The following is a 54641-nucleotide window of genomic DNA, read 5'->3' as shown; positions in this document are numbered from 1 at the left end:
GTTTTAACCAGAGGTAATTATCAATTATCCATTATCAATTATCAATTAATGAACGGATATTATAATAATTCAAGTTGGTGTTAATGATTTAAAAAATATTCCGCTATTTCCTGAAAAAAAAGAGATAATTATTTCTGAGTGTAAATCAAATCTAGAACAAATTGTCAGGCAATCTCGTCAGCTTGGTGCGGTTGTGATTCTGACAACAATTTTTCCTATTGCTGAAGTTCCTCTAGAGAGAAAACTTGTTTGGTCGCCGGATGTAGCTATAGGAATTAAGGAAGTAAATAATTTTATTTATTCATTGGAAAAGGAAAATGTGATAATTTTTGATACAACACATATTTTAGCAAATGAGCAAGGAAAAGTTCGGAGAGAATATAGAATAGATTTACTTCATATTAATAGGAGTGGATATGAAGCTTTGAATGACAAATTAACGCCTATTTTAAAAGATTTATATATTTTATTAAATCAGAAAAAATAAATATTTATTATGCAAAAATTAGTGTAATTTTATTACGATATTTATATCCTTACTAACCATTAATTTTCTGCTAAAAGACTCTGTAGCAATATTTTATCAAGCAGAGGTAGTAGTTATTAAAGTTGACTGAAATTATTTGACCTTTTTTATAGTGGTTTTGAGGAAGATGGAATACACCTTGAAGAATAAAAACTCTTGTAGGGAAGTTCCATGAACTACTGTGCTCTACCTAACTGAAAACTGCTATAAGTTTAAGATGGCTGCTAAAATTATAGAAAAATGAGACTATACTTATTTTGTCTCAAGAAAATAAAAATAGTTTGTTTTGCTCTAGGCAAAATCAGTGTTATTGTTTGATATAACTATTTTTTTGTAGTGGACTGTTTCAACTAATTTTGTTCATTAGGACGGGTTTATATAAATCTTAGGGTAAACATAAAAATTTCTACTAAAACACGCCCCTATTATTGCACTATTTAAGATGAAAGAGTTCAGTAGTATTAATTTTAGTTTAGGTTTAAGGAATTTTCGACTATGGATAAAAATAAAATAGTAACTGTCTGTTTATCAACAATTATATTAGTTTCACTATGGCTTAATTTCCTCTTTTTCAACAGAAGCAGAAATTTTTATTTACAATTAAATTCTCTGCAATTAAACCCACTTGCCATAAATTATTATCCTCTAGTTCCTAATCCTGAAGAGACTGGAAATTCCCAACAAAAGAATATAATTTTTTTTGGAGACTCTCGTGCTCGTGCTTGGAATTTGCCTAAAGGTTTTGATAATTTTAATTTTATTGATCGAGGTATTTCTGGTCAAACTACAGGGCAAGTTTTAGGAAGATTAAATCGACATATTAAACCTTTGTCTCCTGATGTTGTAATAGTTCAAGTTGGTGTCAATGATTTATACAGAATACCTCTATTTCCTGAAGATAAAGAGACAATTATTTCTGAGTGTAAATCCAATATCAAAGAAATTGTGAGCCAGTCTCGTCAGCTTGGTGCGGTTGTGATTCTGACAACTATTTTTCCCCTTGCAGAAATACCTCTTGAGAGAAAAATTTTTTGGTCACCCGATATAGTAGTTACAGCAATTAAGGAAGTAAATGATTTTATTTATTCATTAGAAAACGAAGATTTAATAATTTTTGATACAACAGATATTTTAGTAAATCAACAAGGAAAAGTTAGGGAAGAATATAGTAGAGATTTCCTTCATCTTAATCGCGCAGGATACAAAGCATTGAATGATAAATTAATGCCTATTTTAAAAAAATTATAGATTTGGTTGAATTTGAAGATAGCAATTTTTGTACTGATAAGATGTAAAATTAGTTTGTTTTAGGCGACATAACATCAGAACAAAACAGTACCTTACTAATGGATAATTGATAATTAATCAATTACGTTTAAAGCTTATCCTAATAATTAATAATTGATAATTGCGGAAAGCGTTCCTGACAGAATGCTCCGCATTCATGTCGCCAAGCATTTCATGTCAGCTGTCGCCGAAAACAAAAATAATTATACATTATTCATTATCAATTAAAGACTAGGAATTATCCCTTTTAATCTCATTATCTGGTCTGTAAGGTTCTTCTCGTAATATATGACTAACTAATAGTTTTAGATAGAATAAAGGAAGAAACCATTCAAGTCCTACAGGTGTTTCTAACAGATAAATCGACAATATAATGGCTATACTATACAGAGTCAGTGCAACAGGGCGCTGAAGATATAATGGTATTATCTGAATTACTATAGAAGCGACAACCAGATAGCCACCCACCGTAAAGATCCAGAGAATATTGAAGTCCATGTATAGGCAAGCGATCATAGTAATTTGGACAAAATGAAGCAAAATAAAAGACATATGCTCTGTGAAACCTTGCCCGGCACGGTGATACCAACGCTTCCCACTTGATGTTGAGTTAGTGATTATCCCACCCATGATATCAAACCCAATGACAAAACAAACCAAGTATTGTGTTACTGACCATCCAAATTCACCTAAATACCCATAATATGCAGCAACAAAACCTGCAAATATCGGTACAACTGACTGTAGAATCATCTCTAGACGAGTAGCTCCGGGGCCACAAAATTTGTCAATACCACCTTTAATACCCAAGCGTGGTTCAGGAAAGTTCCAATCTATTTTCATAGTATTTCCAAGTTATACCAATTTCATAAAATATTGCAAAGCGTGAGGATACAGGGAACAGGGAACAGGGAACAGGGAACAGAGAAAGAAAAACATAAATATTAAAGAGGAAAAAAGGTGGAAATTTTAGAATTTATGGAATTTATAATTTTTTCTTTTAGGAATAAATCACAAATTAAGATGTAACTGCCTTTGCGTGAATTTGGTATTAAAGATACTAAGTAGAGCTTGCTGATTAAATATAAAAGCATTGACATATAAAGACAAGTGGCTTTTTTCTTCAATTATTCCTTCTGCTTCTAGAGCGATCGCCCGCAATTTATCCAAGATTTTTTGATTAGCTAACTGGCATAAGCTTCGTTGATTTACCTCTAATTTTTTTAACTATTTCTGGGTACAAATTACTTCTAAATTCTGAATTCTGAATTATAAATTCTCAATTATTCCTTCTGCTTCTAGAGAGATAGCCTGTAATTTTTCCAATGTTTTTTGATTAGCTGACTGCCATAAACCTCGTTGATTTGCTTCTAATAATCTTTCTGCCATATCTCGTAATGCCCAAGGATTTTTTGCTTGAATGAATGACTGTATATTTTTATCAAAAATATAAGCTTCTGCTACTCCTTGATACATAAAATCTTCTACACATTTTGTCGTCGCATCATAAGCAAATAAATAGTCTACTGTTGCTGCCATTTCAAAAGCTCCTTTATAACCATGACGCATCACTCCAGCTATCCATTTAGGATTAACAACTCGCGAACGATAAACCCTAGCAATTTGTTCTTTTAATTGTCGGACTTTAGGATTTTCTGGCATGGAATTATCTCCAAAATAAGTATGAGGATTTTTGCCCGTTAAAGCGCGAATTGCTACAGTCATTCCTCCTTGGAATTGATAATAATCATCCGAGTCTAATAAGTCATGTTCTCTATTGTCTTGATTATGCAAAACTATCTGCATTTGTTGAAGACGTTGCGAAAATGCTTCAGGAGAATTTATCGCCCTAACTTCCTGACTATAACTATTATTAATTCCTGTATAAGCATAGCTACTCCAATTAATATAAGCTCTGGCTAAATCTCGATCGTCTTGCCAATTTTGAGATTCGATTAAACCTTGTAAACCTGCACCATAAGCTCCTGGTTTGGAACCGAATATTCTATATTGAGAACGTGCTTTTGCCTGAGTTTCAGTTAATCCTAATTCTTGCCAATATTTGACTTCTTTTTTGACTTGAGTAGCTAAAGGATTTTCTGTTTCTAGTTCATCTAAATTAGCTACAGCAATAACAGCTTGGTCGAATAAATCGATAATATTAGGAAAAGCATCTCTAAAGAAACCAGAAATTCTTAAAGTTACATCTACACGGGGTCTTCCTAATATTGAAATTGGTAAAATTTCAAAGTCAATAACTCTTCGGGAGGGTCTATCCCAGACTGGTTTTACTCCTAATAAAGCAAGTGCTTCGGCAATATCATCTCCACCAGTTCGCATGGTAGAAGTTCCCCATATTGATAACCCTAAAGTTTGAGGATATTCTCCATTTTCTTGAGTGTATCTTTCGATTAAATTTTCTGCTGCTAATTGCCCTATTCTCCAAGCAGTTTCTGTAGGAATGGCGCGAATATCTACGGAGTAAAAATTCCGACCTGTGGGTAAAACATCTGGTCTACCTCTTGTCGGAGCGCCGGATGAACCACTAGGTACATATTTGCCGTCTAATCCTATTAATAAGTTTGTAATTTCTCGGTCAGTTTTTTGCAGAGAAGGTAGAAGATTTTGGCGAATCCATTCTAATTCTTTGTTAGTCTGTGGGAAGGGAGAGTAGATTTGGTTTTGATTAATTAAATTCTCGACTAAATTAGCTGCTTTTTGTTCTAGTAATTCAACAGCATCACCCAGAGTACGACAAGATTTTCCATCTACCACTAAGCCCCGATCAATAATTGTAGAAAAATCGTCGTTGAGAGGGTCAAAATCTAAGTTTAAATCTTTAGCTAAAGCACGAGTTAAACCTAAACGAGTAGTGCTAGGATGACGAGCGATCGCTACGATTAAATCTCGTAGTTGTTGACCTTGAGGAGATTGGCCAAATATATGTAAACCATCGCGAATTTGTGCTTCTTTTAATTCGCAAAGATAACCATCTACATTAGTAATTAATTTGGCAAATATAGTATTTTCATCATTTTCAAATTTCTGCTGATTTTGCTGCGGAGGTGAGAGGAAGTCTGAGTCTTTTTCCGAAGTGGAGAAGTCGGGAGTTACCTCTTCTATTTCTGTAGAAAATTTCTGCTGATTTTGCTGAGGGGGTAAGAGGAAATCTGAGTCTTTTTCGGAACTGGAAAAGTTAGAAGTTACATCTTCTGTTTCTGTAGAAAATTTCTGCCTATTTTGCTGAGGGGGTAAGAGGAAATCTGAGTCTTTTTCGGAACTAGAAAACTCGGAAGATACACCTTTTGCTTCTGTAGAAAATTTTTCCTCATTTTGCTCGGTAGGAAGGAGAGAGTCAGAAGCAAAACTTTCTATTTCTCTGAGAAAAATTTCCCTATTTTGCTCTGGGAGTAAGAGAAAGTCTAAGTCTTTTTCGGAACTAGAAAACTCGGAAGATACACCTTTTGCTTCTGTAGAAAATTTTTGCTCATTTTCCTGAGGGAATGAGAGGAAATCTGAGTCTTTTTCAGAATTGGAAAACTCGGAAGATACACCTTCTGCTTCTGTAGAAAATTTCTGCCTATTTTGCTGAGGGGTTAAGAGGAAGTCTGAGTCTTTTTCTAAAAATGATAAGTCTTTATCTAAACCTTCTTTTTCTATGAGATTAATTATCCGCTCCCGAATCACAGATAACCGAGATGGATCTAAATTTTGTGCTTCATAATATTCATCAATTAAGGTTTCTAATTGCTGCAAAGCTCCATAAATTTCAGCACGAGTCATAGGTGGAGTTAAATGATCGATAATTACAGCTTGAGACCTCCGTTTAGCTTGAGAACCTTCTCCTGGATCGTTAACAATAAAAGGATAAAAATGTGGTAAAGCACTGAGAGCTATTTCTGGAAAACATTCTTGAGATAAACCGACACTTTTACCGGGCAACCATTCTAAATTCCCATGTTTTCCCACATGAATAATTGCATCTATTTGAAATTTTTCTCTCAACCAATAATAAAAAGCTAAATAATTAGGAGTCGGTTCTAAATCTGGAGCATGATAATTTAAACTTGGGTCAATATCGTAACCCCTAGAAGGTTGAATGCCAACAAAAATATTTCCTAGCTGAATACCTGAAATAGGAAATTTCTCTATTTCTTTTACCTCAGAATATTTCTTAAATTCCTCAAAATTTCTAGATTTAGATTTAGCAAAAGATAGAGGAATTATCGTCGAATTAATCCCTACATCCATGGCAAAATTTGTGTCATTATCTTTCTCAAATTCTAAAAAATTACTAGAAACAGATTTGAAAAAAGATGGTGGAATTATCGTCGAATTAATCCCTACATCCGTGGCAAAATCTGTGTCTGCCATCTTTCCCCATCTCTGAATAATTTTTTCTTGTACAACCTCTGGCAAACTAGCAAAATATGTTTCAAATTCTGCTAAGGATAAAGACTGGAAAACAGGACGTAATTCATGACTTTCCAAATCATTTGTTACTCCATAAGTCAGACATTTAATTAACTCATCCCCCGTTGCCGGAATATTTTCCAAATGATAACCAGCTTGTTGTAAAGCTCTAATAATTTCTACACAACTGGCAGGAGTATCTAACCCCACTCCATTAGCAAGACGACCGTCACGATTAGGATAATTTGCTAATATTAATGCGATGCGACGTTGAGATGCTGGAGTTTGCCGTAATTTTATCCAATTAGCAACTAATTCTGACACAAATTCAATCCTATCTTGAACCGGAAAATAACTCACTACATCTGTTTCTATATCAGAATTCCAAGTTTTAACTGCCTTAAAAGAAACTGCCCGACTAATAATATTTCCATCTACTTCTGGCAATGCAATATTCATTGCCACATCCCGTGGTGAAAGACCTTGAAATTGACTTTCCCACTGCTCAAAATTACCACCACTAAAAATTACTTGTAAAACTGGTATATCTAAAATTTTTCCCTGCCTTAACAAAGGATGGTTAGCAGATTTTTCAATAGAAAAATTTCCATCATTCACAACAGAGACAGCAAAACTGGTTGTGTTTAACAATAATTGAATTGCTTCAGCATTCTCAGGTTGAAAATATGCCAATATTTCTCCCTGTACTTCTACATCTCTAGGGGAAGAAACAAATACCGGAACAGGTTCTAAATTTTTTTCTATCAAAGCTTGGCAAAGAGCATCTATAGGAGCAATATTTCCTGAGAGATAATGAGCGCGATAGAATAATATTCCGACTTTTGCCTTTGTATTTTTCTCTTCTTTTTGCCAAGGATAAATTCCAACTCGCGGTACTGATATAGGTGAGGCAAAATCATAACTTTTTCCCAGACAAATATTAGCGATAAACTTGAGACCATTAACAAAATTATTGACCCCACCTTCTATTAAATATTTCCAGAATTGATTCACTAGAGAAATTGAAACATTAGAGTGACTAATTAAATCTGGATCTGGGCGGTCATCTCCAGGAATTACTATTAGTTTTGCCCCTCCTTTTTCTATGACTTCTAGCAAAACTTCTAAACCATAAGACCAATAGGAGCGCCCCCCCAAAAGTCGAATAATAATTACTTTTGCCTTAGATAAAATATCATCAGCGTAAGTATCAATAGTTAGTTGTTGTTGTAACTGAAGCAAATTAGCAACTCGCACTGGTGGAAAATCTGAAGGTAATTTATTAACTACTGCTGCCAAAGTTTGAATATCCGTATCTGCCGCAGTTAAAAATATTATTGGTGCGGGAGTTTGCTCTATAAAAATTACCCCTTCTGCTTGAGGGTTCCAACCACCAGGAGTAGCTGCTATTCGGTGCATATATTTGTATTGTTTAAAAAGCCTAATAATTTTACCATAAACTTACCTTTTAATCCATTAATATCTATAGTTATCAATAAATGCTTTTACTCCCGGAATTTTTTCTATGATTGCTGTAATATTCAATGTAATAGCATTAAATTAATTTTTAAATTCGAGGTATAAATGATACAAGTAAATTTGACTTCTTGGAGAGTATTCTCTATAGTATTATCAGTATTTGTTTCAATTATTAGTGGTATGAGCAGTTATATATTTACTAAATCTCAACTATCTCAAATTCCCTCAATAACAATGGAAGTTCAGGAAAGTCGTTATCTGATATCTTTAACAGGTAAAGTTATTCAAAAACCCTGGAGTAAAACTACTGAGTCTTGGATAGCAGGAGATAGTAATTATTATGTCTTAGATGTGGGAGATTTAGAAATAGAAAAACGTTCTGCTCAAGAAGGTGTAATTCTGCGTGCTTCAGAAGCGATAACTTTTGAAAATTTTCCCGAATATGTCGGAGAAACAGTGGAAATAAAGGGAGAATATGTTAATAGTAAACCATATCAACCGAAGAGTGCTTACGAGTCTTATCCAATGGGTATGGATGGTAGACCTTTACCTAGAGGTGCAGGATTTAAAGTCTATGAAATTCGGGTGTTAGATGAATAGATATTAGTTGTTTTATCACAATGAAAAATTGACTACTTCTAGTCTTTTCCCTCCCAAAGTCGCCAAAATTTCTAACTTTTACCTTCTACTATTTATCTGAAAGGAAAAAATTGACTACCTCTAGTCTTTTCCCTCCCCAAAGTCGCCAAAATTTCTAACTTTTACCTTCTACTATTTATCTGAAAGGAAAAAATTGACTACCTCTAGTCTTTTCCCTACCCCAAGTCGGCAAAATTTCTATCTTTTACCTTCTACTATTTATCTGAGAGGTAAAAATTTGTCTACTTGAGTTCTTTCTCTAGGAAAAAGCTAGAGAAAATTTTTACCTTTTCAACTCTACTATTTATTTGAAAGGAAAAAAATGACTACCTCTAGTCTTTCCCCTTCCCCAAGTCGGCAAAATTTCTATCTTTTACCTTCTACTATTTATCTGAGAGGAAAAATTTGCCACCTCTAGTTTTTCCCCTTCCTCAAGTTGGCAAAATTTCTAACTTTTACCTTCTACTATTTATCTGAGAGGTAAAAATTTATCTACTTGAGTTCTTTCTCTAGGAAAAAGCTAGAGAAAATTTCTACCTTTTACCTTCTATTATTTATCTGAAAGGAAAAATTTGCCACCTCTAGTTTTTCCCTTTCCTCAAGTCGGCAAAATTTCTACCTTTTCAACTCTAGTCTTTATCTGAGAGGTGAAAATTTGTCTGCTCGACTTCTTTCTTTAGGAAAAAGCTAGAGAAAATTTCTACCTTTTCAACTCTAGTCTTTATCTGAGAGCAAAAAAATTTGCTTCCTTCCTTTTTTTAACCAGATAAACCAGATATATGTGGTCTTGAAATCTTTCCCTGAAATATTTCCTCCAAAGTTTCATTTCTGATATTTTCTGATTCCTTTCCCCACTTCCATAAACTTTCATAGAAAAAGAATGATACTCCTGCAAAATTTCTCTGACGCACAGCTTCTACTTGTTGTTCAATTGTTGTTATCGGAGTTGAATTATTTTTCAAACCACTTAAAATGCCAATAGCAAAAGGAATATTATTTTTAGCTAATTTAACCTCTGTTCGTTCCAACTCATTAATAAAACGTTTAATATCTGGACGATAAACCTGTAAAACAATTTCATCAATCCATTTTTCTCTTTCCCAAGTGAACCAGTCTTGCAAATAAGCAGGTAAAGCAAAGTGCAAAGGATTAGGAGATACAGAAATAATACAGTTTGGTTTTCTTGCTTTTATTTCTTCAGAAACTCGTTCCATAAAATTATTAATTTTATCTGCTCGCCAACGTACCCAAAAAGTTTCTTGATAATCATCAGAAGGGGATAAACCAGGAAGTTCTTTTTCATATAATTTCACTGTAAAATCGTCATAACCAAATTCGGCAGGTAAACCAAAATGGTCGTCCAATTGAATTCCATCTATATCATATTTAGTGATAATTTCTAGAATTAAATCTAAGAGAAATTGTTGCACTTCTGGATGAAAAGGATTAAGCCAAACTCGCGGATATTCACCTTCCATTTTTATAGTAGTTCCATCCCGACGTTTAGTTAACCAATTAGGATGTAATCTTACTAATTCTGAATCTGCTGGTGCCATGAAACCAAATTCAAACCAAGGAATAATTGTTAAACCTTTTTCATGTGCTTCAGTAATAATTTCTTGTAAAAAATCTCGCCCTTGTAAACCAGGTTTAGGATCTAAAGATTTGCCAAATGTTTGTTCAGCTACTTGACTAGGATAGAGAGTATAACCTCCTTGCCAAACAGTTGGATAGAGTGTGTTGAAGTTGAGATTTTCTAAACGATTAACTGCTGCTTTTGTAGCTGATCCAGAAAATAAAACCTCGCTGTCAATATTGGTTATCCAAACACCACGAATTTCTGTTTTTTGTGGGGTTTTGCTAAGTTGATTAGAGGCTAATACCAATGTAATTGTAGTGAAAATTGCAATTAGTGTTAAAGGGATGATTCGGGAAATTAATTTTGATTTAGACATTAAATTTTGATAGAGATGAAAATTATTTGTGATTAAGCGATCGCTCAGATTCAGGTATTGATAATCAATCTAAATATAAAGAGTATTTAGATTCAATGCTTGACATTATATTCTCAAATTTTTTGAGAATAATAGAGATAAATATTAGGAGGATAGTTTGAGCAATTGATTTTGATTTATACATTATCTTTTTATCGGAATTAATTTTTTTAGATTGAGCGATCGCTAATATATAAATTAAGGTAAATAGAAATAGGAAAAATCAAGGTTTACTATTTGATAATATACTTCTTTATAGCAGTTGTCAATTTTAAATAGATGCTTATGAATCTAGTCTAATCTCAGATGGTATAATCAAAATCAAAAAATGGAGGTAAAATCTATGAGCAGTAAAGAAAATTCTAGCAAATATCAAGAGCCAGAAAATGATGAGGAGGAAGCTTATGAAAAAGATAATTTAATTTACGATCCAGAGGAAATTAATATTATTACTAGGGAACTTACAATTGAACAGTTAGTGAGAAGAATAGATGAAAAATCTCTTGATTTAGCACCAGATTTTCACCGTCATTCTGATATCTGGAATGATGAGGTTAAAAGTCGATTGATTGAATCTATTATTATTAGGATTCCTTTACCAGCTTTTTATATAGATGGTACTGATGAAGATAACTGGACAGTAGTAGATGGATTACAAAGAATTTCAGCTTTAAAGCAGTTTATAATTAAAAGCGATAATAATTTACGGTTAACAGGTTTAGAATATCTAGGCAAAGAACTTGATGGTAAAACATATCAAGAATTACCTCGTAAATATCAACGTCGTATTCTAGAAACTCAGGTGACAGTCTATCTAATTGCACCAGGTACGCCACCTAAAGTTAAATACAATATTTTTAAACGTATTAATACAGGAATAATACCTTTAACTCATCAAGAAATGCGTCATGCTCTTCATCCTGGTAAAGCACTTAAATTATTAGCTGAACTTGCTAAATCTCCAGAATTTACTAATGTTATTCAGCTTGGTGAATCAAGAATCAAACGTATGGATGATCGGGAATTTGTACTAGGTGCTTTAGCAGTTATGCTAACATCTGATTCTTATAAAGATTATGGGAAGTATGGTAGAGAAGATTTTTTAGATAATGCTATGAAAAAAATTAATTATTTATGTGATTCGGAAATTGAAATACTTGAAAATAAATTCAAAAATGCTATGATTCTTTGTCAAGCAATATTTGGTGACCAAGCTTTCCGTAAACCTAAGAAACAAGGAAAACTTCCAGTTAATAAAGCTTTGTTTGAAACATGGTCATTTCATATTAGTCAGCTTAATTCTCAACAAACTCAAAAACTTAAAAATCAGACCCAAGAATTATTAGATAACTTTGCTAAATATGTAGATAAAGACAAAGAATTTGCCAAGTCTATCTCTCAAGCTCAATATAAGATAGAATATCGTTTTGAAACTATTGAAAAAATTATCAAGGAAGTTCTAAATGATTAGTTCAGTACATTTAAAAAACTTTAAACCTTTTGCCAATCAGCTTTTATCATTTAAACCATTAACTTTACTTTCTGGTCTGAATAGCACAGGCAAATCTTCTGTCTTACAAGCACTACTTTTAATGCGTCAATCTTATCAACAACGACTATTAGAAAATCAAGGTTTAGCACTGAACGGTGAATTAGTTTCTATCGGCACTGCTCAAGATGCACTATTTGAAGGGGCAAAAGAGGATTTTATTAGTTTTGAAATTCTCTGGGAAAATGGCAATCGAGGAATCTGGAATTTCTCCTATGATCGGGAAAAAGATGTTCTAAATCTTGCCTCACCACCTGTTACTTCTGATATTTATAAATCCAGTCTTTTTAATAAAAAATTTCACTATCTGCAAGCCGAACGTTTAGGTCCGCGCTTATTTTTAGAAATGTCAGATTTCCAAGTTCAACAACTAGAAAAATTAGGTACAAAAGGAGAATACGCAGCCCATTTTTTATTTGTCAATGAAAATCAAACTCTACCAAATCCTACCTTAAAACATCCACAAGAAGAATCTCTAATTTTAAGAGAGCAAGTTGAAGCTTGGATGGGAGAAATTAGTCCTGGTACACGCCTACAAATCAACCCTAAACAAGATATAGATTTAATCAGCTTTCAATATTATTATGGAGATAGTAATCCTTATCGTTCTACTAATGTTGGATTTGGAATTAGCTACACTTTACCAATTATTGTAGCCATTCTTTCATCCCCTCCAGACAGTTTAATTCTAATAGAAAATCCTGAAGCACATCTTCATCCGAAAGGCCAAGCAAAAATGGGAGAATTATTAGCTCTTGCTGCTAGTTGTGGGGTACAAATTGTAGTTGAAACTCATAGTGACCATGTTTTAAATAGAATTAGACTAACAGTTTATAGAGGAAAAGTTGACCCTGAAAAAATTCAATTACACTATTTTGACCGCCAAAAACAGGGAACAGAATTTATTACTAAAGTAATATCCCCAAGGATAGATCGGAACGGACGAATAGATAAATGGCCGCAAGGTTTTTTTGATGAGTGGGATAATAGTTTAGAAGCACTTTTGGAACCCAGGGAAGAATAAATATGGATTTAGAAATGGTGCTTAATGAACTTTCTCTAGAGACTCCTGTTGCTGATATTTCTACAGCGCGAAAATTAATGTCAGAGTTAATTCAAACTTTACGTCAAGTAAGGAAATTAGGAGTAAAAATACTTCGGACTAAGAGTGACCTTAACTATATAGAACTTACTCCTAATTATCCTATAGCAAGTTGGCGCAACGACAAAATAGTAGATTTAGAGGAGCGTAGATTTTTCCGTAGTCTAATTCTAAAAGCTCCTTTTTGTGAGGATGCTCTTGAAGAAATTAAAAAGAAATTTTACTGGTCTGAAGTTCGACATCAAGGAAAATTAGCAGAGGGTCTTTCTTTTGCTTTAATTAGTGCTTCTATTGCAATTAGTTTATTATCTGAATCTCAATGGGATAAAGATTTTCTGGAACTTCAGATAACAGAATTAGACGAAAATGAACAGTTAACTGACTACTCGGAAAAAATTGTTCATGCTAGTCGAATTACTCATGTCAAACAACATACCGAATGGATAAAAAACTGCATCAAAAATAAACTCTTTGATAGACAAGTTGGAGGAGAAGTACTATGGGAAAAGAGACAAGAATTTTTTCCGAATTTAATCTTCTGTGAACAAGTAGAGCAACAGTTACAAAACCTAAATACCGGCAACCCAATTTTGCAACAGGTAAAGAAACGATTATTGGAATTAGAAAAATACTGTCAAATTTGGCAAACAGGAGCTTTTAATCCAAATCTTTTACCCAGCAAAACAACCCCAGAAAGTGAGTCAAGAATTGAACAATTTAGACAACAACTAACTATTAAATGTCCTGATGGTAAAAAACGTCTTTTTAGTTGGCATCTACGGATGACTCCTGGTGCTTGGCGACTTTATTTTTCTGAAGAATTAGAACCAGGAAAAATAATCATTGGTTATATAGGTCTTAAGTTACTTAAGCTAAAATAGTGACAATATTTTTGATAGTCAAATTAATATAGATATGAGGCGAAATTCGTGAGTAAAAATTATAACTTTCTCATTCCGCAATTTTCTTACATTTGTGGCATTATCACTATTATTACTCTAACAATCTGGCTCCTAAGAGGGTGGAAAATTCTCTCATTTTTACCAGGAGGAGTGCTTTTATTTCTAATTTTTCTATCCATAACTACTGGTGTAATTAGTCTCTTACAAAGACCACGCTAACTCCAATTTTTTTACTTAAAAATTAAGGTTTAAAGTCTCTTCTTTCAAGGATAAAAAAAAGACAAAAATTTCCTCTGAAGCAATCCTCTTCTTTTTTAGCAGAGGTAATTGTTAATTATTGAACATATTTCCTAATACTTTTCTTCTCCTTCTATAACTTAATAAAGTTCATATAAGAAGGAAAATCATAAGATATAGAATAATTAGAGTAGATATTGAGATTACAGAACTACAAAAAAAATTCTTAAGTAACCTGTACATTCATGTACTTTCCTTGTTTCTTCTTCCTTCTTCCTTCTGCAAAAAATCCTGAACTGAACTTTATTGCTCCATAACTTCACTTTCTCTTGCCATTGCCTCCCCTACTGTGACATTTAATTGTGCCCCAATTAACACTACCAATGAACTAATATATAACCACAATAATAAAATAATAAAAGTACCAATAGCTCCATAAGTTCGGTTATAGTTGCCAAAATGTAAAACGTATAAACGAAATAAATTAGAAGCTCCTGCCCACATTAATGCTGCAATTATTGCACCAGGCATTATCGGCGTACCTTTCCTTCTACAACTCGGACCAAAACGATAAACAAAAGCAAAAGCTGTTGATACTATTCCTAAAGTAATCGGCCATCTTAATTTACTCCAAGTTTCTAATAATTGTGACTTCAAAACACAATTATCAACAGGTTCTTCAAATAAACAACTAGCAACTTGATCGGGAGGGCAGTTAGGTAGAGTTTCTAATAAACAACTTTGCCGAGCAATCATATCTACAATTAAGTCGCTAACTAAGACTAAGCCAGAAGCAATAATTAATAGTATTAGAGTCCCTATAGTTAGCCCTAAAGATACTAATTTTGCTTTCCAAAAAGGCCGTTTTTTCTCAAGCGGAACTTGATGAATTTGATCGAGAGCTGCCATAGCAGAACTAAGTACACTAGAGAAGATCCAAATCGAACCAATAAAACTGAAAGAAAATATTTCTTTGTTAGGAGAACGCTGAATTTCATCCACAGCCCAGCTAATTACAAACTGCACTTGATTTGGCAGTATATCTATTAGTAAACCTCCCATTTTTAAAAGGGTTAAACTTAAAGATTCAAAAAGTCCAATTGCAGCAATTATTGTTAATAGAGCAGGAAATAAAGCGAGCATAGCATTATATGCCATCTCTGCAGATAAACCTGGTAATCTTTGTTTTGCAGCACAACTAAATACCTTCTTAATAGTCTGAAAATTTAGATGAAAAATGAATTGAAAAAAGCGAATTATTCGTTTTAAGATGTGCTTGACGACCATTTTGAGTATCGTCAATAATACTCTATAAGCATTTTTAGCAATTGGAGTTAATAAATATAAAAAACGCTGCCTATTTTCGCGGTTTAAAACTTCCCGCAATGTTGCAGAATTAAAGTGACGTAGAAAATGAAAAAAGCTCATGGCTTTTAGCTAAAAAGTAATATCTATAATTATTCCAGCAAAATTATTTGGGATCTAGTTATAAAGTATAGAAGTATATTTTTACCCTATTCTCTACTCCCTTAAAATATTAAATTAATTTGGCATAGGTACTTAGTTCTTGGTAGTAAATAATCACTTGTAAATTAACTACAACGTAAGAATTCAGCTCTTAGCAGTCAGCTAGTCTCTTAGAGAGTAACTGGGTTATCAGCAAATAATTAATAATACTATTGATCAAGAGAAATAACTTATGTTAGTAAACAATCAAATTACGTCAATAAATAGTATTTAGAAATAGAGAATTCAAGTATAGCAAAGTTTTTGAGAATTGGTATAATTCCTTGTAAGGTCAAAGGAGCCTACTTTGGTAGTAACTTTTAATTCTCTCTCAATTTCTCAATTCCTTTTAGCTTCTCCTATCATCAATAGCTAATAGCTTTTAAAGTTTCCCTGCGCGACATGTTTACGGAGCATTCCGTCAGGAAAAAGCGCAGCTCCTCTTTAGGAGGCTGGCTATTTGCGCAGTATTCCGCAGGAAATGCTTACACTACAACTTAAAACTAACAATTCTGAATAAGCAATTTTCGGACTTTTTTGCAAGGTAAATTACTTCTTTAAGGCAAAATTACAAAGTAACAATCTAAAGTGATAACCTAGAGATAAGTCTAGGAGCTTGGAACTAAGCTCAAACTAATACCAAATCTGTTATTCAAAGGAGTTTTTTGGTAAACGCTGAAAATATTTTTGTAAAAGCTTTTTACTAAAATCAGAAAGCACTACAAACTCTAAACGGGATTTAGTATAAGATATTTATGGTTAAAAATTTTAAGTCTTAGCAATGAAGGTATAATCAATCTTTTTGCTGGTTAAATTTGGGATGTCTTAACCTGAAAAGTTTAACAAGTGTGGTTTGTATATCAAATATATAGACTTAGTTGAAGTAGGCCATGTTATACCTAGGAGACTCCAATTAACGAAGTCAGAAGTTATTTTTGTAACGAGGATTTTGAGCAACCCTCCAAAAACATTTCGCTTTAACAAGCGGGGTTTTATACTCAATTATTTTGATAATAAAAAATAATCCCATTCGACTGAAAGTAAGGCAGTAAGGGAGTAGGGGAGTAATTTTTTTTGCCCTTGTCTGCCTAAAATGCTAACTTTTTGAGGGTTTTAAACTGAAAACCTGGCACTTTTTTCGGCCTAAAAAGGCACTTACCTTTATCTGTAAATGTTTTAAGATTTAATCAGTAAGCCCTAATTAGTTATCGTATTGTCCTCGTAGTCAGGAGTCAGGATAAATATTGGATTTGAATTATTTAATTTTTAAATTCCTATTCAATAGAAGATCTGTAAGTTGAGGAAGTAATTTTATGATTACTGTATAACCAAATTTTATATCAGACACCAAATTAATTAATTTTTAGCTTAAAATTGCAAAGGCAATCTTGCAGGGAAATATAACCCGATTAAATGGACACTCTATCATCTAAAATATGATATGACTCAGGACATAACCCCATGGTTAAATGAAATCAAAGCCCTTCAACAAAAAATAGTCGAACTACACACAGAATTAAATTCAGCCCAAGATAGTTCCTCTCACTGGCGCCAACTCTATAATACTGAAGCTCAACAACGAAGAAATGAAACTCAGCAGAGTCAAGAAACTATTGATAACTTAAAGACAAAAATTCATAAATTACAAGGTTTCTCCTTAGTTGAGGGGGATAGGAATGAAACTGTAACAAATATTGAACAACAAATCGAAAATTTACAGACTTTGGATGAATTTAAGGCCAAAATTCTTGAGGTAATCCAAGAACGTGATCGCGCTGTTGGAGAAGTCCAAAAGTTAACTAAAGCCCTCAAAGAAGAGGAAACTAATCATAAAGATACTCGTAAGAGTTTAACAGATGCTTTGGCAGATGCAGTTGATCTTCTGGCCAAAGCAAAAGTAACCAAACAAGAAAAATTAGATACTATTCCTGGTAGTCAGCTCAAAACAGAAATTAATAATCAAAATCAAAATCAAATCCGACTACAGGATAGCAAATCTTCTAATACTCCCCAGTTACCACACAACGAAAAACCATTGCCTCGCTTGCCCAGTAGTAGAGATTAGGGAGAAAACCTGAAAGTGAAAATAGTGAAAATAAAGTCAAAAATATTTTTCTTCTCACTTCTTTCCTTGTTGCTTATTTCTTATTCTTTCCTTTAAAATCCCATAACTTCAGCAACTGCCTTTATACTTGGTTCTATACCTTGCTTAAACTGATTGTTGCTATGTTTAATTGCTACATCAGGGTCTTTGAGACCATGGCCAGTAAGTACACAAACTATCTTTGCTCCTATGGGAACTTGGTCTTTAACTTTTAGTAAACCAGCAACAGAAGCAGCACTAGCAGGTTCACAAAAAATTCCTTCATTAGAAGCCAACAAACGATAAGCTTCTAATATTTCCTCATCAGTAACAGGAGTAAAACTTCCCTGACTAGCTTGTTGAGCAGCTACAGCTTTTTCCCAACTAGCAGGGTTACCAATTCTAATGGCACTAGCCACTGTTTCTGGGTGGGCTATAGGATGACCTGCAACAATAGGTGCTGCTCCTGCTGCCTGAAAGCCCATCATTTTTGGCAGACTATCACATTTTCCGGTTTTATGGTATTGACAAAAACCCATCCAATATGCTGTGATATTTCCGGCATTTCCCACAGGAATACACAACCAATCTGGGGCCTCCCCTAAAGTATCCACAACCTCAAAAGCTCCCGTTTTTTGACCTTCAAGGCGATAGGGATTAACTGAGTTTACTAAAGTCACGGGATATTTATTGGCCACATCTCGAACAATTTCTAGGGCTTGGTCAAAATTGCCTTTAATTGCCAAAACTTCAGCCCCATACAACAAAGCTTGGGCTAATTTTCCTAGAGCAACATAACCATCAGGGATTAATACAAAAGCCCGCATCCCACCTCGTTTAGCGTAAGCTGCAGCGGCAGCTGAAGTATTTCCGGTACTGGCACAGATTACTGCTTTAGCCCCTGCTTCTTTGGCCTTAGATATGGCTAAAGTCATGCCCCGATCTTTGAAACTACCCGTGGGGTTGAGGCCATCATATTTGACAAATACTTCCACCTTTCTGCCTACCTGATGGGCGATCGCTGGCACAGGAATTAGAGGAGTATTACCTTCTTGCAGTGTCACAACAGGAGTTTCTTCTGTCACAGGTAGATAGGATCTATACGCCTCGATCAAACCAGGCCAGCCTTGTAATTTTGACTGATAAGGGGGCAATGTTAAGGTCATCTTTAAGTTTTGAAGTTTTGAATTGTTTAATTTAACTACTCTCGGGACTCAAGTCACGGGGATTCTAAGCTGACACTTCGCAACGGGATAAATCAGTCTTAGGACTTTTTTTCTTGGCTGACCAGATATATATTCTCTGGGAACGAGTCAAAGTACCCCAAGACACTCAAACCTATTAACAATAGTTATAGGAATTGTGTTGACTCTATAAATATAGATTTGATGACGATTTATTGCTCTTTCAGGATTTTCAACATATTTCACCACTTGGGTATACTCTCAAAGCTACTATTATTTATTTGCATTGATTAGGCAATGATCAAAACGACTGAGTTACTTGACGCGAGTTTCACCCTTACTAGCTTGGTTTACCGTATATGTTGATATTCTTAATCGTAGCAATTTCATTTTTTAGACATCTTTTATCATACCACAGAAAAGTAATTACTTTAATTATTGATTAAAATCTGGCGCTGGTTTTCAGCTCCGGTTTAAAACACTTTGCTCTCCAGCTTGTTTTCTGTAAACTTTAAGTTTTCCTTAGCTCCAGCCTGAGTTATAGTTAACTCTTTATAAAACAAATATGTGGTGCCAATTTAACTTTCCGCCTTCTAACTTCAGCTATATTCGTGGGTTAGGATGGACAATTTCTACTATAGATAGTATGAGCAGCTTTCGTTCTTTGGATTTTTTTGTCAGGGATCGGCAAAAACCACCCTAGACAAGAATTTAACTTTGACTTAATCAAGAGTTTCTCAATAACTTTTTGGTCAATGCCTGGCAAAGATGAAAACTTAATCAAATTTATAGCTAGAAAGTATAATAACACCTTATTTACTTAATCTGATAAGTGTTTAGTATTGGCAAAATTACCCCAAGCCATAATTTTGACTGTTAAATTTTTATTCAGTAAGGTTAAATAGCTTAATTTGTTGTAATCTATTAACTTGTTGTAATCTATCTTAAAGAAAAACTATTTAAGTGAGTATAAATGGCTAGTAATTTACTGATTTCTGACAGCACATCTAGTTTGTCCAAAGCTTCTAGTTCTTTAAATGTTGGTCCAAGGGTAAATGGTTCAGGAAAATCAACTAATCAAACCCGTACTTTAGAACAGATGAAGTCCTTGTATCAAACAGATCAACAAGTTAAATTGCTTCATCTTGAGGCAGAAATAGAAACTCTTTTATTAGAATTACGAACTATCAAAGAACGAAACTTAATATCACAGGTTGAAAAATAAGTCAATCAATAAAAATTTTGAACATGACTATAGCTACACTTGACCAACAAGAAAGAAGTAGCAAAAGCAACAAAATTCATTAATTTAACTAGATAGTGACAAGATTATGATATAAAAAGAAAGGTTTTGCTACATACAGCATTGTTTTGAACACAATTCACTAACATTTACTGAATGCTATTAGTTCCGAGCATTAGCTGTAAAAATTTTTCAGTGGTCAAAACCGCCAGCAAAATTTTCAGGCTGGCGTTTTTTTTCGTAATTATAAATCTAGTGCATAACCATCAAAAAAAACGGGGAATTTAAACAATTTATGACTGTATCAATTACAGAATCTGCTCATGGAAATTCTAATTTTACAAACGAGCAACTACAGCTAAAAGATATTGTGAAAACTCTACCTCGCGAAGTTTTCATTAAAGATAAATGGAAAACATGGACAATGGTAGCAACCAATATTTTTATGGTTGTTTTAGGTTACTGGGGGCTAACAATTACACCTTGGTTTCTGTTGCCACTATTGTGGGTTTTTACTGGCACTGCATTAACAGGGTTTTTTGTTATTGGCCATGACTGCGGTCATCGCTCCTTTGCTAACCGTCGCTGGGTCAACGATCTAGTTGGTCACTTAGCGTTTTTGCCCTTAATTTATCCCTTTCATGGTTGGCGAATAGGCCATAATCACCACCACAAACATACCAATAAGATGGGGGAAGACAATGCTTGGCAACCTTGGTATCCAGAAGATTATGAGGTTGCTGGTAGTTTTATGCAGTCAGTTTATAGGGTTATGCGTGGCAGACTTTGGTGGTTAGCTTCTCTTCCCCACTGGGCACTTGTGCATTTTGACTGGAGAAAATTTGAGGGTAAGGATAGGGAAGATGTGAAGTTTTCTGCATTGGTAGTTTTTGGGTTTAGCGCGATCGCCTTTCCTTTGTTAATAGCTAAAGTTGGTTTGTGGGGTTTAGTCAAGTTTTGGTTAATGCCCTGGTTAGTTTACCACTTTTGGATGAGTACATTTACGATTGTTCACCACACAGTACCAGAAATTCCTTTTACTCCGGTGGAAGAGTGGAATGAAGCAGAGGCTCAATTATTTGGTACAGTACATTGTGATTATCCCCGTTGGGTAGAGTTTCTTTGCCATGATATTAATGTGCATATTCCCCATCATGTTTCTACTGGAATTCCTTCATATAATTTGAGGCAAGCACATCAATTTTTGAAGGATCAATGGGGAGATAAACTTTATCAAACCAAGTTTTCTTGGTCTTTAATGAAAGAGATAACAGATCACTGTCATTTGTATGATAAGAAAAAGTTTTATCTAACTTTTAAAGAGTATTATGCTCAAAAAGCTTCCTAGTAATTTAAGTTAGGAAAGCATTCAGCTATCAGCTTATCAAGGTTTTTAATAGGGATTGAAACCCTATTAACACATACCACTAATTTTTAATTTATCAATTTTTATATAATCCGGCATTTTGACCGGATTTTTTTTATAGGGTATCTTGATACTGAATGGGAGGAAGATGGTCTCAGTTAGAAAAATAACCTCAAGCAAAATAAAATTAATTGATAATACCACTTTCATAAATTGGTATAAAACTGTAAAAATACTGAAAAAGAAAGTAATACAACTAAACCAATTTGTCAAGATTGACATTAATAAATCTATTTGCATAGCATCGGGTTAGTTAATCAAGGAAAAAATTAAAAATTAAGGAATAATTACCTTGAATTTTAATCCAGATTTATGTCGCAACGAAAGCGAGGTAGAAAGCAAACTAATTGTTAGTTATTTACTGCCGAAATTAGGATACGGTATCGAACATTGGCATCAAGAAGTAACATTTGGCAGTATCCGTTTAGATTTTTTGTCATTTGCTACTCAGAAGTTACCTTTTAGTTTGGATGGAGATTCTCCACTAAGTTTAGTAATGGAGGCAAAACATCCAAAACAAAATTTAGACCGCCATCAACGAAAACTGAGGCGTTATTTAACAAGTATGAATATAAAATATGGCTTGTTAACTAATGCTAGAGAAATTAGGATTTATGAAAAAGTAGGAAATAATATTGAGTTGATTTTTAGTTGTTTAGGAATTGAAATTGATGACAAAATAGAAGAAATTAAAAAATTAGTCGGTCGAGACTATTTCCGTCAAAATCGGACTTATAATACAACAGAAACTCCGGTAGAAGAAGCAGGGGTAAGTGAGGCGAACTCCACTGATTATGAGAAAAATTAAATTGTTAGTAATGCTTCGGAAAATATGGAAAATCAAGTAAAGATTGAAACCGGTTCTAATCAAATTAATCAAAGTAGGATAAATTCTATGAAAGTAATTGCTGTTTATCACAATAAAGGTGGAGTTGGAAAACGACAACAGTAGTTAATTTAGCTGCTGCCTTGAGTAAAAAAGGTTATCGAGTTTTGGTTATTGATTTAGATAGTCAAGCAAATACAACTTTTGCTACAGGTCTAATTAAATTTAATGATGAGCAATTTGATGATATAAAATATTCAAATATTTATCATGTTTTGAGATATGATGAGTCTTCTAGTATAGCAGAAGTAGCTAGAGTTTCTAGGTTTAATGATCCTGAAATTCATGTGATTCCATCTCACATAAGTTTAATGCGAGCAGAAACTGAATTTAATAACCTTAGAAGTAGTTTAACTTCACTAATAAAGAAACTGAAACCAGTAGAAGGAAAAGATAATGTTGTTCTTCTCGATACACCACCATCTTTTAATTTGTATGTGTTTATTCCTCTAGTTAGTGCTAATTATTTAATTATTCCTTCAGACTTAAAACCATTTGCCAATCAAGGTTTATCAAATGTTAAAAATTATCTTCACGAAGAGATTAATAGTTTTAAGAAAATGATGAATAAACCAGACATAGAAATATTAGGTGTACTACCTTGTAAAATTAACCCTAATAATAGGTTTGTACAATATACATTACCAAAACAGATTCAAGAAGTTTCCCAACGTTACGAGATTAGTGTGATGGAAACAGTTATATTTCAAAGAGAAGAACTTGCTAGATGTATTGATAAAACTCGCGAAGTTGGAGACTTGCTAATACCTGAACCTAGCTCTATATTTGACTATGCACCAGATTCCTCTTCTTGCCAAGAGTTTGAGTCATTAGCAAACGAAGTATTAAATAAAATTGGACTACAATAATGTTATTATCTCCAGAATTTGTACTTGTAAAAGAAATTACTTCTAATGTGCCTCCTTCAGAATTTTTAGAGTTAGATTTAGAACAAGCTACTCAGTTAATTTTAAAAGCTGAAGGTACAATTAAACCTCTAATTGTGCGTACTATTGGTTGGGAATCTTATGAAGTAGTTGACGGACATTGTGAGTATTATGCAGTAGTTAGAGCAAAAGAAATAAATCCTCGTGATGGAGAAAGAATAGGAGCATTTATCATTGAAGGTGATAAGGCAGAAGTGTTAGAAGAACAGGTTGAAATGCTCAGAAATATTTCTCCTGTATCTGAAGAACATACAATTTAAAAATACGGTACAATAAATTTAAGTTATTTAGCTAAGTTGCTTGATAAAAAATTGCAACCAATGACAACAAAGTTAGACCAGATAAATACAGCATCTCCTACTTATTTTCAACCTCAAATCAATAATATCACAGAGGAAAAACTACAGAATATCGAAAGTAAAATTGACCAATTATTACCCAAAAAACTTCCAGAAATTGAGGAAATTCTGAATGAGGAATTAAAAGCTATACGTCAAAAAATTACGAACCTGTATAAGCAAGAAGCTTTATCTCTATTAGCACAAACTCAAACAACTTTAAGTAGACAAATAAAAGTTATTGATCGTGAATCTAATCAACTACAAAGAGTCAATTTGTTAACAGTAGAAACAGAAGATGAAATCAAACAAGCTTTCAAGCGAGTTTTTGACTCTATAGCAGGATCGACTAAAGCATGGGAAGCAATCAAATATTGGCGAAAACCAGGTAAAAAGCTAACATGGGAAAATTTAGAAAAGTCAGCAAAAGCAAAAAAAGGCGATCAAAATAACATACAAGGGTTCTCTGATGGTACTTACAAAAAGTTAAAAGATATCGGCGATATACCTGATTAATAAATAATACCAAATCCGCTTTTTTTGGAGTTTTATAAGAAAGCGGGTTTATGGGAGGTAAATATTAGTATGGTGGGACATTTAATACAAACCCGGTTTCTATATTTTTTGACACTGATACTACCAGATTTGATATAATCAGCTTTTATTTTAATATCTGGCGATCGCATCCCCACCCCCAAAAATACCAAATATCTGTAGGTTGGGTTGAGGTAATGAAACCCAACTTCTACCAAATAACTTGGGTTTCACTTAGTTCTACCCAACCTACTGTTTATCAAAATAATTGAGTCTAAAACCCCTCCTTTGAAAGCGCAATGTTTTTGGAGAATTCCTCAAAATATCCAAAACAACTTCTGATTTCTGATTTCTAACTTCTGACTTCTCTACCCACCCCCATCAAAAAAACTCTGACACTTTTCCCTCTGAGGACAAATATCACACAAATACTCATGCTCCGTCCGTGGAGGTGGGTCAGGTTGAAACTCCTCCCATCTCAACCACTCCCGCATCTCCTCTAACTTACCCGGAACTAAACCCTCCACCACATTCTCCAACTTTTCCCATGAGTAATGATACTCTCCCAATTCAGGCAAAACCCAATAAACAATAGTATCAACAGGCACTTTTTTCTTTTGCCTCAGTAAAAAACTATAGAGAGCAAGCTCTATTAACTGAGATGATACTTCTACAGTTTCATAAGTTTGATAATGAATTGCACACAAGCGACGAGACTCAAAATCAAAAATTAAATTATTAACTTTTCCCGTTAACTTTTGAGTCTTACCATCTACTATTTTAAAAGTATAATCTACAGGTATTTCTCTCGTAATTAATGTGCGACGAACTACTACACTTTCATGGCAGTAACGCCGATTTTTAACAATGATTTCAGATATCTTAAAAATCAGTTTAGTTAATACCTGCCAAACTTGATACAATGCCGTTGCTAAAGTAGTATCTTTTGTAATTATTATTTGTAAATAAGGAAAGAAAATTAACTCATAAAATAATTGTTGTATTTGATTAGCTATCGCCTCTACTACCAACCCCTCAAATTGCCCTGCAAACAAAACTTGAATTCTAGATTCTTGCCGAATCATATTCATTAACTGATTAGCTAAGTCAATAAAAGCATTATCAATTGCCTGGATATAATTCTTTGGTAAAAACAAATTATCGCCTCCAAAACGGTGTTTCAAATAAAACAAACGGGGGCAATTAAAAGCAAATTTAACATCATTAATACTAAATGACGGAGATTGTAATTGAGGTTTATTACTTATTGGCATTGACAGACTATTTAGATTTTCCTGTTTTGTTTCAAGCAATTAACCTAAGTATAAATTATTATGAATTATCAGTTTAATTTACTTTAGATTAATTAGAATTAATCATTATAATCATCAATTATACATTCTTTTCTTAAAGAAGCGGTCAGAATTCAGTAGGATCATTCTTTTTAACGTTCAGAGGAAAATTTAAACCTCTGGCAAATCATCTAGTACAATAGTTCCAGAGATTTAAAAAAGCTGATAGCTGTTTGCGCAGAATTCTGGAACGGAAATGCTAAAAGCTGATAGCCAGTTAACCAGGAACAAAACAAACTAATTGTTCATCTAATTTTGATGTAGGATCGAGAATTTTTATTTTCTGTCCTCCCTCAAGGTCTGCAATTATTATATCAATTTTTGAATGCTCTATTTTGACAAATTGATTTAGTGTATTTTCAATGATACTGTTCCGTTCCATAAAACTTTTTTTTCTAATTAAATTTAACACAAAATCCTTGATTTCATCTAAATCTGGCTCATTTTGCTGTTCTTGAGTATCTGTGGGAAAAACTACATACAAATCTTGTAATAAGCTACAGTTATTTAAAATTTGTGCATTACACATTATCTCTTCTAACTTTTTAAGACTAATAATCTCACCTTCAATCACTAATTCATTAGCGAGGGCAGCATTCACCAAACTATGATATGTAGCCAAAAAATACACAGATTCTAAATTAGGTTGAATATGAATATTTTTCGACTTACCTTGGAAAATTTTTCTATATATTCTATTGCTAAGATTTCTAGCATTTCCCACATCAGCAGCTCTCACTAAATATAAACTTTTACACAATTTTTGATCTACAAGTTTCTGACAAGCATTCATAGTATTGTAAAAACTATTCATATTTGGATCTTCTGTCCAAACCACACCAATAATTTGCTCTTGATTTTGTTCTTGATAGCTCAAAGAATGGCTGGCATACTTCCCACTTAATAATTTAGTTTTTACATCCTGAAATTGTAAAGCATTCAATACTTCTTGTAACATCCAAATCAATTCTGGTGCTGCCAAATCAGTAATTTTGCTAATTTTTTTCTGATTCTTCTTGTATTTATCTTGCCAAATCAACTTAAAAGTTGCCAATTGTGTTTCTGGTGTTAAATCTTGACTATTCTGTGTCTGATTCAAGTATTTTATTTTATACTGCTCATATTCCTTACGCCCCAACTCTAATATATTCCGGGGTAGAGTTCTTCCCCTAGGAAATTTCTGTTCTAATATTTCTTTTGACAAAGGAAAGATAGCTGATTTAGGTTTTGGTTTTGCCTGGGAATGTAAAGGACTTAAACGAGCAGCTAATATAGCTTCACCCTGTGCTAAATTAATTGGTTTTAAATGAAAATATCCAGCATTTACTCTAGCTTTATCTGCTGGTTGAATCAATGCAGCATTTTGTTTCCAGGTACTTGTAATAATACTAATAATTATCAGAAAATTTTGTGGATAGTGAGTATGAATACTAGAATTAACATTAAATAATGCTTGTAAATCTAAGGTTCCATTTAATAAGCGAGGAATATTGTCAAGATTATCAAAACATAAAACAATAGGTTGAGATGCAGCGGAAATAACCCCCAAGTTAGTAATAATTTTTTGGGCCGAATCTTCAGAATCTATACTACTTTTAATCCCCAAAGATTTTAAATCACCTTCATCCAAATCATCCCCCCGTAACCACTCACAGGCAACAGCGCTATATTTGGGAGCTAGTAGATGATAAAGGGCACTGAAAAAATCATTAGGATTATAAATCCCAGAAGGGTAAATTGTCTTAAGATTTCTAATGAATACTCTTTTTTCACCAATAATTTTTTGGAGCAAACTACTATTTTGCAAAGACAATAGATCTTTAAGCCATAGTAACAACTGAGAATCTGTTTTACCCTCCGGAGTTTTCATCAGACAATCAACAGTTTGGCGCAAAATATGTCGCCAAATATAATCGCTATCAGGCCAAGGATCGACATAGACAAAAAAAGCTTTAGTATTGAATAATTTTTTAATTCTCCCTAAAAGGTAACTTTTACCAGAACCAGAGTCACCCGTAAGTATCAAAGTACGAGGATGATGTTCATGAGTAACCTGCTCCAGTACCGCTTCTATATCAGTGATAATATTTTGATGGATAGAATCAACATTCAGGCTAGGATTTTGTTGCTCTTGCCAAAAATTAATAGTATAAAGAGTTACGGGATCGAAAGGATTAAGTTCTCTTTGAATAATCTGATCTATAGATGCCATACTATAAATTATTAATTGTTAATATTTTTGAGAATGCTTAGAGAATTACGATAGCAGATATAGCGCTATGCGCAAGTTAGAAGTCAGAAGTAATCCCTGACTGATATAGGAAAATTAAACAAAGAGTTAAGGATTTTCCCTATTCCCTATTCCCTAATTATGAAAAACAAACGTCCGCCAATATCTTGAGGGATACCTGCTTCAATTTGTTCTGGTGTATAGGATCTTACCTCCTGTAGGGAACTTAATTCTATCTGGTCACTTCTTTCTAGACGGTAGAGTGCTCGATCTAATTCTGTTCTAGATAAAGGAGGTTGTAGTTTTTCTCGTAGATGAAAAATCGGTAAGTAGTTATCTGTACCTAGATTATGGTCTAAATCTCGAATCACAGCTAAAATCTCAAAGTCGGTGAGTTTGTTGTCCGACACCCTCGAAGATATCTTTTTTTCTTGCTTAGGGTAGTCAGGATAAATGTTTGTACGCATTAACTGGAGGTAATCACTTAACATTTTTAACGAAATTTCTTTTGCCGTACTTTGGGATGAATATTCTTGGCACAAAAATTGCTTTCCTGTTTCTGTTAGCCAAACTTCTTTGATTTTTTGAGCAACAACTTTAATCAAACCTTGGTCTAGCAAATCTGTAATCACGGCTTGTCTATAGGTAGCAGCTATACCAGTCTCCCCCGGAGCAATAGCACCCCTAGCAGTTGCCTTGAGCAATTTCAACTCTTCCTCAGTCAGTGAACTGGCAGCTTTTTTACTATCTAGGAGTAATTTTCCCTGGGGTGCTATATTAATTTTTGTAACTTCCCTTGTGAATTTTACTAACCCCCGATCGCAAAGCCGGTAACAGATTTCATCTCGTTCAGAAACATTCATCTCCGGCTCTGGCTGGATTTTACTAATAGATGCTTGATAGTTTTTGTAGCCCAGTAATTTCAAAAGAAACTTAAGATATTTAATATTCATGTGATCGTCTGTTTCCCACTTGCAAAAATCAGCCAATTAATATTATTATTAATCAAATAGGTAAACCTTGACTATTTTGTGTAAAAAAGTTAAAAAATAACTTCAGGCAATTTAATCGAGTTATACGATCGCGCGTCCTGACATGGCCAGAAAAAAAATCTGCCATCAATCCACTCAGATCAGAATTATTGAAACTGAGTGCTACTCCTAAAGCTTTCCTTGAGGCAATGCCTGATCTAGATTGTAGGAGTAGATTATTAGATCCTCTAAGATAATGCGGTAGGCTTGAGAGTTAATGCTTATGAAAGTCCTGCTGCCGACTAGAGGAACTGTTTGATTGGCAACCTATCCAGTAGAAGCAGGAAGTAAACATTGAAATGTCTTAACTGTGACGTTTTATGTCAGTTTTATGAAGCAGCAATAACTGCAACAGAAGCTAGAAAGTGTTTACCTAATTCATGGCAAACTGTCAATTACTACTAAGATTATAAGTTGGTAAGCCTATCATCATAAAAAAATCTGTAAGTAGGAAACTAGCGAGTTTTAACAGCTAGATAAAAATGATAGGGGCAGGTTTTAACCCTTAGTCAAATGTGTTATAATCAAGGTACAAAGGCAAATACACTGTTATCTCTGAAATATAGGTAAGAGCATCGTTATCTAATGGAACTTCAGTTAAATGGTTTAACCGAAAAGGTGACTTGGTGTAAAAATCACACTCTGTTTGTAGCCGTTAGACACCAGGTTTTACCTCAGAGCAAGTGAATCAAAAAAAATACTTACAAGTAGCCTCAATAGTCTTTTGACTTGAGAGAATAGTAGCAATTGACACTGTAAGCGCAAGCTAAGTAGTTTATACATATAATGCCAATGTGGCCGTTTTGCCTAAGGGCATACTTTGTAAATGAGCAATCTAGAAATCGTGGTGTTAATCTAATTTACAATTCCTAGTTGCTAATTCATGCAGTTATAACCCAGTCAATTCTTAAAGCTAAGAATAGTATGCTAAATTAGCCTTATAGAAATAAAATCTGGGTAAGAGAAAAATTTAGACTAAGGGATGGTAAAAACCAAAAAGTTCAAATGTAACGCTGGTGAGCGTACTGATGTGTAAGCTTCTAACCTAAGAATTAATCATAATTTTCCAGATTATGTGACCATAAATCTGTTAGGCAGCACTAGGCAGTTTACTAACTCTCACCACCTAATCCTATTTTGTCAAACTGGGATGAAATTTAGAATGTTTCCAATACTTGGAATAGCAAAAAATCTTGAATTTCTCCAAAGTGATAAAAGGGACTAACAAAGTAGCTGTAATTCGATTCCTGCTGCCTATTAAGAGTTCTGAACAATACCTTTATTTGATTTTAGGAACCAAGGTAAAGTTGTAAGTAAATGGTTTCATCAAACCTAAAAGAGCGACAAGAAGAGTTACCAGGACAACCGGTAAGTTTGGAGTTAATTCCTATATCCAAAATTACTGTGCCAGAGTCTCAGGAGAGATATATTCCTCCTGTAAAGACATAAAGCTCTATTTAAGAGTCTTGCAGATCAAGGTAATAACTTGATTCCACTACTTGTCAGATTAAAGGATAACTACGACTCTGAACAGCAGTAAGAAATTGTTCATGGTGCTGATTGGTATCAAGTTGCAAAAGAAATTGAAATCAAGGAACTGTGGGCCTGGATTTATGAGGTGAAGGATGAACAAGTAGAAATAGCTAGAGCAGAGATGGAAAAATTAACTCAACCACCGATGCCTGAGACACCAAGCTTCGATCATCTACTGCAACAACTTAGGGTATCATTTGATCAAAAGGTAGATTCTCTCACCCAAAAAATAGATCGTTCGATCGGTAAAAATGAGGAGGTTCTAAAAAAACAAGTAAAATCTTTGCCAGAAAAAAGCATTGATATCGATCAAATTGAGCAATTCAAAAATTTGATTACAAACCTAGAAAATTCAGTTAACAATAAGGTAGAAACATTGGTAAGAAAAATCGCAAATTCAACAGCTAACAAGACAACATCTAGTTTTTTATCAGGAGTAAATGTGGAATTACTATCAAAACAGCTTGACGATCTCGATAAACAAATAGAGAAAAAACTGGCAGGGATGGTCAAAACAATGCAAGATATTGAAGATGACCTCAAAACTCAAGTATCAGCCGCCCGACGTCAATTACAGGCTCTTTCCGAACTTGATTCTTCAGTTGAAGTAGAAGCTAAAACTGATACACAACCTAAGACAACGACGAAGAGTAAGCCAGCCTCTACAACTTCTAGATCTAAGGCAACTACTACAAAAACAACGGCTAAAAAGGGTAAAGCTTCAGTAGCTGCAGCAGAGCCAGAAGTTCCCATTGATGACTACGATACCAAATCACTCAGGCAACTAAAGAAAATTGCTCAAGAACGGAAATTGCGTGGTTATGCGCGGATGAAACGCCCTGAAATTCTCAAAGCTCTCCGGGAAGCTGATGCTGCCGCTAGTTAGGGTAAGCTTAATCCTGAGCATAAGTAGTTAATAGGGCAGGCTAAGACTATTTGCCTGAGTCACAAGGAACTCAAAAGTGACTCTAAGAGCAAAACATTCGGTCTGAAGCCTCCCCATTCTAGGGGGAGTGTAGATTTAATTATATTATAGTTACGATACTTGTAGCTAGAGATTAAATCAACACTTTGATTGTGCCCCTAATATTGATAGTAATAGTTAATAAAAATTGGCCTGCGTTATTGTCAAGCCAATATCATTTCAGTTACCAATTCACACTAATTCCTACTTCAGTAGGAGGTTTGAAATAATTAATTTTCCTTTTTGATCCCCTTTACAAGGCAGACTTGAGATTTGATTTTCCTGTCAAGTAATCATTATTTTTGACGGCGATTTATATTTATCGAGTAAAGTGGCGATCGCTCAAAAATTATACTTATCTTCAATTCAAGTAGCTGGGTTCCTAACTTTATCGGCATAATCTTGAGGACGAATTTTCCTAAAGCTTTGCAATGCTAATTGTCGTAAATTTAGGGGTAGATAAGATAGTATTAAGCCAAATCTAGTCTTTAATGAAGTTCCTAATATTTGGGTTGACTCTTGTAATAATTCCCTACCTTTTTTACTATCACCTTTTTCAATTAATCTAATCCCCAATATTTGTTTTGTATCTGCTAATTTAACTAAACGTAATTTTTCTAATTCTCCATCTTCAAACTGATAGGTATTCATACAAAAAATCTTAGCTGACAAAAAATGAATATCCTGTTTTAAGCTAGTTTGACGATTATGGAAACGATATTCCATCAGATATTCTGGAATAAAATATCCTACCTTACCTGCTACAGCCAATCTAACTAGTAAATCAAAATCTTCACATCCATCTGCTTCTGGACGCATATAATCAACCTCTTGTAAACAGGAGCGACGAAATAAAGTTGAACCAACCTGTAAGCTTTGATATTGAAATGTTTCTTTCACCAGGTTAGGAATAATTCCTTCCTTTAATTTATTTTTTCCCCACTTAGCTGCATTCTCTTCTGTTGCAGTTTCTTCTCGTTCACTTTTTTCATTAATAACCCAATGACTTGTACAAACAAAATCTACATTTGGCATCTCATCTAATACTGCCACAGTTTTTTCTAAAAATTCAGGAGTGAGGGCATCATCATCATCAAATTTGATGAAATAATCTCCTGTAGCAGCATCAAAACCAGAACGCATATTTTTACTGCGTCCGATATTTTGAGGATGTTGAATATATCGAATTCTAGAGTCATTCCATTTATTAACTACTTCAGCAGTATTATCTTTTGAACCATCATCTGTGATGATTAATTCAAAGTCATTGTAAGTCTGATTTAAAACACTATTTACTGCATAAGGCAGCAAGTTTGCTCGGTTATAGGTGGGAATACAAACACTAACTTTTGCCATATTTATAGGTTACTGAATTTATTCTGGAATTTTAATACATCATTAACTTAATTTTCAATTATAACTAATTTTTTAAAAGCTACTAGGTTATTACTTAATTAAAGATTCTGTGCCAGGAATATGACCAAATATTTTTTCTGAATACTCCAATACTTCCTGATTAAAAAACTCCTTGTACTGAGGATTATCAGATACTTTTTGCCATCTGTTTAAGACATCCATAGATGATGCTTTACCATTAAATTGTTTTCTTTCAAATGAACTACCTCCACCAAAACTCTTTACCTGATCGATACCTGCATCAGAAAATTCCATTTGCAGTTTATCGGCAATTTGTCGCCGATACTCAATGTCAGCAAACCATTGATTATAATTTATACAAATTTTTTTATGCTTGAAATAATTTGTTTCTCCTAAATACTCTTTTGCATAATCAATCCATAAATCAAGCATTGTTTTATTCTGAGAATTTACTGATAAAAAATATAGCACTTTAGCAGAAGTCTTGAATCTACTTGCCAGAAGGTTAAAAGGATCTCTAATAAGTTAGTATATCGTACCTAATAGCACTTTTTCCTAAGTATAAGTCATGCGTTACGCTCAAATTTATTACTTGCGATTTTGTCTAAGGGAAAATCTTCATAGCTGTAGATCAAACAATCTCTTTTAATAAAATTTATTTTAGCTGGTTTACGATTATGCTCTATTGCCCATTTATTATGTTCTGGAAAATTATCTTGGAGATTTTTATATTTGTAGCGGTAGGGGTTTTCATTAGCTGATACATTATTAAGAAATCCGACTTCACCAGTATGCTGACTTTTAACCCAGTTAATAATTGCATGGTTTCCAGTCCGCTTCATACCTGCTACTCTGATTTCCTTTTGATTAACTATTTCTAAAAGTTTGTCTTGCTGGGTAAGTATTCTGATAAAATCTTCTAAATTATGTGCTAAAAAACGCTTTCCTTTTTTGAAGGCTAAGTTTGGTTTTTTTAATGCTTTGACTATCAATGATTTTGCTACCATCAAATCCATTCCTAAAATTAAAATTAAGACTATGATATTGTCATCATATATAATAAATTGGCTATAACAGAAAGAAATATAGAATAACTTATCAACTTTATGAAAATCTTAATGCTTTCCTCTACTTTTCCTTATCCTCCCAGTCGAGGTGGCACCCAAGTTAGAACGTTTAATTTACTCAAATATTTGAGTCAGAAGCACTCTGTTACCTTAGTAACACAACGTTCTCCAGATGTCAATGATTCGGAAATAGATTCATTGCGGTCTTATGTCGAAGAATTGGCCATATTTCCCCGCCCCCAAGAATCTAATCAAGGAACTTTAGCAAAACTAAGACGTTTTAGTAATTTCATAATAGAAGGTACTCCACCGAGCGTTCTATCTATCTATTCGCCAGAAATGCAAAAATGGGTAGATGAGTTTGTGGCAGCAGGTAAATGTGAGGCTATTACTTGCGAACATTGTGTTAATGAAATTTATATTCGCCCTCAATGGCAAGACAAACTTAAAACTCTAGTTAATGTCCACAGTTCAGTTTATGGCACTTGTCGCCAACAGTTGGAAACTGGCACAGCAGAAAAACCTTTGCGAGATAGATTTAATCTTCCCCTACTCCTGCGTTATGAAAAGCGGTATTGCTCAAAATTTTCCTGTATAGTCGCTACAACTGAGGAAGATGGGAAACAACTACAGGAATTTAACCCCAATAGTCAAATTTCTGTGATTCCGAATGGGGTAGATTTTAGTCAGTTTCCTTATCGTAGTGCTGACCCAGGAGGAAAGCAATTAATTTTTGTGGGAGCTATGGATAATTTTCCTAATATTGATGCGGTTCGCTTTTTGACTTTGGAAATATTGCCCAGGATACAAGAACGTTATCCTGATACAACTTTAGCATTGGTGGGGGCAAGACCAGTACCAGAAGTACAGGAACTTTCAACTCGCCCAGGAGTAAAAGTTACAGGTCGCGTACCTTCAATGGCAGAATATTTACATCAAGCTACAGTTTGTGTAATTCCTATGCGTACTGGTTTTGGCATTAAAAATAAAACTTTAGAAGCAATGGCTGCGGGTACGCCTGTTGTGGCCAGCGACCGTGGTTTGGAAGGATTAGCAGTTGATGGTATAAATACACCACTCAAAGCATTAAGAGCAAATCAAGTAGGAGAATATGTAGAGGCTATCAGTCGGTTATTTGAGGATGAGGAGTTGAGACATAAGTTGTCAGAAAACGGGCGATCGCTTATAGAAACCGAGTATACTTGGGAAGTTCAAGGTCACCGCTATGAACAGGTATTACTAGGATAATGAAAAAAAAGACTTACAATTCTAAAGCTAGTTACAGTCAAAAGAAATCTCCTAAAGCTGTTAAAACAGTTGAGAAACCTTATTATCCTAGAGCGAGAAAAACTCCACAAATTAGCCGAATTACTTCTACTGCAAAATCTAGGAGACGCCGGAGACGACCATCTCAGTCTCAAAAACTTTCGTTGAAATTGCTATCCTTACCTTGGCGGAAATGGATGATTGAATGGATAGGAATCTCCCTATTATTTGGTAGCTCTAGTTTAATGGCAGTGGGAGCATGGCTCAGTGTGAAGTTAATTTCTGATCCAAATGCTATAGTCTCATTCAATCAAATATTACCACAGTGGACTCAATTCTATATTTCTGGCAATAAATCTCTAAAAACCCTGGAGCAAATTAAATCTAGTATTAAAGAGGAAGGGTTTAGCGCTGGAAAGACTTTTCCTCTTCCCAAGACAACAAAAGATTCTGGTTCTGATATATTAATGCCAGTAATGAAGCAAATTGAATCTAGAGCATCCTTGCCATGTGAAACTCCCTGTCGGAAAGTAGTAGAATTGCGGGTCTATCAATCAGTTTTATCTGTTAATCAACGAGAAGGCAGTAAACCATATTTTCGATTAGTTAATACTTTACCACTTCAGGGTCTGGCTGAATCTTTTGTCATTGCATCTACTATTGAGTCTGCTTCTGCTCCTCAAGGTTCAAATCAACCTTTACCTATAACAACAGTACGTCAGTTTCAAGGCAAAGTTCCCGGAGGAGGAGTTTGGTTTACTGTCAGTGGTCAGAGGTTACAAGATAACAAAGCTATTCCTTATGGGCAAATTGTTAATTATAATCCCAGTAAAAATTATTTGAGTTCCATGTTGGAATGGAAAAGTGCTGCTGGTCAAGCTCCGATTTGGCAAGAAATGAGTGGGGGAGGAGATCCGGAGTTGGTGGTTGAACAAACTGTGGGATTAGATCCTGATTTTGATATTTATTCAATTCAGCCAAGAAAGTTTATACTTAATCCTATTGAATTAGAAAAAATTTCCCTTGATGAAACTCCTATTGGGGATGGATATTATAAGGATGCTCTGAGGTTAGCTCGTAATGGTTTATGGTCTCCTGCTTTTACTTTAATTCAACCTTTGCGAGAAAATTTCATAGATAAATCTCAATGGTCTGAAAAAGCACAAGCTCAATTCGATCTAATTAAGTTTCATGCCAAGATTACAGAAGCTCAGGCGATCGCTTCCTGGGCAAGTCCAAGTCAAAAAGTTTTAGCTGGTTTAATAGATGGTCGTTGGCAAGAAAGTCTAAATGTATTTGAAAATAATTTGAGCAGTACTTATGATATTGCTAAATTGTTGCAAAATGATACTGGTCGTCTGCGCAAAAGGGTTGATGCTGCTTTAAGAGTAGATCGAGATGAACTTAATGCCATAGCTTGGGGTACTTTAATTGTTGCAAGTCAAAAAGGGCGAAGAGGAGGAATGTCGTGGTTGAATAGACAATCTCAGACTAGTGAGGAGGCAAAGGAAAAGATTAGGAAATTATTGGATCGACTAGATGCTGCTTTTGCGGAAAAAGAGAATATACGGGAACAGAAAATTCAGCGAGGAGGAGTGTTGTGAGAGAAGTCAGGAGTCAGGAATTAGTAGGCACTAAGTTAAATTCTTGCTGTGACTATTGCAAGACTAACAGATTTTTTAGTTGGGTTTCCTTAACATTAACCCAAGCTAATTTTATATTATATCATGTTTGGATAATTAGTTATAATAAACCTGATTCATTCTAAATTTACTCTTTCCCTCCTGACTCCTGACTCCTGACTCCTGACTCTTTCAATCATGATTTATAAATATTCAACCGAACATGATATTATTCGTGAACTGAACCGTTTTGCATTATTGCGCCTGTGAGTTTTGTATTATTCCAGAATGCTAAACTAGGTGAAGCATTAGTTAAATTGGCTTCGGATAAGTCTGTTTGATATGGTATTACAGATCGTAAATCTGCCGAAATTAAATCCGCTCCTCTGAGATTTGCATTATCGAGTTGTGCGTGACGAATATCGGCTTTTGTTAAGTCTATTGTTATTACTGAAACTCTTTATAAGCCAGCATATTTTAAACTTGCTCCACTTAAGTTTGCGTGTTTTATATCAGAACCTTCTAGTTTTACTCCATCTAAATTTGCTTCTCTTAAATCTGCCCAACTTAGCTTTACTGAACTCAAATGAGCACCAGCTAAATTTACTCCTTGTAATGATACATTAGGAGCAAGAAAATAAATACCTAATTTAGTATAATCAAACTCGTTAGAAAAACTATTAACTTAGCTACAAATTGCTTGATTCATCGTCACCATTTGTAGGTTTGCTCCTGCAAAATTTGCATTTAATAAATTAGCTCTACTTAAATCTGCATTAGTAAAATTAGCACCCTTCAAGTTGAATCCAATCAAATTTGCTTTTGTGAGATTTGCACTATTTTGCAGTATAGATTTAGTAAAATCTAACTAACACCTACAAAAAAAATTAATCTATCAAAAATTTATGAAATCAATTTTACCTGCACCAACTAAAAAAAATATATCATTTTATTTAGAAGATATAGAAAATCCTATTGGTAAAGCTTTTAATTTAATTATCATATTTTTAATTTTACTCTCTTCAGCTATTTTTGTTGCCAAAACTTATTCAATATCAGATAAATTTCTCCTCAGGTTAGAGCTAATAAATGATATAATTTTAGTATTTTTTGCTGTTGAATATTTGCTTAGATTTTGGTGTGCAAAGCAAAAAATAAAGTTTATCTTTAGCTTTTTTTCTCTGATTGATTTATTTGCTATTTTGCCAATATTTACAGATGTTTTAAACATTAGTTTTATTAGAATTATTAGATGCTTCCTGATTCTGAAACTAATTCGATTCTTGAAGTTCAAAATCTATATCTTTAATATTACTACAGAAGATGGTAGAATTTTTGCGAGAATATTATTTACTTTATTTACAATTATTTTTATCTTTTCTGGCTTAATTTATCAAGTAGAACATCGTGTGAATCCTGAATCATTTAAAACTTTTTTAGATGCTGTATATTTTTCGGTTGTCACAATGACAACTGTGGGATTTGGCGATGTAATTCCTATTTCAGAAAAAGGTCGTTTATTAACTGTTTTGATGATATTAACAGGTATTAGTTTAATTCCTTCCCAACTTGGAGATTTAATTAAACAACTTATCAAAACAGCAAATAAGCAAGAAAAAGTCTGTAGTAATTGTGGTTTTTATTACCATGATATCGATGCTAAATTCTGTAAAATTTGTGGTACGGAATTATAGCGCTATGTGTAACTCAGAAGTCAGAAGTCAGAAGTAATCTCTGACTTAGTTTGAAAATTTACCAATTTCCTAAGCTATGCTTCGACTGCTATACCCCTTGTCTAATAACATTTCTAACTTTTCTACATTTTATTGAGCTGGGGAGTAGGGGAGTGGGAGAGAATTAAGAATTAATAATTAAGAATTTAGAATTACCTCTCTTTGAAAAGAAGAGGATTGACGAACAGGAAAATTTTTATTTATTATCCCCTATCCAAGGGGAGGCTTTAAACCACAATATTTCGGTAAAAATATGAATAATTAAGACTAACTGAGTAATAATTATCAAAAAGGTTATTTGGCGCGCATTAATTACTTAATAATTGAAGTTTGATCTAAGCATAGCATTACTTTTGGTAATTAGTATAAGTAAAAAATTGCACAGTTTAGTTGTGCTTTAAAATCAAAAAGAGACATATACAGAAGATTCTAAGTATAGTGCTACGGATTTAGGACATGGAAATTGGTAAATCCTATTTACAGAGCATTTCCGCACCGAAAACTCAGTCAGAGATTACTTTTAACTTTTGACTTTTAACTTTTGACTTTTAACTTTCTGATACTTCGCTTCAAACTGCGTAGTAAATTTTTTAATCTAGTTAAATTAACTTCCTGACTACCATAACGCCATCCAACATAAGCTCTCGAAATTTCTTCTATTATTTCTGCTTCATTGATAGAGTTATATTTTTGAATAGCTTTAGTATATTCAAAAGGCGTCTGAAAACCACGTTTAACTAATCCCTTACTCGCCATTAAATTCAGCATTTGTTGATAAATACTTTCGACCGGAGATAACCTTGCTAACCAGCGATCATAACGCCATTTTCGCCAAAATGTATACAATAACCAACCCAAGAAACTTAAAGCAGTAGCTAAAATTAGACCCGAAAATATGCCTTGCCAACCTTGGGAAAATAGAGCAAAAAACCAACCAAGAATTCCCAATATCCAACGGAATATTCCACCAATAAATCTCTCTAGAAAACCTGTTACGGGAGAAGGCAACCAACCAGCTACCCACTTCCAAAAAGTCATTAACGCAGTAAAAGTTTGATTTTTTTCAATCGAAGGGGGAGTTAAAGGCATTCCTGGAATAGGATTAAAAGCAAACCATCCATACCCAGGAAAATATACCTCGGTCATCATATAAGCATCTGTATTTTTTACCACATATAAACCAGTAAAAGGATTAAATTCTCCAGGAGCATAACCACCAACTAATCTAGCAGGAATTCCAATAGAACGTAACATTATTGTCAAAACAGTGGAAAAATGATCGCCATAACCACCAGTAATTTTCTCCTCTTCCTGACTATTTTGATAACCAAATAAAAATGCTGAAACTAAATCTTCACCTTCTGCTAAAAATGGTGGAGTTTTCTGTAGTTTATAATTTGGGTTTTGCTTGAGGTATTGAGATAAATAAAGTGCTTTTTCGTAGGGGGAAGTAATAGGTTGATTTTCTTTAGCAACTTTATTTTTATTGGCTAAAATTTCTTCAGTTTTTTGTCTTACTTTTTCCGCTATTTCAGGAGGAATTTGTAAATAATATTGACTAATACTTTCTGGGTAATTTTCTCCCGCCTGACTCAAAATACTGCGATTTCGATAAGGAACATCAGAAATTACTGTGTAGGTTAAACCCTCTCGAAGCTCAAGAGGAGAACGTAAATTTCCATCAGGGTCAATTGCTATTTTTTCAGTGGGAAAATATACTTCTCTAGCTTGATACAAAGCTGGAATTAAATTTGGTAACTGAGAAACTACTGTATAACTTTGAATAACTTCTTTAGTTTCATTTGCGTAATTATTTCTCCGCCAATTTACATAAAATTGATAAGACCAACGAGGACGATTTAAAGTAAAAGTATTATCATTCCGAGAAATTTCCCAACCTTCACCAGTATATTTATCAAAAGCCAAAACTCGCCAAAATCCTTCAGCTTGTGACCTAACTCGCATCACAACTTGAGGCTCTAATTGCCCACGCAAATTTTGATTAATTTTAGTATTAAATCCATAATAATAAGTAGCATCTAAAGTTCCTGGACCTGATTCTTGATTAGTTCCATTACTATTTCCAGAACCATCTCCATCTTCCCTACCTCGACCAATATAACCAGGATTTGTAATTGTCCGCCCGTCAAAATTTTCTAAATCAAAATTAATCGGAGCACTCACAGGAAAAGTTCGTAATTGATATCCAGGCAACCTCGGTAAAAAAGCAAAAATTACCATACCCAAACCAATAATTACTAACAATAATATTGTTAATCGCTTGGGAGATAAAGTAGCTTTTAATAGAGATATTTTTTGTCGCTGCTGTTGCTTAGGAAACCCCGATCTATTACCAGAAAATCTTGACTGCAAACCCAACCTAGAACGATAATCTAAAATAAGGCAAGGAATAGCAAGTATAATAAACACCAGCAATACCGGTCCATAAGTTAAGGTCTGACTAATAGTACCTGCAACCCCCAATAAAATTAACCCTATAACCATCGAATAACCCAAGTCTTTCCGCCGAGGCAAATCAAAACTATGCAAGACTTGAAGTTGAATCAATAATTCAGCCAATACCAGTCGTGTATCATTCAACTCACCAACTAACCTACTCAAAAAAGCAGCCAAAGCTAACAACATTCCAATCGCCAAGCAAAATTTAGCTGGTACATTCCTTTTGTAGCGATTGTACCAACTCCAAATTGCTCCTATAATACTTAGTGGTGCTGCCCAAAAAGTTAAAGGGAGTTCATCTGTTGCTACCCCGGCAGCTACATCAACTGCTATAATTCCTACTATTACCAATGCCTGCACTATGACTCGTAATAGAATAGAATCTTCAGGAACAGGTTTAGGCGCTGCTTCTATTTTTCTCCACAGAGGTCCTAATATAGGTAGATTTCGCACTGCCCGGGCAGAAGAAGAATTAGGCATAATTTTATTGGTAGATGCTGAAGGAATGTTGATTTTGCAGTAATTTCTGCTTAATATTTTTTCAGCATAGGCACACTATAGTTCTTTTAGCTGTTTGTCACCAGAATTTTTTAGCTCTAATTTAGCCATTAAAGGTCTTGAAGACAAACAGCAAATTTTAAAGGTTCGTCCCAATTTAACAATTTAATAGTTAGCTCATATTTTTGATCAGGTTGTGGAGCAAATAACTCTAGCCATAGACTCCCAGCATCGGAACGTTGAGCAGTTGTTTGAGCTTCTCTACCTTGCAATTTTAGAGTTGCTCCTACAGGAAGTTGACCCTTAATTCTCAAAGATGCAGAAGACCTATCTTCAGGAATAGAGTATTCAGCTTCAATATTAATCCAACCTACAGCAGTTTCCCATTGTCTTTTTACCACCGACTGGTTCAAATGGCAGGTTAAAGTTAAAGATGATAAAATTTCTTCAGCAGCCATTAAAGACAATAACATTTGTTGGTTAGGAGTTGCACTATTATAAGTGATGACTGGATCGGACAATACTTCGGGGTTGCGAGATGGGCCTGCTAGCACGAAACCAGCTAGATTATTTAGGGATTGAGATTGGCCAGGGAACAAATTATCTACAGCTTTGACTAATCTACTACCAGGTAGTAAATCGGATTGCACTATCTCTTGGCAAGACTGCAAGATTTGAGCAAATACACTATCTGTTAGGGGGATAGATAGGTTTCTCCACCTGATATTTTTCATCTGTGATGCCCACAGAGAAATTTGGGAAACCCAATCTTGAGTTTCAACGTCTGGATAATAAGTATTGTATCCAGCTTCTTCCCAAGGAAATAGTGGAGGTTTAGCTTCAATCTCAGCTTTCAGGCGTTTTTGTAACAATGACTCGAAACGATTATACACAGTTGGTAATTCTCCCAGTGTCATCGGTGGACTTTCGTTGTAGTCAGGAAAGTCAATTTCTTCTGAATCAAGTGGATCTAGTTCTTCCCACTCTTCGTACATCCTGATTTTTGCTTCCATATTCTCTCCCTCAATAGCCTTTTGACTTTCCTCTACTGCTAATATTTCTGTAGAACTTGGCTTTGATAATAGCCAATCAAAGAAATTTTTCTCGAAAGTTTCCACCTGTTTATTCGTTTCGTTATTCATCACTTGATGACCCTGCTCCGGAACCTGAACGATTTCGTAATTCCCAGGCAAGTTCTAGTAATTTATACCACTTTTTCTTAACCTGGTTGACTTTACGACCTAAAGTTTTGGCAATCGCTTCATCAGAAATACCTTGTTGCTTTAACTTTAGCAAATTCTTTTGTTCTGGATCAATTTGCTGATGCAAAGCTTCCCACTCTGTAGGAGTTAAGCCTAAATTTTGCTCTAAGTCTGCTTCTAACCATTGATGAACCAGTTCCCACCGATGTCCCATGGCAAATTTGAGCAAATGGTACTTAAAGCGCTGCTGTAAATAATCTCTTTCTCGGGGAGTGAGACCTAAGATAGATTCTATTTCCCCAGTTGATAAGTCTTGTAAACGCAATGCAAAGTAATCTGCACAGTCTTGCTGTTGACGTTCCTCCAGATAGGCCATTAGTTCTTCAATCACAACCTGACGTAGAGAACCAATATCATTCCCTGGATCTTGTGCAACCATTGCTTCTCGCACTTGCTGGATAGATCCATCATTCCAAGTTTTATCTGAGTCAGTAGTTGTTCCCTCTGCTGCTTGGTCAATATCTACAGATGTTTCCTTTGGTTGTTGTTGGGAAAATGTTTGTGCCCGTAGAATAATCAATTGTTGACTCCGACCACCAGACAAAGGTATACGTCTTTTGCCATAACGCTCTGTAAAGGCCATATACTCTGCCAGTTCTAACAAAGTACGGGGACTATAAGTTGACGGAAGTTCGGCTTCTCGTCGAAAAGCATTTAAAGTTTCCAGATAAAATTGTTGTAAAAAATCTTCTATCAGATTTAATCTGGCCTGATAACTTGATTGTATTTGTGGAGGAGTGATATATCTATAAACAATAGCACTAAGGGTGCTATGTAATTCTACTCTTCCTTCTTGAGAACGAAGCTGGTAATAATGTATACATCGTCTTAAGCGATGTAGAGCTAAATTCTTAGCCCATTTACCTACTTCTCCTGAAGCTTGAATTCTTTTACTTTCTGTACAAATTCTATCTACTTCCTGTCTAATACGCTCTGCCACTTCTAGGCAATTTTGCCTTGAGGCACGAGTAGACTGCTGAAATTCATCTAGGAGTAGCTGTAAGATTTCTTCGCCAACTTGGCAGATTTCCCCCATCATTGTATTAATAATTAACTACTAATAAACTTTATAAATCATCATCAATACACCCTATTTTTTAGATATTCCGAAAACATGAAAAAGATTAAATTATGGACTTAGATCAACAAATCCAAACACTTATTAAAAACGCACCCCAAGATGGTAATACACCACAAATTGTGGAGGCAATTACACCTGCTTTAAAACTGTTAGCTGAACAACTACAACATCTGCAATACTATATCTTACAAACTTACACGCAAAATTGGGTTTTGACTACTTTAGGTCATCGCAGTCAATCTGAACTAGAAAAACGTGTTATTTATGCTTTTCCAACACTAAAAGATGCCTCATCATCTATTTCTGAAGATAATGTTGTCGCTACACCTATGCCAGTTATTCATATACTTTTTCAAATGATAGCAATTCAACCTTTAGATAGTCTTGTATTCTTTGAAAAACCAGGTGATCTGACAAAAGCTACAGAAGTTAAGAGAGAGGATGTCCAAAAACTGATAAGTGTATATCTCAGACAGTATCAGGCATCCTCTAGTTCCAACTCTAGCAAAATTCCTCCAGATCTTGCTTAAGATATTGAGATATTGTTGAACTCTTGATTTTATATTATTAAAAATTCAACTACTTCAAGCAAATCCATCAAAATCTAATTGGGAACTATCGTTTAAAACAGGATCAAAATCAACCCTAGTTAGTATCAAAATAGATATTGTTTGTTAGCTATACACCAATCAATCGTATTTCTTGATTCTTCATTTTGTTGTTAGTATTCATTCATTGTTACTAAATTATTGGAAAATACTAAAAGCTAATACAGCCTACTTAAAACATAGTCAGTAAGATTAATCAAAGCTTGACGAGAATCACAATCGGGTAAAGATTGTAAATGTTCAACAGCCATCTTCGCGTATTTAGTTGCCAACTCTTGAGACCTTTTAATACCCTCGCTATCTTTAATCAATTGAATGGCCTCTTCTAAATCGCCATCTTGGGCTAATTCTCTTTCGAGGAGTTTTTCTAAGCCCGGCTTTTCTTCAAAAGCATATAATGCAGGCGCTGTCAAGTTGCCACTTTTGAGGTCTGAACAAGCTGGTTTTCCTAGAGATTGTGTGGCGCTGGTGAAGTCTAGTATATCGTCCACTATCTGAAATGCTAGACCTAGATATCTACCGTAATAGTACATATCCTGAGCTAGTTCTGGGGATACACCACTAATAATAGCTGCAGCTTTGGAACTATTAGCAATTAGAGAAGCTGTCTTGTAATAACTCTTTTCTAGATAAGCTTCTATAGATAAATCGATGTCAAATCTATGTAGTCCTTGCTGAATTTCTCCTTCCGCAAGATCCATAATTACTTCTGAAAGTAGTTTCACAACTTCTAGATTATCTAGATTGGCCAAGTACCAAGATGATTGAGCAAATAGGAAATCTCCAGCTAGTACTGCAACACGGTTAGTAAATAAACTGTGAACGGTAGGGACGCCTCGACGAATTTCTGATTCGTCTACTATATCATCGTGAACTAAGCTAGCAGTGTGGATCATTTCTGTAATTTCTGCTAGACGACGATGTCTAGAAGTAATTTCCTGATCTAGCATTGTAGTCCGTGAAATTAATAGGACAATAGCTGGTCTGACCCGCTTTCCCTTGACACGGAATAGGTGTTCTGCAGCCGCGTATAGTATGGGGTGACGGGCACCTACCAATTGTTTTAAGTTATCTGTTAGCAGCTGTAGGTCTGCTTCTACTGGAGAGAATAAGAGAGTGGAAGTAGTCATTTCAGTTATTAGTTATCAGTTATCAGTTAGCCTCCTGCGGAGGAACTTCGTTTTTCATGTCGCGGAGCGAGACAGTACCTCTGGCTGAAGTCAGAGACTTGAAATACTGAAGTTTAATTTTTTTCGTCCCCTTACCCTTAAAAGGGGAGGCTTGAGACCTTATTTTTTTGTCATAGATTAGACACTAAAGCTACAAGTTAACAAAATTTTACATATTATATTCTTATTCTAAGCTAACCATCCTTGATATAGGAAAAGTTAGAAATCTTGATGACAAAACAAAATTAATTTTTCAAAAAATAGGCAGAAATATAAATCAATGCCAGTATTATGAGTAAATTGTATCTAATTGTTAAGTAACCTGGCAAATCCTCTGTACAAAGAGAATTAATTGTGTTATTGTAATTTTATTAACTTTAGTAAGTGTAATAATTCAAGAGATAAAAAGATACTGATTGAATCTTGAATTAGAAGAGTCAATACCTGCTCAAGTTCTCAATAATGAAAATTTAGCAATTATTGGGACGAGTATTTAAGAACCTAAAAAGTGGAATACATACAATTTAGTCATTACGTTTATTCGATAACAATGTGTGGCCGAAAGCTTTTGCTAATTAAGATTGTATGAATCAGTTATTAGGTGTATGATAATCACAAAATAAGTTAAAAACTGCATAGTATGAGCGAGATATATTTGCAGATAAAGGAATTGCAGTAGTTAAGTTAACTTACCTTCCCAAAGCCTAGGGGTTATTAGGTAAAAAAACTTACTCCCAGGCTGATATATTTTAGATAAAAATCTAATCAACACAAGGAAGATAGTTACTATAAATCGCTATTAAAATTGATAGTATTTAATCATCTTAATCATCAATTTATCTTAAAATACCTAATTTTTTTAAGTATTTTTCTGGCAAAAAGGTAATATCTATTTATGCACAATCTACCTATTTTAAGGTGATGATTACGACAAATGTTGCGCTTTAAAAGTATTCATTGTTATCAGCAGTAGTCGGTAATTACTAATAAATTAAAGTTAAACCTAAATTTTCCAGATATTGATTTAGAGAATACCTAGGTAGAGGGGAACTCAGCAAAAGTTCATATATTTGAACTTGCAAAAATTAAAATATCTACAAACGCATTTATATTTAATGCCAAACTCTATAAAGATGAGAGTTGAAAAATTTATCAATAAATTTATTTGACTCTAAAAATAAAACAGAGATAACTTTTGTATTTAGAATTAATTTAATTAATATCTAATACAAGTTAGCTTAGTTACTTATTAATTCATGAAAACGCTCCTCACAACTTGGTTAAACTATGAACTACAATCATATTCCTGTTATTATTCCCATTCTAGCAACTGCTTATGTATTTACCGTCTATTTGCTCTTAGCATTAGCCCAACGAGGTGCAAAAATCACAAGAAATAAGACCTGGCAACAAGGTGTTGCGGACTCTAGCACTAATTTACATTAGTAAAATACAGCAGCTCTAGCTAGGAATTCTTAGATTTGAGTGAGGTACTAAAGTTATAGGTCTCAGGGAAGACTTTAACACAAAAGAATAAAAACAAATGTGCCTCACTAACTTGATAAATGCCATCTTCTATAAATATAGATTAATAAATAATTTATCAATTATCAACTTATCTACTGTAATTAGATCAAAACAAAGAAGTTAAAAGAATTAATTATTGCCATAATTTTTTTCTGATACTTCTTGGATTTAATTTGTTACCATGATTGCTATAAAATCCAATAAAGTAAATTAGGAAATTTAGTAGATTATATTCTAGATAGAAATAGGTTGGTCTAGAATAGGTGGCAAAGAAATTGCTTGTACAACTGGTCTATAACCCAACCACTGTAATGATAAATCAGCAAATTTTTGAGGAGAAGCAGTAACTACAAATTTTGTTGGTTTTAATGTCTTATAGTTTTGCAAATTCAGAGTTTCCAACTCTCTAGCAGCTACTTCAACTAAATAAACTGCAGGGTCTACAAAATTCACGGAGGTAGGTAATAATAACTGCAATATTGGTTCTAAATAAGGATAGTGAGTACAACCATAAACTAATGTATCAATTTGTTGTTGTATTAAAGGCATTAAATATTCTTCTGCTATCTGATATGTGTAGGGGTCATGTAGTTGATTTTGTTCTATTAATGGTACAAAATAGGGACAACCAACTTGCCAAACTTGAACAGAATCATCTGCCTCTAAAATAGCATGACGATAGGCATTACTAGCAGCAGTTGCAGGTGTAGCAATAACACCTATTCTTTTTCCTTTCTCCACTGCAGCATTAGCTCCAGGTACAATCAACCCTAGAATAGGAATATCAAATTTAGATTTGACTTTTTCCAAAGCTAAAGCTGAACTAGTATTGCAAGCCATCAATATCATTTTCACCCCACTTTTAACTAGCCACCCAATAATTTCATCTACAAATTGTAAAATCTCTTCAGTCGTTCTTGTACCATAAGGTAATCTTGCTGTATCGCCAAAGTAAAGAATAGATTCGTTGGGTAGCTGTCTATATAACTCTCTTAAAACAGTTAAACCGCCTATCCCACTGTCAAAAATTCCTATTCTTTTTTGTCTAGTTTCAATAGTCATTCTTTAAGTGTTCAAATAAACAAACTATCATTCAATTCCTGAGTTGATAATATGTGTTGTAGTAAATTTTGTTAATTAAGTTTAAGTTATCTATATTTTTCGATAGGGAAAAATTCTATGATTATTGATTAACTGAAGCGGATAAAATATGAGTGGTAAAAAGAATTTAGCAATCAATTAATAATTATTAATTATGGTTTAAAGTCTCTATTTTTAATCCTAAAAAACGAAAATTTATTTATTTTTAGTAGTCCCTATTCTTTTTAATAAGACGTAAGTAACTAAGCATAATTAATTACACATCCTGCCAATTTTTTCTTTTCTTTTGCTTCTTATATGAGTGCCTTACTTAATTAGGAGATTTATTTTGTGTGACTACTTATTAATTTTGGAAAGTATAGCTGCTAACTGAGATAGATTAACACTATATATAGCAATTTGAAAAGATTGTAGCCTGGTAAAGGACTTATAGTTCACAGAATCAAATCTAACTAATTGCTATATACAGCGTTTTATCTTTTTATTTAATTAATATGAGAAACTCATACTAGCCTACAAACTCTAATCTAGCTGGCTTTTCTGTTGGTGCTTCTGTACCTTTGAGGTAGGCTAATACTGTATCTGCATCAGATACCTCAAATGGATCTTCGCCATAGTTGTCACTAAAACCTGGTTCAACAAACATCTTTTCAATTTTGCAGTCATTGACAACCATTGCATAGCGCCAAGAACGCATACCAAAACCAATATTAGACTTATCTACTAACATTCCCATTTTGCGAGAGAACTCTCCACTACCATCTGGTAGTAAGAATACATTTTTAGAACCTTGCTGTTTACCCCATTGGAACATCACAAAAGCATCGTTTACTGATAGACAGATAATTTGATCTATTCCTTGTGCTTTGAATTCATCATATAGTTCTTCATAGCGAGGTAGGTGAGTAGATGAGCAGGTTGGTGTAAAAGCACCAGGTAAAGCAAATAATACTACACGTTTACCACCAAATATTTCTTGGGTAGTTTTGTCTTGCCACTTGAAAGGGTTTGGCCCGGGAACAGACTCATCACGGACACGGGTTTTGAATACTACGTCAGGAACTTGTTCAATAGCCATAACTTACCTCTGGATAATTTAGTAGATTAGGATTTCAATTTGTATCAGCTTTTACTGATTTATATCAGAATTATTCTGATTTAAGAATATGTCAATTTTAAGAATATGTCAATGTTGTTGAACAAAAAATTTTATTTTTGAGATTTTCTTGTGAAAGTTTTCTTATAATAAGGTATAGTTATCTTTTTACTTATATACTTTAGGTTGACATTTATTAGGTTGTATAGTAATGCTATGTACTTTTTGATATTTGAAGAAGAGAATTAGGAATAAGTTGTTTCAAAGCAATCGACTCCCTAGTTCACAACTTATAACTTATCTCCTACTCATATCACATTCTGGTAATTAGTTACTTGACGGTTTATAAATCAGGAGTCAGTTAGAGGAGTTTAATTATAGAATATAGTTTTTATATAAATAATGTATAACTATATTTTATATTAATTTATATAATTTAGGTAAGATATCAGATATTAAATAAAATTTTTGCTCAATAAGAGAATAGGGAATTAGCAGTAATATTGTATTTTTTGGAAAAAAGATTGTTACAAATCATCTTGGTTCTAAAGAAGCAAGAGCAAAGAACTAAGAAGAAATAAATCTTGAAGAAAAAAAGTCTATATTTTGTTTATTTTACCAGAAGTTACTAACTTGATATCCTAAATTATTCAGCATAACTCTTAACAATGGTAGACTTAAACCGATCACATTAGTATGACAACCTTCTATCTTTTCAATAAACAAACCACCTTTCCCTTCTATAGCAAAACAACCAGCACATTTTAAAGGTTCTCCAGTAGAAACATAAGCTTCTATTTCTTGGTCATTAACAGGAGCAAAATGAACTTTTGTCATCCGACAAAGTACGAGAGTTTTATTTTTAGCTAAATCAATTAAAGCATGACCTGTATACAATTCACCAACTTGACCACGCATTTTTTGCCAACGAGCAATCGCTTCTTTAGTATTCGCAGGTTTACCATGAATTTCGTCTTCAATAACTAATACTGAATCACATCCTAAAATTAAATTTGATTCTGTTTCAGATAAGTTTTCTTTGATTATAGACTTGGCTATTGTTTCTGCTTTAGCTTGGGCTAATGTTTCTACTAATTTTCCAGGTTCTGTTAATTTAACTGTGGATTCATCGAAGTTACTAGGCATAACTATAGGATTAATACCAACAGTTTCTAACAAGCGAAGTCTTGCTGATGAAGATGAGGCTAATATGAAGGTCGGAATTTCCATATTTTCAAGCACACAAGCATAAAATATTCAAAAAAAAATTTGATAATTTGTCAGGACTACAGCCTATATTTATTAGGAATTTAGAATTCAGAATTTAGAATTTAGAATTTAGAATGCAGAATTCAGAATTAATTGTTTAACTCTAAATTTTTTAATTTGGGAATTTTTAAATTGATCGTTTTATGAATTCAAAATTAAGAATTGAAAACTTGAGCTATTCATTAATTCATTAATTTAATAATTTTGCATTCTAAATTCAAAAAAGATTCATGAATTCCTTAATTTAATAATTCTAAATTCTAAACTCTAAATTCTACATTCATAAAAAGCTAATATACAGAGAAAGAGTTAATAACTTGCTTAAACTTATCATCCACTTTTTGCCAACGTGCTTCAGTAGCAGAAATATTAATCGTAAAAAGCTTACCTCGACTAACTGCCACACTTGCTAAATTATGACGCTTTCTCCCATCAGCAAGTTTAACGGCATATTCCAATTGATAATATGTTTTAGCCTTATACTCTCGTGCTTCTGCATTGACTAATTCTGCTTCTCGACCTGAGTCTTTTGGTGCAATTGCATTTTTACTAAGTTTATATCCTACTTCAGTAGGAGTACCCAAGTCGGTCAACGTTTTTTCTTGAACCACGGGACTAATAACAACGCTAACATTTTCGGTAGCCTCAACTAAGTCATGGAATACTACATCCGGGCCATCAGAAACTTTGACTTGGAGCCAACCATTAGGATAAAGGAACTCATAACCATCGGTCGTATCCACAAAGCTTTGGAGTCCACCGCCTACAGAAACACAACCTGTTAATGTAAGAGCGATCGCTACTAAACATAAGGCCACAATTTTTTTTAACATTTTCTCTAATCTAGACTCTACATAGCTGGAGTGGGGTTGAGTTAAAGTTAAATCCTGCTCCTATTACTCCAGTAAATTTATTCTCTCATTAAATCTTGATTAATTTAACTACTTGTTCAATTTAATTAATTTCAACAATAGATTTTTTTCAACAAAGAACTAAAATAATTCAGACTTAAGGTTTTATTTTTTACAGATAGGGTTGTTTTTTCAGAAGATACAAAATTCTATATTTGTATAGAAATATCTATTTAATTTTATATAGTATTTTTCACAAGTTTAGATTATTTAGTAATCCCCGCATTGGTTGTGGCAAAATTTCATACTGAAAAAGTTGGGGAAATTGAATATTTGACCAGAACGCAAACAACTTAAATAGCAACTTAAATATTTTAAAATAACTGTAAAGATGATAAAATTATCTGATGATTTTTTTTGGTTTTTAAGCAAATATATTCAATAGTTTTTTGCTCTGAGGTATTCGGGGGAAATTTTATACAATCTACCAACCATTACATTCTAATAAATCTTGGTTAATTGTCATCAAATATTTCCTATAGTCATTTCAAATAAGGATAAAACAGTTTTTTGGCTGAAACCCTTTCAAGGAAAGAAACACTCGTCCCAGTCTTATTCAGAATGACTATAAGTAAAGTAGCCTTTTCTTCCTTTATATTGAAGCCTTAAACTTTCTACACCTTCAAAAAGCGATTGGTTTTTCCATTGACTGATAAAACTGTGGTAAACTTCTAATAATTCTTTGACTTCATAATAAAAAATCCCCAAAACAATCATTTTTATTGCTAAGTAAATTTGAATTCATAGGGAATTTCAACCCCTCATAAATTATCTATAACTTTCCGTTTTCGGGAATTTTAACCCTAGGTTCTAAAAGCTTATTTATAGAAGCTGATAGCTAGACTTAATTCATCAAAAAACTAAAAGCTAATTCCTCATAGCTGAATGCTTACTTACCAGCAACTTTGCTAGAGTTGGATTTTATATTTATAAATATTATTTGTTGGAATGAATCCTCTGTATTTGGTGATTTATGCAAATTACGTTTGTTAATTGTTCAGCAGTTGTTAATATGTAATTTTGAAATAATTTTGAAATAATTTGAATGATTAACTACCTGAAAGGAAAAGTGGCTGATGTTCACAAAGGCAGTGGTATGCGTGTGACTCTAATTTTAGAGGTTAATCAAATAGGTTATGAGCTACAAATTCTGCCTAGGTTGACTCAAAGTCTACAACCAGGAGAAGACGTCCAAGTTTTTACCCACCAACAAGTACGAGAAGACCAAATGGTGTTGTACGGTTTTGGTACTTCTGCAGAAAGAGATTTATTTCGTCAGTTGGTAAGTGTCAGTGGTATTGGGGCACAATTAGCGATCGCTCTATTAGATACTCTAGAATTACCTGACTTAGTTCAAGCTATTGTGGGGGGAAATACTCGTGTATTAGCTAAGACCCCAGGGGTAGGAGCAAAAACCGCAGAACGTATTGCTTTAGAATTGAAAAATAAATTGGCCGAGTGGCGACAAGATGCTGGTTTAACTACATCAGTGCCAGTGGGAGTTATGCCTGCTATTCAAGAGGAGGTAGAAATGACTTTGTTGGCTTTGGGATATACGGGTCAAGAGGTAATACAGGCATTGCAAGCTGTTAGTAAAGATGATAATATGTCCAAAAATACAAATGCAGAAGATTGGATTAGGGAAGCTATTAGTTGGTTGAGCCGTTCTACTCAACTGTAAAGGATTTCTATCGGTATTTCTTAGAACAAAGATATATGATACTATAAGTGATTGTGGTAATTTTTGGAAAGATTAGTAGAAATTAAACATAATGGTTCTCAAACAACAACGGAAACAAGAAATTATGAGTGAGTATCAAACTCATGAAACAGATACAGGTTCAGCAGATGTTCAAGTAGCTATGCTGACTGAAAGAATTAGCAAATTAAGCGCTCATTTAAAAAATAATAAGCAAGATTATTCATCCCAAAGAGGTCTCTTAAAGATGATTGGTAGACGTAAGCGCTTATTGGCATACATCCAAAAACAAAGCCAAGAACGTTATAAAACATTGATTGGTCGCCTTGGTATTAGAGGTTAAAAACTAACCAGAAAATAAGGTCTCAAACCTCCCCTTTTGAAAGGGATAAAAAAAATTCAATTCAGTATTTCAATCCCGATGCAACAACTGCAAGGAACTGATAACTGATAACTGATAACTGATAACTGAAATGACTTATGTCTCCAGAATCATCACGCCAACCTTTACCTTTTGAACCTGCTAAAAGCCGGAAAAAGCAAGGTAAAAAATCATCTTCTTCACCTAAAATTAAGGGGACAGAAGAATCAAGCGATCCTAATGTAAATCAGTCGAAAAAAATTAGTAATCAGAAAGGCAAAAAAGTTAGAGGAGAAAATTCTATTCCTGAAGTAGTTAGTAGGCGGATGATTAGCCGTATGGTTTTGTTATCTGGTACACCTCTACTGTTTTCTTTATTAACTTTTGTTTTTAGCTACTTTATCATTATAAATGATATTTTTATACTACCAAATCAAGCAGTTTTGCTAGTTAGTGTGGGCTTTTTTGGTTTAAGTGTTATTGGTTTAAGTTATGGTCTTTTTTCTGCTTCTTGGGATGAAGATAAAAAAGGTAGCATATTAGGCTGGCAAGAAGTAAAAATTAACTTTCAACGGATGAAAGAAGCTTGGAAAGAAGCTAAATCAAAAAGCTAATTTCATAAGCATTTGCTAGGGTATGCTGCGCGACATGAATGCGCAGCGTTTTCCTAAGGAAAATGAACAACGAAGTTGTATGGTAGTCAAACAACTATTAGTAGTTAGCTTATCCTGTCGAATGCTATGCAAGGAGCTTTTTAATAAATTAGGTAAGCATTAGTTTAACTTCTACTACATTTTTCATTAGAGAAGAGAATTGAAGTATAAATAGCGATAATTTTGAGCTTTCAACCCATATATTATATTGTGTGGCGTAAAATATATATGTAGTTGGATAGACTGCTAAAGTTAAGTGATAAGGTTCTAGCAATGTATAATTGATAATTAGTTAATTCGGTTGAAAATATTCTATTTCAAGAGAAAAGTGCTAGGAGATTTACCATAAATCAATCTGATGTTTTTAACCATAGTTCAATAATTGATAATTACCTCTCCCTAAAAGGAAGAGGATTGACGCGGTAGGGAAAATTTTTTATTGTCAGGACTTACGCAAAGACACTATATATAGCGTATACTAAATAGAGCGATGTAG

At 33.9% G+C, this 54641-nt stretch carries 49 protein-coding genes and 1 pseudogene; 26 read left to right on the top strand and 24 right to left on the bottom strand.

The genetic code is table 11. From position 1 onward, the window contains the following. The first annotated feature begins 58 nt into the window (after positions 1 to 58). Positions 59 to 487, top strand: a complete 429-nt coding sequence (locus tag ACP6PL_RS10015; RefSeq protein WP_426545092.1) for an SGNH/GDSL hydrolase family protein — start codon at positions 59 to 61, stop codon at positions 485 to 487. A 534-nt stretch (positions 488 to 1021) separates the two neighbouring features. Further along, the gene (locus tag ACP6PL_RS10010; RefSeq protein WP_426545082.1) at positions 1022 to 1774 is read left to right on the top strand and encodes an SGNH/GDSL hydrolase family protein; all 753 of its coding nucleotides are present in this window, start codon (positions 1022 to 1024) and stop codon (positions 1772 to 1774) included. A gap of 270 nt (positions 1775 to 2044) precedes the next feature. On the opposite strand, the gene ACP6PL_RS10005 is transcribed toward ACP6PL_RS10010, so the two are convergent. The 3 genes from ACP6PL_RS10005 to cobN form a co-directional block, all read right to left on the bottom strand. Beyond that, on the bottom strand, positions 2045 to 2656 hold the full coding sequence (locus tag ACP6PL_RS10005) for a hypothetical protein (protein ID WP_426545080.1): 612 nt from the start codon (positions 2654 to 2656) through the stop codon (positions 2045 to 2047). Positions 2657 to 2824: 168 nt separating this feature from the next. Continuing rightward, positions 2825 to 2983, bottom strand: coding sequence for a hypothetical protein (locus ACP6PL_RS10000; protein ID WP_426545078.1), 159 nt, complete (start codon positions 2981 to 2983; stop codon positions 2825 to 2827). Positions 2984 to 3082: 99 nt separating this feature from the next. After that, positions 3083 to 7645 (bottom strand): cobaltochelatase subunit CobN, encoded by a 4563-nt coding sequence (gene cobN / locus ACP6PL_RS09995; protein ID WP_426545076.1) that lies wholly within the window; start codon positions 7643 to 7645, stop codon positions 3083 to 3085. A gap of 165 nt (positions 7646 to 7810) precedes the next feature. Between cobN and ACP6PL_RS09990 the strand changes: the two genes are divergently transcribed. Continuing rightward, the gene (locus tag ACP6PL_RS09990; RefSeq protein WP_426545074.1) at positions 7811 to 8305 is read left to right on the top strand and encodes a hypothetical protein; all 495 of its coding nucleotides are present in this window, start codon (positions 7811 to 7813) and stop codon (positions 8303 to 8305) included. A gap of 797 nt (positions 8306 to 9102) precedes the next feature. On the opposite strand, the gene ACP6PL_RS09985 is transcribed toward ACP6PL_RS09990, so the two are convergent. Beyond that, positions 9103 to 10299 (bottom strand): glycoside hydrolase family 10-like protein, encoded by a 1197-nt coding sequence (locus ACP6PL_RS09985; RefSeq protein WP_426545072.1) that lies wholly within the window; start codon positions 10297 to 10299, stop codon positions 9103 to 9105. A gap of 382 nt (positions 10300 to 10681) precedes the next feature. On the opposite strand from ACP6PL_RS09985, the gene ACP6PL_RS09980 reads away from it, so the two are divergent. Genes ACP6PL_RS09980 through ACP6PL_RS09970 form a run of 3 tightly spaced genes read left to right on the top strand, consistent with a single transcriptional unit; the run spans position 10682 to position 13870 of the window. Continuing rightward, positions 10682 to 11809 (top strand): DUF262 domain-containing protein, encoded by a 1128-nt coding sequence (locus ACP6PL_RS09980; protein ID WP_426545070.1) that lies wholly within the window; start codon positions 10682 to 10684, stop codon positions 11807 to 11809. Beyond that, entirely contained in the window at positions 11802 to 12911 is a 1110-nt protein-coding gene (locus ACP6PL_RS09975; protein ID WP_426545068.1) for a DUF3696 domain-containing protein, read from the top strand. The genes ACP6PL_RS09980 and ACP6PL_RS09975 overlap by 8 nt, the downstream gene beginning before the upstream one ends. 2 nt (positions 12912 to 12913) lie before the next feature. Continuing rightward, positions 12914 to 13870, top strand: a complete 957-nt coding sequence (locus ACP6PL_RS09970; RefSeq protein ID WP_426545066.1) for a hypothetical protein — start codon at positions 12914 to 12916, stop codon at positions 13868 to 13870. A gap of 561 nt (positions 13871 to 14431) precedes the next feature. Here ACP6PL_RS09970 and ACP6PL_RS09965 read toward each other — a convergent pair. Further along, entirely contained in the window at positions 14432 to 15556 is a 1125-nt protein-coding gene (locus tag ACP6PL_RS09965) for a YihY/virulence factor BrkB family protein (RefSeq protein ID WP_426545064.1), read from the bottom strand. Between the two features lie 1519 nt (positions 15557 to 17075). Between ACP6PL_RS09965 and ACP6PL_RS09960 the strand changes: the two genes are divergently transcribed. Beyond that, entirely contained in the window at positions 17076 to 17699 is a 624-nt protein-coding gene (locus tag ACP6PL_RS09960; protein WP_426545062.1) for a hypothetical protein, read from the top strand. Between the two features lie 92 nt (positions 17700 to 17791). On the opposite strand, the gene thrC is transcribed toward ACP6PL_RS09960, so the two are convergent. Continuing rightward, positions 17792 to 18883 carry a threonine synthase gene (gene thrC, locus ACP6PL_RS09955; protein ID WP_426545060.1) on the bottom strand — a complete coding sequence of 364 codons (1092 nt, stop codon included), beginning with the start codon at positions 18881 to 18883 and terminating at the stop codon, positions 17792 to 17794. A gap of 583 nt (positions 18884 to 19466) precedes the next feature. On the opposite strand from thrC, the gene ACP6PL_RS09950 reads away from it, so the two are divergent. The 8 genes from ACP6PL_RS09950 to ACP6PL_RS09915 all read left to right on the top strand — a co-directional run bounded on the left by ACP6PL_RS09950 (position 19467) and on the right by ACP6PL_RS09915 (position 24257). Beyond that, positions 19467 to 19604: a hypothetical protein gene (locus ACP6PL_RS09950; protein ID WP_426545059.1), complete on the top strand. Its 138-nt coding sequence runs from the start codon at positions 19467 to 19469 to the stop codon at positions 19602 to 19604. Between the two features lie 270 nt (positions 19605 to 19874). After that, positions 19875 to 20126 carry a hypothetical protein gene (locus ACP6PL_RS09945; protein WP_426545057.1) on the top strand — a complete coding sequence of 84 codons (252 nt, stop codon included), beginning with the start codon at positions 19875 to 19877 and terminating at the stop codon, positions 20124 to 20126. Positions 20127 to 20439: 313 nt separating this feature from the next. Further along, positions 20440 to 21492, top strand: a complete 1053-nt coding sequence (locus ACP6PL_RS09940; RefSeq protein WP_426545055.1) for a fatty acid desaturase — start codon at positions 20440 to 20442, stop codon at positions 21490 to 21492. Positions 21493 to 21862: 370 nt separating this feature from the next. Then, a complete protein-coding gene (locus ACP6PL_RS09935) occupies positions 21863 to 22378 on the top strand; it encodes a hypothetical protein (RefSeq protein WP_426545053.1) in 516 nt (171 codons plus the stop codon). A gap of 24 nt (positions 22379 to 22402) precedes the next feature. After that, entirely contained in the window at positions 22403 to 22522 is a 120-nt protein-coding gene (locus ACP6PL_RS09930) for a ParA family protein (protein WP_426545051.1), read from the top strand. Positions 22523 to 22539: 17 nt separating this feature from the next. Beyond that, positions 22540 to 23325, top strand: a complete 786-nt coding sequence (locus ACP6PL_RS09925; protein ID WP_426545049.1) for a ParA family protein — start codon at positions 22540 to 22542, stop codon at positions 23323 to 23325. Next, positions 23325 to 23663, top strand: a complete 339-nt coding sequence (locus ACP6PL_RS09920; RefSeq protein WP_426545047.1) for a hypothetical protein — start codon at positions 23325 to 23327, stop codon at positions 23661 to 23663. The genes ACP6PL_RS09925 and ACP6PL_RS09920 overlap by 1 nt, the downstream gene beginning before the upstream one ends. A 60-nt stretch (positions 23664 to 23723) precedes the next feature. Next, positions 23724 to 24257, top strand: coding sequence for a hypothetical protein (locus tag ACP6PL_RS09915; RefSeq protein ID WP_426545045.1), 534 nt, complete (start codon positions 23724 to 23726; stop codon positions 24255 to 24257). 386 nt (positions 24258 to 24643) lie between these two features. Here the strand turns inward: ACP6PL_RS09915 and ACP6PL_RS09910 are convergent, their stop codons facing one another. The 3 genes from ACP6PL_RS09910 to ACP6PL_RS09900 all read right to left on the bottom strand — a co-directional run bounded on the left by ACP6PL_RS09910 (position 24644) and on the right by ACP6PL_RS09900 (position 28846). Beyond that, positions 24644 to 25549, bottom strand: coding sequence for a PD-(D/E)XK nuclease family protein (locus ACP6PL_RS09910; protein WP_426545043.1), 906 nt, complete (start codon positions 25547 to 25549; stop codon positions 24644 to 24646). Between the two features lie 295 nt (positions 25550 to 25844). After that, positions 25845 to 27839: a P-loop NTPase family protein gene (locus ACP6PL_RS09905; RefSeq protein ID WP_426545041.1), complete on the bottom strand. Its 1995-nt coding sequence runs from the start codon at positions 27837 to 27839 to the stop codon at positions 25845 to 25847. 146 nt (positions 27840 to 27985) lie between these two features. Then, positions 27986 to 28846, bottom strand: coding sequence for a hypothetical protein (locus tag ACP6PL_RS09900; RefSeq protein WP_426545039.1), 861 nt, complete (start codon positions 28844 to 28846; stop codon positions 27986 to 27988). Positions 28847 to 30205: 1359 nt separating this feature from the next. Here ACP6PL_RS09900 and ACP6PL_RS09895 point away from each other — a divergent pair. Together ACP6PL_RS09895 and ACP6PL_RS09890 are read left to right on the top strand one after the other, a co-directional pair. Continuing rightward, complete coding sequence (locus ACP6PL_RS09895) at positions 30206 to 30337, top strand: hypothetical protein (RefSeq protein ID WP_426545037.1); 132 nt, start codon at positions 30206 to 30208, stop codon at positions 30335 to 30337. A 169-nt stretch (positions 30338 to 30506) separates the two neighbouring features. Then, the gene (locus tag ACP6PL_RS09890; RefSeq protein WP_426545035.1) at positions 30507 to 31307 is read left to right on the top strand and encodes a Rho termination factor N-terminal domain-containing protein; all 801 of its coding nucleotides are present in this window, start codon (positions 30507 to 30509) and stop codon (positions 31305 to 31307) included. Positions 31308 to 31751: 444 nt separating this feature from the next. On the opposite strand, the gene ACP6PL_RS09885 is transcribed toward ACP6PL_RS09890, so the two are convergent. The 3 genes from ACP6PL_RS09885 to ACP6PL_RS09875 form a co-directional block, all read right to left on the bottom strand. After that, complete coding sequence (locus tag ACP6PL_RS09885; RefSeq protein WP_426545033.1) at positions 31752 to 32741, bottom strand: glycosyltransferase family 2 protein; 990 nt, start codon at positions 32739 to 32741, stop codon at positions 31752 to 31754. Between the two features lie 90 nt (positions 32742 to 32831). After that, positions 32832 to 33194: a hypothetical protein gene (locus ACP6PL_RS09880; protein ID WP_426545031.1), complete on the bottom strand. Its 363-nt coding sequence runs from the start codon at positions 33192 to 33194 to the stop codon at positions 32832 to 32834. A 134-nt stretch (positions 33195 to 33328) separates the two neighbouring features. After that, positions 33329 to 33769, bottom strand: coding sequence for a hypothetical protein (locus tag ACP6PL_RS09875; RefSeq protein WP_426545029.1), 441 nt, complete (start codon positions 33767 to 33769; stop codon positions 33329 to 33331). A 99-nt stretch (positions 33770 to 33868) separates the two neighbouring features. On the opposite strand from ACP6PL_RS09875, the gene ACP6PL_RS09870 reads away from it, so the two are divergent. Both ACP6PL_RS09870 and ACP6PL_RS09865 read left to right on the top strand, forming a co-directional pair. After that, positions 33869 to 35077, top strand: coding sequence for a glycosyltransferase family 4 protein (locus ACP6PL_RS09870; protein WP_426545027.1), 1209 nt, complete (start codon positions 33869 to 33871; stop codon positions 35075 to 35077). Next, a complete protein-coding gene (locus ACP6PL_RS09865) occupies positions 35077 to 36699 on the top strand; it encodes a hypothetical protein (protein ID WP_426545025.1) in 1623 nt (540 codons plus the stop codon). The genes ACP6PL_RS09870 and ACP6PL_RS09865 overlap by 1 nt, the downstream gene beginning before the upstream one ends. Before the next feature lie 247 nt (positions 36700 to 36946). Here ACP6PL_RS09865 and ACP6PL_RS09860 read toward each other — a convergent pair whose 3' ends face one another. Genes ACP6PL_RS09860 through ACP6PL_RS09850 form a run of 3 tightly spaced genes read right to left on the bottom strand, consistent with a single transcriptional unit; the run spans position 36947 to position 37567 of the window. Continuing rightward, entirely contained in the window at positions 36947 to 37159 is a 213-nt protein-coding gene (locus ACP6PL_RS09860; RefSeq protein ID WP_426545090.1) for a pentapeptide repeat-containing protein, read from the bottom strand. Between the two features lie 18 nt (positions 37160 to 37177). Beyond that, the gene (locus ACP6PL_RS09855; RefSeq protein ID WP_426545088.1) at positions 37178 to 37360 is read right to left on the bottom strand and encodes a pentapeptide repeat-containing protein; all 183 of its coding nucleotides are present in this window, start codon (positions 37358 to 37360) and stop codon (positions 37178 to 37180) included. 42 nt (positions 37361 to 37402) lie between these two features. Next, entirely contained in the window at positions 37403 to 37567 is a 165-nt protein-coding gene (locus ACP6PL_RS09850; RefSeq protein ID WP_426545086.1) for a pentapeptide repeat-containing protein, read from the bottom strand. 55 nt (positions 37568 to 37622) lie between these two features. Between ACP6PL_RS09850 and ACP6PL_RS09845 the strand changes: the two genes are divergently transcribed. Further along, complete coding sequence (locus ACP6PL_RS09845) at positions 37623 to 38411, top strand: ion transporter (protein ID WP_426545023.1); 789 nt, start codon at positions 37623 to 37625, stop codon at positions 38409 to 38411. Positions 38412 to 38984: 573 nt separating this feature from the next. On the opposite strand, the gene ACP6PL_RS09840 is transcribed toward ACP6PL_RS09845, so the two are convergent. Next, complete coding sequence (locus ACP6PL_RS09840) at positions 38985 to 41270, bottom strand: transglutaminase TgpA family protein (RefSeq protein ID WP_426545021.1); 2286 nt, start codon at positions 41268 to 41270, stop codon at positions 38985 to 38987. A 1-nt stretch (position 41271) separates the two neighbouring features. Between ACP6PL_RS09840 and ACP6PL_RS09835 the strand changes: the two genes are divergently transcribed. Beyond that, entirely contained in the window at positions 41272 to 41433 is a 162-nt protein-coding gene (locus tag ACP6PL_RS09835; protein WP_426545019.1) for a hypothetical protein, read from the top strand. 85 nt (positions 41434 to 41518) lie between these two features. Here ACP6PL_RS09835 and ACP6PL_RS09830 read toward each other — a convergent pair whose 3' ends face one another. Together ACP6PL_RS09830 and hetZ are read right to left on the bottom strand one after the other, a co-directional pair. Next, positions 41519 to 42553, bottom strand: a complete 1035-nt coding sequence (locus ACP6PL_RS09830; protein WP_426545017.1) for a hypothetical protein — start codon at positions 42551 to 42553, stop codon at positions 41519 to 41521. After that, positions 42543 to 43706, bottom strand: a complete 1164-nt coding sequence (hetZ, locus tag ACP6PL_RS09825) for a heterocyst differentiation protein HetZ (protein ID WP_426545084.1) — start codon at positions 43704 to 43706, stop codon at positions 42543 to 42545. The genes ACP6PL_RS09830 and hetZ overlap by 11 nt, the downstream gene beginning before the upstream one ends. Positions 43707 to 43801: 95 nt before the next feature. Between hetZ and ACP6PL_RS09820 the strand changes: the two genes are divergently transcribed. Then, on the top strand, positions 43802 to 44281 hold the full coding sequence (locus ACP6PL_RS09820) for a hypothetical protein (RefSeq protein WP_426545015.1): 480 nt from the start codon (positions 43802 to 43804) through the stop codon (positions 44279 to 44281). 236 nt (positions 44282 to 44517) lie between these two features. Here ACP6PL_RS09820 and sds read toward each other — a convergent pair whose 3' ends face one another. After that, positions 44518 to 45489: a solanesyl diphosphate synthase gene (sds, locus tag ACP6PL_RS09815; protein WP_426545013.1), complete on the bottom strand. Its 972-nt coding sequence runs from the start codon at positions 45487 to 45489 to the stop codon at positions 44518 to 44520. 1326 nt (positions 45490 to 46815) lie between these two features. Here sds and ACP6PL_RS09810 point away from each other — a divergent pair. Continuing rightward, positions 46816 to 46974: a hypothetical protein gene (locus ACP6PL_RS09810; RefSeq protein WP_426545009.1), complete on the top strand. Its 159-nt coding sequence runs from the start codon at positions 46816 to 46818 to the stop codon at positions 46972 to 46974. Positions 46975 to 47289: 315 nt separating this feature from the next. Here ACP6PL_RS09810 and murI read toward each other — a convergent pair whose 3' ends face one another. The 5 genes and pseudogenes from murI to ACP6PL_RS09785 form a co-directional block, all read right to left on the bottom strand. Continuing rightward, the gene (murI, locus tag ACP6PL_RS09805) at positions 47290 to 48117 is read right to left on the bottom strand and encodes a glutamate racemase (RefSeq protein WP_426545004.1); all 828 of its coding nucleotides are present in this window, start codon (positions 48115 to 48117) and stop codon (positions 47290 to 47292) included. Positions 48118 to 48664: 547 nt separating this feature from the next. After that, positions 48665 to 49234, bottom strand: coding sequence for a peroxiredoxin (locus ACP6PL_RS09800; RefSeq protein ID WP_426545002.1), 570 nt, complete (start codon positions 49232 to 49234; stop codon positions 48665 to 48667). A 633-nt stretch (positions 49235 to 49867) separates the two neighbouring features. Further along, positions 49868 to 50482, bottom strand: coding sequence for a nucleoside triphosphate pyrophosphatase (locus ACP6PL_RS09795; RefSeq protein WP_426545000.1), 615 nt, complete (start codon positions 50480 to 50482; stop codon positions 49868 to 49870). A gap of 329 nt (positions 50483 to 50811) precedes the next feature. Next, a complete protein-coding gene (gene psbP, locus ACP6PL_RS09790) occupies positions 50812 to 51354 on the bottom strand; it encodes a photosystem II reaction center PsbP (RefSeq protein WP_426544998.1) in 543 nt (180 codons plus the stop codon). Positions 51355 to 52008: 654 nt separating this feature from the next. After that, a pseudogene (locus tag ACP6PL_RS09785) lies at positions 52009 to 52161 on the bottom strand (IS630 family transposase); the annotation flags it as partial. A gap of 316 nt (positions 52162 to 52477) precedes the next feature. On the opposite strand from ACP6PL_RS09785, the gene ruvA reads away from it, so the two are divergent. The 3 genes from ruvA (at position 52478) to ACP6PL_RS09770 (ending at position 54106) form a co-directional block, all read left to right on the top strand. After that, a complete protein-coding gene (ruvA, locus tag ACP6PL_RS09780; protein WP_426544996.1) occupies positions 52478 to 53113 on the top strand; it encodes a Holliday junction branch migration protein RuvA in 636 nt (211 codons plus the stop codon). Between the two features lie 91 nt (positions 53114 to 53204). Further along, a complete protein-coding gene (gene rpsO / locus ACP6PL_RS09775) occupies positions 53205 to 53474 on the top strand; it encodes a 30S ribosomal protein S15 (RefSeq protein WP_426544994.1) in 270 nt (89 codons plus the stop codon). Positions 53475 to 53611: 137 nt separating this feature from the next. After that, entirely contained in the window at positions 53612 to 54106 is a 495-nt protein-coding gene (locus ACP6PL_RS09770; protein WP_426544992.1) for a PAM68 family protein, read from the top strand. Positions 54107 to 54641 lie beyond the last annotated feature (535 nt).

The sequence above is a fragment of the Dapis purpurea BLCC-M126 genome, from assembly GCF_050015975.1.
In the GTDB taxonomy this organism is placed as follows: Bacteria; Cyanobacteriota; Cyanobacteriia; order Cyanobacteriales; family Microcoleaceae; genus Trichodesmium.
Note: the sequence above shows the minus strand (reverse complement) of the source record. Positions and strands in the feature narration are given on the sequence as shown.

Coding starts and splice junctions, on each gene's coding strand:
- ACP6PL_RS10010 (WP_426545082.1), top strand. CDS start 1,022: ATGGATAAAAATAAAATAGTAACTGTCTGTTTATCAACAATTATATTA.
- ACP6PL_RS10005 (WP_426545080.1), bottom strand. CDS start 2,656: ATGAAAATAGATTGGAACTTTCCTGAACCACGCTTGGGTATTAAAGGT.
- cobN (WP_426545076.1), bottom strand. CDS start 7,645: ATGCACCGAATAGCAGCTACTCCTGGTGGTTGGAACCCTCAAGCAGAA.
- ACP6PL_RS09990 (WP_426545074.1), top strand. CDS start 7,811: ATGATACAAGTAAATTTGACTTCTTGGAGAGTATTCTCTATAGTATTA.
- ACP6PL_RS09985 (WP_426545072.1), bottom strand. CDS start 10,299: ATGTCTAAATCAAAATTAATTTCCCGAATCATCCCTTTAACACTAATT.
- ACP6PL_RS09980 (WP_426545070.1), top strand. CDS start 10,682: ATGAGCAGTAAAGAAAATTCTAGCAAATATCAAGAGCCAGAAAATGAT.
- ACP6PL_RS09975 (WP_426545068.1), top strand. CDS start 11,802: ATGATTAGTTCAGTACATTTAAAAAACTTTAAACCTTTTGCCAATCAG.
- ACP6PL_RS09970 (WP_426545066.1), top strand. CDS start 12,914: ATGGATTTAGAAATGGTGCTTAATGAACTTTCTCTAGAGACTCCTGTT.
- ACP6PL_RS09965 (WP_426545064.1), bottom strand. CDS start 15,556: ATGAGCTTTTTTCATTTTCTACGTCACTTTAATTCTGCAACATTGCGG.
- ACP6PL_RS09960 (WP_426545062.1), top strand. CDS start 17,076: ATGACTCAGGACATAACCCCATGGTTAAATGAAATCAAAGCCCTTCAA.
- thrC (WP_426545060.1), bottom strand. CDS start 18,883: ATGACCTTAACATTGCCCCCTTATCAGTCAAAATTACAAGGCTGGCCT.
- ACP6PL_RS09950 (WP_426545059.1), top strand. CDS start 19,467: ATGTGGTGCCAATTTAACTTTCCGCCTTCTAACTTCAGCTATATTCGT.
- ACP6PL_RS09945 (WP_426545057.1), top strand. CDS start 19,875: ATGGCTAGTAATTTACTGATTTCTGACAGCACATCTAGTTTGTCCAAA.
- ACP6PL_RS09940 (WP_426545055.1), top strand. CDS start 20,440: ATGACTGTATCAATTACAGAATCTGCTCATGGAAATTCTAATTTTACA.
- ACP6PL_RS09930 (WP_426545051.1), top strand. CDS start 22,403: ATGGAAAATCAAGTAAAGATTGAAACCGGTTCTAATCAAATTAATCAA.
- ACP6PL_RS09920 (WP_426545047.1), top strand. CDS start 23,325: ATGTTATTATCTCCAGAATTTGTACTTGTAAAAGAAATTACTTCTAAT.
- ACP6PL_RS09915 (WP_426545045.1), top strand. CDS start 23,724: ATGACAACAAAGTTAGACCAGATAAATACAGCATCTCCTACTTATTTT.
- ACP6PL_RS09910 (WP_426545043.1), bottom strand. CDS start 25,549: ATGCCAATAAGTAATAAACCTCAATTACAATCTCCGTCATTTAGTATT.
- ACP6PL_RS09905 (WP_426545041.1), bottom strand. CDS start 27,839: ATGGCATCTATAGATCAGATTATTCAAAGAGAACTTAATCCTTTCGAT.
- ACP6PL_RS09895 (WP_426545037.1), top strand. CDS start 30,206: ATGGTTTCATCAAACCTAAAAGAGCGACAAGAAGAGTTACCAGGACAA.
- ACP6PL_RS09885 (WP_426545033.1), bottom strand. CDS start 32,741: ATGGCAAAAGTTAGTGTTTGTATTCCCACCTATAACCGAGCAAACTTG.
- ACP6PL_RS09880 (WP_426545031.1), bottom strand. CDS start 33,194: ATGCTTGATTTATGGATTGATTATGCAAAAGAGTATTTAGGAGAAACA.
- ACP6PL_RS09875 (WP_426545029.1), bottom strand. CDS start 33,769: ATGGTAGCAAAATCATTGATAGTCAAAGCATTAAAAAAACCAAACTTA.
- ACP6PL_RS09870 (WP_426545027.1), top strand. CDS start 33,869: ATGAAAATCTTAATGCTTTCCTCTACTTTTCCTTATCCTCCCAGTCGA.
- ACP6PL_RS09865 (WP_426545025.1), top strand. CDS start 35,077: ATGAAAAAAAAGACTTACAATTCTAAAGCTAGTTACAGTCAAAAGAAA.
- ACP6PL_RS09845 (WP_426545023.1), top strand. CDS start 37,623: ATGAAATCAATTTTACCTGCACCAACTAAAAAAAATATATCATTTTAT.
- ACP6PL_RS09835 (WP_426545019.1), top strand. CDS start 41,272: ATGACTCGTAATAGAATAGAATCTTCAGGAACAGGTTTAGGCGCTGCT.
- hetZ (WP_426545084.1), bottom strand. CDS start 43,706: ATGGGGGAAATCTGCCAAGTTGGCGAAGAAATCTTACAGCTACTCCTA.
- ACP6PL_RS09820 (WP_426545015.1), top strand. CDS start 43,802: ATGGACTTAGATCAACAAATCCAAACACTTATTAAAAACGCACCCCAA.
- sds (WP_426545013.1), bottom strand. CDS start 45,489: ATGACTACTTCCACTCTCTTATTCTCTCCAGTAGAAGCAGACCTACAG.
- ACP6PL_RS09810 (WP_426545009.1), top strand. CDS start 46,816: ATGAACTACAATCATATTCCTGTTATTATTCCCATTCTAGCAACTGCT.
- murI (WP_426545004.1), bottom strand. CDS start 48,117: ATGACTATTGAAACTAGACAAAAAAGAATAGGAATTTTTGACAGTGGG.
- ACP6PL_RS09800 (WP_426545002.1), bottom strand. CDS start 49,234: ATGGCTATTGAACAAGTTCCTGACGTAGTATTCAAAACCCGTGTCCGT.
- ACP6PL_RS09795 (WP_426545000.1), bottom strand. CDS start 50,482: ATGGAAATTCCGACCTTCATATTAGCCTCATCTTCATCAGCAAGACTT.
- psbP (WP_426544998.1), bottom strand. CDS start 51,354: ATGTTAAAAAAAATTGTGGCCTTATGTTTAGTAGCGATCGCTCTTACA.
- ruvA (WP_426544996.1), top strand. CDS start 52,478: ATGATTAACTACCTGAAAGGAAAAGTGGCTGATGTTCACAAAGGCAGT.
- rpsO (WP_426544994.1), top strand. CDS start 53,205: ATGGTTCTCAAACAACAACGGAAACAAGAAATTATGAGTGAGTATCAA.
- ACP6PL_RS09770 (WP_426544992.1), top strand. CDS start 53,612: ATGTCTCCAGAATCATCACGCCAACCTTTACCTTTTGAACCTGCTAAA.